The organism is Ensifer canadensis (assembly GCF_017488845.2).
GTDB lineage: Bacteria > Pseudomonadota > Alphaproteobacteria > Rhizobiales > Rhizobiaceae > Ensifer > Ensifer canadensis.
This window is the reverse complement of record NZ_CP083370.1, coordinates 1,634,470-1,691,337: the sequence shown is the minus strand read 5'-3', so window position 1 is coordinate 1,691,337 and position 56,868 is coordinate 1,634,470. Positions and strand designations below refer to the sequence as shown.

General features: G+C 61.6%; 52 protein-coding genes, 3 pseudogenes and 1 riboswitch (2 of these 56 cut by a window edge). Of the genes and pseudogenes, 33 read left to right on the top strand and 22 right to left on the bottom strand.

Annotated features, from left to right (window positions below):
- Positions 1-1,147: pseudogene (locus J3R84_RS08265) on the top strand (monovalent cation:proton antiporter-2 (CPA2) family protein); it begins 643 nt to the left of the window's first position.
- A 26-nt stretch (positions 1,148-1,173) separates the two neighbouring features.
- On the opposite strand, the gene J3R84_RS08260 reads toward J3R84_RS08265, so the two are convergent.
- Positions 1,174-1,659, bottom strand: a complete 486-nt coding sequence (locus J3R84_RS08260; protein ID WP_025427249.1) for a MarR family winged helix-turn-helix transcriptional regulator — start codon at positions 1,657-1,659, stop codon at positions 1,174-1,176.
- A gap of 47 nt (positions 1,660-1,706) precedes the next feature.
- Between J3R84_RS08260 and J3R84_RS08255 the strand changes: the two genes are divergently transcribed.
- From J3R84_RS08255 to J3R84_RS08245, 3 genes are all read left to right on the top strand, one after another.
- Entirely contained in the window at positions 1,707-2,615 is a 909-nt protein-coding gene (locus J3R84_RS08255; protein ID WP_025427248.1) for an alpha/beta fold hydrolase, read from the top strand.
- A 212-nt stretch (positions 2,616-2,827) separates the two neighbouring features.
- Complete coding sequence (locus J3R84_RS08250) at positions 2,828-3,436, top strand: pyridoxamine 5'-phosphate oxidase family protein (protein WP_025427247.1); 609 nt, start codon at positions 2,828-2,830, stop codon at positions 3,434-3,436.
- A gap of 64 nt (positions 3,437-3,500) precedes the next feature.
- A complete protein-coding gene (locus tag J3R84_RS08245) occupies positions 3,501-4,307 on the top strand; it encodes a M15 family metallopeptidase (RefSeq protein WP_038576151.1) in 807 nt (268 codons plus the stop codon).
- A 33-nt stretch (positions 4,308-4,340) separates the two neighbouring features.
- Here J3R84_RS08245 and J3R84_RS08240 read toward each other — a convergent pair whose 3' ends face one another.
- From J3R84_RS08240 to fumC, 3 genes are all read right to left on the bottom strand, one after another.
- Positions 4,341-4,985, bottom strand: coding sequence for a L,D-transpeptidase (locus J3R84_RS08240; RefSeq protein ID WP_025427245.1), 645 nt, complete (start codon positions 4,983-4,985; stop codon positions 4,341-4,343).
- A 175-nt stretch (positions 4,986-5,160) separates the two neighbouring features.
- Positions 5,161-6,231: a GGDEF domain-containing protein gene (locus tag J3R84_RS08235; protein WP_025427244.1), complete on the bottom strand. Its 1,071-nt coding sequence runs from the start codon at positions 6,229-6,231 to the stop codon at positions 5,161-5,163.
- Between the two features lie 189 nt (positions 6,232-6,420).
- Entirely contained in the window at positions 6,421-7,812 is a 1,392-nt protein-coding gene (gene fumC, locus J3R84_RS08230) for a class II fumarate hydratase (protein ID WP_025427243.1), read from the bottom strand.
- Positions 7,813-8,345: 533 nt separating this feature from the next.
- Between fumC and J3R84_RS08225 the strand changes: the two genes are divergently transcribed.
- Positions 8,346-10,241, top strand: a complete 1,896-nt coding sequence (locus J3R84_RS08225) for a L,D-transpeptidase family protein (protein ID WP_025427242.1) — start codon at positions 8,346-8,348, stop codon at positions 10,239-10,241.
- A gap of 253 nt (positions 10,242-10,494) precedes the next feature.
- Here J3R84_RS08225 and J3R84_RS08220 read toward each other — a convergent pair whose 3' ends face one another.
- Entirely contained in the window at positions 10,495-11,172 is a 678-nt protein-coding gene (locus tag J3R84_RS08220; RefSeq protein WP_025427241.1) for an HAD family hydrolase, read from the bottom strand.
- A gap of 223 nt (positions 11,173-11,395) precedes the next feature.
- Here J3R84_RS08220 and rpiA point away from each other — a divergent pair, with 223 nt between their 5' ends.
- From rpiA to J3R84_RS08195, 5 genes are all read left to right on the top strand, one after another.
- Positions 11,396-12,091, top strand: a complete 696-nt coding sequence (gene rpiA / locus J3R84_RS08215; RefSeq protein ID WP_084814283.1) for a ribose-5-phosphate isomerase RpiA — start codon at positions 11,396-11,398, stop codon at positions 12,089-12,091.
- Between the two features lie 121 nt (positions 12,092-12,212).
- Positions 12,213-12,761, top strand: coding sequence for a DUF2059 domain-containing protein (locus tag J3R84_RS08210; protein ID WP_025427239.1), 549 nt, complete (start codon positions 12,213-12,215; stop codon positions 12,759-12,761).
- A gap of 218 nt (positions 12,762-12,979) precedes the next feature.
- The gene (gene gor, locus J3R84_RS08205; RefSeq protein ID WP_025427238.1) at positions 12,980-14,371 is read left to right on the top strand and encodes a glutathione-disulfide reductase; all 1,392 of its coding nucleotides are present in this window, start codon (positions 12,980-12,982) and stop codon (positions 14,369-14,371) included.
- Between the two features lie 245 nt (positions 14,372-14,616).
- Positions 14,617-15,990: a class II 3-deoxy-7-phosphoheptulonate synthase gene (locus J3R84_RS08200; protein WP_025427237.1), complete on the top strand. Its 1,374-nt coding sequence runs from the start codon at positions 14,617-14,619 to the stop codon at positions 15,988-15,990.
- A 121-nt stretch (positions 15,991-16,111) separates the two neighbouring features.
- Positions 16,112-16,510, top strand: coding sequence for a GFA family protein (locus tag J3R84_RS08195; protein ID WP_025427236.1), 399 nt, complete (start codon positions 16,112-16,114; stop codon positions 16,508-16,510).
- A gap of 94 nt (positions 16,511-16,604) precedes the next feature.
- On the opposite strand, the gene J3R84_RS08190 is transcribed toward J3R84_RS08195, so the two are convergent.
- The 5 genes and pseudogenes from J3R84_RS08190 to J3R84_RS08170 form a co-directional block, all read right to left on the bottom strand.
- Positions 16,605-17,555, bottom strand: coding sequence for a hypothetical protein (locus tag J3R84_RS08190; protein WP_038576148.1), 951 nt, complete (start codon positions 17,553-17,555; stop codon positions 16,605-16,607).
- A 162-nt stretch (positions 17,556-17,717) separates the two neighbouring features.
- Positions 17,718-18,733: pseudogene (locus tag J3R84_RS08185) on the bottom strand (TadE/TadG family type IV pilus assembly protein).
- 1 nt (position 18,734) lies between these two features.
- Complete coding sequence (locus J3R84_RS08180) at positions 18,735-19,157, bottom strand: TadE/TadG family type IV pilus assembly protein (RefSeq protein ID WP_203529156.1); 423 nt, start codon at positions 19,155-19,157, stop codon at positions 18,735-18,737.
- Between the two features lie 195 nt (positions 19,158-19,352).
- The gene (locus J3R84_RS08175; RefSeq protein ID WP_025427232.1) at positions 19,353-19,901 is read right to left on the bottom strand and encodes a DUF1003 domain-containing protein; all 549 of its coding nucleotides are present in this window, start codon (positions 19,899-19,901) and stop codon (positions 19,353-19,355) included.
- Between the two features lie 257 nt (positions 19,902-20,158).
- A complete protein-coding gene (locus tag J3R84_RS08170) occupies positions 20,159-22,081 on the bottom strand; it encodes an LTA synthase family protein (RefSeq protein ID WP_203529159.1) in 1,923 nt (640 codons plus the stop codon).
- Positions 22,082-22,350: 269 nt separating this feature from the next.
- Here J3R84_RS08170 and J3R84_RS08165 point away from each other — a divergent pair, with 269 nt between their 5' ends.
- The 6 genes from J3R84_RS08165 (at position 22,351) to J3R84_RS08140 (ending at position 28,801) form a co-directional block, all read left to right on the top strand.
- Positions 22,351-24,033 (top strand): NAD+ synthase, encoded by a 1,683-nt coding sequence (locus J3R84_RS08165; protein WP_025427230.1) that lies wholly within the window; start codon positions 22,351-22,353, stop codon positions 24,031-24,033.
- A 152-nt stretch (positions 24,034-24,185) separates the two neighbouring features.
- Positions 24,186-24,371 carry a hypothetical protein gene (locus tag J3R84_RS08160; RefSeq protein WP_025427229.1) on the top strand — a complete coding sequence of 62 codons (186 nt, stop codon included), beginning with the start codon at positions 24,186-24,188 and terminating at the stop codon, positions 24,369-24,371.
- Positions 24,372-24,395: 24 nt separating this feature from the next.
- A complete protein-coding gene (locus tag J3R84_RS08155) occupies positions 24,396-25,223 on the top strand; it encodes a TolB family protein (protein ID WP_025427228.1) in 828 nt (275 codons plus the stop codon).
- A 267-nt stretch (positions 25,224-25,490) separates the two neighbouring features.
- Positions 25,491-26,867, top strand: a complete 1,377-nt coding sequence (locus tag J3R84_RS08150; protein WP_225906458.1) for an ankyrin repeat domain-containing protein — start codon at positions 25,491-25,493, stop codon at positions 26,865-26,867.
- Positions 26,848-27,123, top strand: a complete 276-nt coding sequence (locus J3R84_RS08145; RefSeq protein WP_239637570.1) for an ankyrin repeat domain-containing protein — start codon at positions 26,848-26,850, stop codon at positions 27,121-27,123. The genes J3R84_RS08150 and J3R84_RS08145 overlap by 20 nt, the downstream gene beginning before the upstream one ends.
- Before the next feature lie 163 nt (positions 27,124-27,286).
- Positions 27,287-28,801, top strand: a complete 1,515-nt coding sequence (locus J3R84_RS08140; RefSeq protein WP_203529154.1) for a sensor domain-containing diguanylate cyclase — start codon at positions 27,287-27,289, stop codon at positions 28,799-28,801.
- A 4-nt stretch (positions 28,802-28,805) separates the two neighbouring features.
- On the opposite strand, the gene J3R84_RS08135 is transcribed toward J3R84_RS08140, so the two are convergent.
- Complete coding sequence (locus tag J3R84_RS08135) at positions 28,806-29,477, bottom strand: helix-turn-helix domain-containing protein (protein WP_025427225.1); 672 nt, start codon at positions 29,475-29,477, stop codon at positions 28,806-28,808.
- 111 nt (positions 29,478-29,588) lie between these two features.
- Here J3R84_RS08135 and J3R84_RS08130 point away from each other — a divergent pair, with 111 nt between their 5' ends.
- A complete protein-coding gene (locus tag J3R84_RS08130) occupies positions 29,589-30,077 on the top strand; it encodes a 2,4'-dihydroxyacetophenone dioxygenase family protein (protein WP_025427224.1) in 489 nt (162 codons plus the stop codon).
- 12 nt (positions 30,078-30,089) lie between these two features.
- Positions 30,090-31,055, top strand: coding sequence for a quinone oxidoreductase family protein (locus J3R84_RS08125; protein ID WP_025427223.1), 966 nt, complete (start codon positions 30,090-30,092; stop codon positions 31,053-31,055).
- Positions 31,056-31,089: 34 nt separating this feature from the next.
- On the opposite strand, the gene J3R84_RS08120 is transcribed toward J3R84_RS08125, so the two are convergent.
- On the bottom strand, positions 31,090-32,115 hold the full coding sequence (locus tag J3R84_RS08120; RefSeq protein WP_025427222.1) for a LacI family DNA-binding transcriptional regulator: 1,026 nt from the start codon (positions 32,113-32,115) through the stop codon (positions 31,090-31,092).
- Between the two features lie 100 nt (positions 32,116-32,215).
- Here J3R84_RS08120 and J3R84_RS08115 point away from each other — a divergent pair, with 100 nt between their 5' ends.
- From J3R84_RS08115 to bluB, 3 genes are all read left to right on the top strand, one after another.
- The gene (locus tag J3R84_RS08115; protein WP_057208695.1) at positions 32,216-33,409 is read left to right on the top strand and encodes a phytanoyl-CoA dioxygenase family protein; all 1,194 of its coding nucleotides are present in this window, start codon (positions 32,216-32,218) and stop codon (positions 33,407-33,409) included.
- A gap of 91 nt (positions 33,410-33,500) precedes the next feature.
- Positions 33,501-34,322: an SDR family oxidoreductase gene (locus J3R84_RS08110; protein WP_025427220.1), complete on the top strand. Its 822-nt coding sequence runs from the start codon at positions 33,501-33,503 to the stop codon at positions 34,320-34,322.
- Between the two features lie 77 nt (positions 34,323-34,399).
- Positions 34,400-34,608, top strand: a riboswitch (cobalamin riboswitch).
- Positions 34,609-34,653: 45 nt separating this feature from the next.
- Positions 34,654-35,445 carry a 5,6-dimethylbenzimidazole synthase gene (gene bluB, locus J3R84_RS08105; RefSeq protein WP_057214315.1) on the top strand — a complete coding sequence of 264 codons (792 nt, stop codon included), beginning with the start codon at positions 34,654-34,656 and terminating at the stop codon, positions 35,443-35,445.
- On the opposite strand, the gene J3R84_RS08100 is transcribed toward bluB, so the two are convergent.
- The 4 genes from J3R84_RS08100 to J3R84_RS08085 all read right to left on the bottom strand — a co-directional run bounded on the left by J3R84_RS08100 (position 35,354) and on the right by J3R84_RS08085 (position 40,637).
- On the bottom strand, positions 35,354-36,424 hold the full coding sequence (locus tag J3R84_RS08100) for a DUF2865 domain-containing protein (RefSeq protein WP_025427218.1): 1,071 nt from the start codon (positions 36,422-36,424) through the stop codon (positions 35,354-35,356). The genes bluB and J3R84_RS08100 overlap by 92 nt on opposite strands.
- 187 nt (positions 36,425-36,611) lie before the next feature.
- Complete coding sequence (locus J3R84_RS08095) at positions 36,612-37,256, bottom strand: acyl-homoserine-lactone synthase (protein WP_025427217.1); 645 nt, start codon at positions 37,254-37,256, stop codon at positions 36,612-36,614.
- Positions 37,257-37,410: 154 nt separating this feature from the next.
- The gene (locus tag J3R84_RS08090; RefSeq protein ID WP_025427216.1) at positions 37,411-38,148 is read right to left on the bottom strand and encodes a helix-turn-helix transcriptional regulator; all 738 of its coding nucleotides are present in this window, start codon (positions 38,146-38,148) and stop codon (positions 37,411-37,413) included.
- Between the two features lie 176 nt (positions 38,149-38,324).
- On the bottom strand, positions 38,325-40,637 hold the full coding sequence (locus J3R84_RS08085; RefSeq protein WP_025427215.1) for an NADP-dependent malic enzyme: 2,313 nt from the start codon (positions 40,635-40,637) through the stop codon (positions 38,325-38,327).
- A gap of 175 nt (positions 40,638-40,812) precedes the next feature.
- On the opposite strand from J3R84_RS08085, the gene J3R84_RS08080 reads away from it, so the two are divergent.
- Positions 40,813-41,652, top strand: coding sequence for a UDP-2,3-diacylglucosamine diphosphatase (locus J3R84_RS08080; RefSeq protein ID WP_025427214.1), 840 nt, complete (start codon positions 40,813-40,815; stop codon positions 41,650-41,652).
- A gap of 105 nt (positions 41,653-41,757) precedes the next feature.
- Positions 41,758-42,978 (top strand): MFS transporter, encoded by a 1,221-nt coding sequence (locus J3R84_RS08075; RefSeq protein WP_025427213.1) that lies wholly within the window; start codon positions 41,758-41,760, stop codon positions 42,976-42,978.
- Here J3R84_RS08075 and dgcA read toward each other — a convergent pair.
- Positions 42,930-43,913 (bottom strand): N-acetyl-D-Glu racemase DgcA, encoded by a 984-nt coding sequence (gene dgcA, locus J3R84_RS08070; RefSeq protein ID WP_025427212.1) that lies wholly within the window; start codon positions 43,911-43,913, stop codon positions 42,930-42,932. The genes J3R84_RS08075 and dgcA overlap by 49 nt on opposite strands.
- A 138-nt stretch (positions 43,914-44,051) precedes the next feature.
- Between dgcA and J3R84_RS08065 the strand changes: the two genes are divergently transcribed.
- The 4 genes from J3R84_RS08065 (at position 44,052) to J3R84_RS08050 (ending at position 48,211) form a co-directional block, all read left to right on the top strand.
- A complete protein-coding gene (locus J3R84_RS08065; protein ID WP_025427211.1) occupies positions 44,052-45,206 on the top strand; it encodes an ABC transporter permease in 1,155 nt (384 codons plus the stop codon).
- 13 nt (positions 45,207-45,219) lie between these two features.
- The gene (locus J3R84_RS08060) at positions 45,220-46,029 is read left to right on the top strand and encodes an ABC transporter ATP-binding protein (RefSeq protein ID WP_057208693.1); all 810 of its coding nucleotides are present in this window, start codon (positions 45,220-45,222) and stop codon (positions 46,027-46,029) included.
- Between the two features lie 102 nt (positions 46,030-46,131).
- A complete protein-coding gene (locus J3R84_RS08055) occupies positions 46,132-47,502 on the top strand; it encodes an MlaD family protein (RefSeq protein ID WP_025427209.1) in 1,371 nt (456 codons plus the stop codon).
- Between the two features lie 91 nt (positions 47,503-47,593).
- The gene (locus J3R84_RS08050) at positions 47,594-48,211 is read left to right on the top strand and encodes an ABC-type transport auxiliary lipoprotein family protein (RefSeq protein WP_025427208.1); all 618 of its coding nucleotides are present in this window, start codon (positions 47,594-47,596) and stop codon (positions 48,209-48,211) included.
- A 7-nt stretch (positions 48,212-48,218) separates the two neighbouring features.
- On the opposite strand, the gene J3R84_RS08045 is transcribed toward J3R84_RS08050, so the two are convergent.
- Entirely contained in the window at positions 48,219-48,491 is a 273-nt protein-coding gene (locus J3R84_RS08045) for a BON domain-containing protein (protein WP_025427207.1), read from the bottom strand.
- A 156-nt stretch (positions 48,492-48,647) separates the two neighbouring features.
- On the opposite strand from J3R84_RS08045, the gene J3R84_RS08040 reads away from it, so the two are divergent.
- A complete protein-coding gene (locus J3R84_RS08040) occupies positions 48,648-48,824 on the top strand; it encodes a hypothetical protein (protein WP_156407975.1) in 177 nt (58 codons plus the stop codon).
- A 211-nt stretch (positions 48,825-49,035) separates the two neighbouring features.
- Here J3R84_RS08040 and hemF read toward each other — a convergent pair whose 3' ends face one another.
- Positions 49,036-49,947: an oxygen-dependent coproporphyrinogen oxidase gene (gene hemF, locus J3R84_RS08035; RefSeq protein ID WP_025427205.1), complete on the bottom strand. Its 912-nt coding sequence runs from the start codon at positions 49,945-49,947 to the stop codon at positions 49,036-49,038.
- A gap of 298 nt (positions 49,948-50,245) precedes the next feature.
- Between hemF and J3R84_RS08030 the strand changes: the two genes are divergently transcribed.
- A complete protein-coding gene (locus J3R84_RS08030) occupies positions 50,246-50,506 on the top strand; it encodes a hypothetical protein (protein ID WP_025427204.1) in 261 nt (86 codons plus the stop codon).
- A 6-nt stretch (positions 50,507-50,512) separates the two neighbouring features.
- On the opposite strand, the gene soxR is transcribed toward J3R84_RS08030, so the two are convergent.
- Positions 50,513-50,992: a redox-sensitive transcriptional activator SoxR gene (soxR, locus tag J3R84_RS08025; RefSeq protein ID WP_025427203.1), complete on the bottom strand. Its 480-nt coding sequence runs from the start codon at positions 50,990-50,992 to the stop codon at positions 50,513-50,515.
- A 78-nt stretch (positions 50,993-51,070) separates the two neighbouring features.
- Between soxR and J3R84_RS08020 the strand changes: the two genes are divergently transcribed.
- A complete protein-coding gene (locus tag J3R84_RS08020) occupies positions 51,071-51,646 on the top strand; it encodes an NADPH-dependent FMN reductase (RefSeq protein ID WP_025427202.1) in 576 nt (191 codons plus the stop codon).
- Between the two features lie 77 nt (positions 51,647-51,723).
- On the opposite strand, the gene J3R84_RS08015 is transcribed toward J3R84_RS08020, so the two are convergent.
- Positions 51,724-52,185, bottom strand: coding sequence for a tRNA (cytidine(34)-2'-O)-methyltransferase (locus J3R84_RS08015; RefSeq protein WP_057208691.1), 462 nt, complete (start codon positions 52,183-52,185; stop codon positions 51,724-51,726).
- Between the two features lie 6 nt (positions 52,186-52,191).
- On the bottom strand, positions 52,192-52,764 hold the full coding sequence (locus J3R84_RS08010) for a GNAT family N-acetyltransferase (RefSeq protein WP_025427200.1): 573 nt from the start codon (positions 52,762-52,764) through the stop codon (positions 52,192-52,194).
- On the opposite strand from J3R84_RS08010, the gene J3R84_RS08005 reads away from it, so the two are divergent.
- The 3 genes and pseudogenes from J3R84_RS08005 to J3R84_RS07995 all read left to right on the top strand — a co-directional run.
- Complete coding sequence (locus tag J3R84_RS08005; RefSeq protein ID WP_144239149.1) at positions 52,752-53,195, top strand: hypothetical protein; 444 nt, start codon at positions 52,752-52,754, stop codon at positions 53,193-53,195. The genes J3R84_RS08010 and J3R84_RS08005 overlap by 13 nt on opposite strands.
- Positions 53,179-55,032 carry an ABC transporter ATP-binding protein gene (locus tag J3R84_RS08000; protein ID WP_025427199.1) on the top strand — a complete coding sequence of 618 codons (1,854 nt, stop codon included), beginning with the start codon at positions 53,179-53,181 and terminating at the stop codon, positions 55,030-55,032. Before J3R84_RS08005 ends, J3R84_RS08000 begins: the two co-directional genes overlap by 17 nt.
- A 121-nt stretch (positions 55,033-55,153) precedes the next feature.
- Positions 55,154-56,868 (top strand): annotated as a pseudogene (locus tag J3R84_RS07995) (ABC transporter ATP-binding protein) (it continues 150 nt past the right edge of the window).

Sequence of the window (56,868 nt, the reverse complement as noted above, 5' to 3'; positions counted from 1 at the left end):
CAGCGGCGCTGCTTGTGGTCCTCGGTTCGGCGCTGGCGATGCAGCAGAGCGGCCTGTCGATGGCGATGGGTGCCTTCCTTGCCGGCGTGCTGCTTTCTGAGTCTGCATTCCGCCACCAGCTCGAAGCCGATATCGAGCCGTTTCGCGGCATCCTGCTCGGCCTGTTCTTCCTTGGTGCCGGCATGGCGATCGACCTGTCGGTGATCGCCGCCAACTGGCAGGTCGTTGTGATTTCCGTGCTCGCCTATATGGCGCTGAAGGGCGTGCTGATCTATGCGGTCGCGCGGCTGCTGCGTGCCTGCCACAGCGAAAGTCTGGAGCGGGCGGTGCTGATGGCGCAGGGCGGCGAATTCGCCTTCGTGCTCTATGCCGCCGCCGTCTCGGCCGGCATCATCGATGCCGAAGCCAATGCGACGCTAACGGCGACGATCATCCTGTCGATGATGCTGACCCCGATCGCAATCTTCATCCATGGCCGTCTCGCCAAACCCGAGCCGCCGAAGACTGACGATCTGGAAGTGCCTGAGAATGTCGAAGGCACGGTGCTGATGATCGGCTTCGGCCGTTTCGGCCAGATCGTCAGCCAGCCGTTGCTGGCGCGCGGTTACAAGCTCTCGCTGATCGACAAGGATGCGGACTTCGTGCGCGACGCTTCGAACTTCGGCTTCCGGTCTTTTACGGCGATGGATCCCGCAGCGATATCCTGCACGCGGCAGGCGCAGCCACCGCAAGGGCAATCCTCATCTGCGTCGACGACAAGGCGGCGGCGATCAAGATCGCCCACACCGCCAAGGAGGAGTTTCCGCTGGTGCCCGTGCTGGCGCGCGCGTTCGACCGCGGTCATGCCATCGACCTCCTGCACGCCGGGGTGGACTTCGAGATCCGCGAGACGTTCGAATCGGCGCTCGCTTTTGGCACTGAAGTGCTGAATGTTCTGGGCGAGGATGCTGAAACAGCTGCGGATGTGATCGAAGAGTTCCGCGACCTCGACAAGGAGCGCTTTGCGCTCGAAACCATCGGCGGCATCTATGCCGGGCGACAGCTGATCCGAGGCAACGCGCAGCCGTCCGACATTATCGCCTCGCGAACCGCGCGCGAGCGGGCGGAAGCGGAAGCCCGCGAGGCACAGGAAGGCTCAGCCAGCTAAAGACTGGCTCGTGCCCGGTCCGGCAGTCAGGCGAGTTCGTTCTCGTCCCTGAGCAGAACGGCGATGAGCCGCTCCATGGATTGTGCCACGACCATGCAGTCCTCGAGCGGTGCGCCCTCCATCGACTTTTCGATGAGGCCGGTCTGAACCTCCATGGCCTCTTCCGTCAGCGTGCGCCCGGTGGGTGTCAGCGACAGCCGAAGCACGCGCTTGTCCTTGTCGTCGCCGCGGCGCTCGATCAGCCCGCGTTTTTCCAGCTGCGGCAGCAGCATGCTCATGTTGGACCGCCCCACCAGCAGCTTGCGGGCAAGCTCCTGCTGCGAGATCCCGTCAAAGCGATAGAGGTTGATCAGGATGTCGAGATGAGGCGGCTTGATGTCGAGATGCGCGAGCGAGCGCGTCATCGTCTGCTGCATCAACTGACAGGCGCGCGCGACTGCAATCCAGCTACGAAAACGCGGGTGGTCCCAGGGGAAATGATGCTGTTCGTTCATCACTTGCTTTTTGTTCATCGTTGTACAATAATGTTCAGCATTGAACATATCAAGAGATTCTCACTATGGCATCCTTTGCGATCAAGGTCATCCGCCATGCGCTTGCCGGCGTGTCGGTCATTTCTCCCGAGGCCGCCGGCCGGCTCGCCTTCAAACTGTTCAGTGTTACGCCCGGCCGCAAGCCGAAGAGCGCCAAGGAACGCGCGGCCCTTGCCGCTGCCGTCCCGGTGATCGCCAAGGGCGAGCCGGTGACGCTTTCCTATGCCGGCGGGTGGGTCCTAGCACGGCATTTCGCGAGCCCGCGCAATGCCGCCAACGCCAAGCGCGTGCTGCTGGTTCACGGCTGGGGATCGCGCAGCGATTATCTCGCCACCATGATCGAAGGGCTGGTTGCCAGCGGAGCCGAGGTGGTAACACTTGACTGGCCCGGGCATGGCGCCTCGCCGGGGCGGACGCTGACGATGCCGGCCGCCGTCAGGGCGATCGATGCCGCCTGGCGGCATTTCGGGGGCTTTGACGTCAGCGTCGGCCATTCCTTCGGAGGCGCCAGCCTTGCCTGTGCGGCCGGTGGTCTCGTTTGCGACGTGCCTAGTCATGTCGCAAAAAAGCTTGTCCTGATCGGTGCACCGAGCGAGATGACCTGGCTTTTCAAGGGCTTCGGAAAAGTTCTTCGCCTTTCACCCAAAACCCAGGGCGCCTTCGAAGGCGTCGTCGAACGCCTGTCCGGCCGCCGGCTGGAGGATTTCGATGCGGCCAGGATCCTTGAGGTGCGGGCCGTTCCGACATTGATCATCCATGCGGAAGATGACAAGGAGGTTTCGGCCGACCATGCGCGCCGCTATGCGGCGGCCGGACCCAATGTCGAGCTTCACTGGGCGAATGGCTACGGCCATCGCCGCATCGTATCGGCAAGCCCGGTGATCGACAGGATCAATGCTTTCGTCCATGCCGAGGATCGAAAGGCTGCTGCCTGACCGAAGGCTGGTCGCGCATCCGCGTTCTCGCGTCCGATACGGCTTCGGAAGATTTCGCTGATGCCGTCATATGCCCGTCATGCTATCCGTCGAAAGGATCACTTCGACCGCGGTGTTACCGTCTTTCGCGAGGCGAGCGCCGCTGCTGATATTGAGTTGGCTGCATGAAGCCGGATAACGGTTTGGGCATCATGCATTTGCGGGAGGACGGCATGTCGATCATCACCTCGGTCGAGGAATTGAACGCGCTTTACGGCGGCGTCAGCGAGGCATCGGTGGCAAAGGTCACCAAAGTGCTGACCGCAGAGTACCGGCAGATGATCGAGGCATCTCCCTTTGCCGCACTTGCGACCGTAGGTCCCGAAGGGCTCGACTGTTCTCCGCGCGGCGACGACGAATGCGTTGTCCGGGTCGCCGACGACAAGACGGTTCTGATGCCCGACTGGCGCGGCAACAACCGCGTCGATTCGCTCGCCAACATCGTGCGCGACCCGCGCGTGGCGCTGATGTTCCTGGTGCCTGGATCCAACACCACCATGCGCATCAACGGCACCGCCGTTGTCAGCATCGATCCGGCGCTGACTGACTCCTTCGAGATCGATGGCAGGAACCCGCGCAGCGTCCTCGTCGTCACCATCGGCGAGGTCTATTTCCAGTGCGCCCGCGCCTTGATGCGATCGCAGATCTGGAATCCTGAGCGCTTCATCGATCCCGCGACGCTTCCGACGCCCGGTGCGTTGCTGAAGGCCGCCAAGGCCGATTTCGATCGGGATACCTATGACCGCGAATGGCCGGAGCGCGCAGCCCAGACCATGTGGTAGGCTGAACGGCCGAGCGGGTTTGCGAACGACCGCGGAGCCGACGCAAGCCAGAGATGGAAACGTGATGCGACGTGGATCTATAAGCGCGTGTCTTGGTGCCGCCGTTCTACTTGTCTCGGCCTGTGTCAGCAGAGGCTTGGCGGCCGAGCCGACGCTCAGCGAAAAGCTCGAACTGCTCGCCAGGGCCTATCCGGAGGCGGTCGCCGAGGTCGGCCAAGACACGCTGACCCTGCGCGATGGCGGCCCGGCGCTGCCGATCGATGATGGCAGGCAGAAGAGCCACGCCGAAAAGCTCGCATCCGGCGATATCGAGGACAGTCTTTCGCAGATCTATCCGCTTGGTCCCTGTGCCAAGCCGCCGGGTGTGGATTTCGATCCGGGCCGCATCCGCAGCGAAGCCTTGATGAAACGTCTTTATGGGGGCAGTGCTGCGGGCGTCAGGCGCGATCTTGTCGTGGTTGACTGGTTCGGCGAGCGCCTGAGCGTCACCAGCAGGCACGGTGTGGCCAAGGCGTTGCAGGCGGTCGGGCGCGAGCTTGCCTCACGACCAAAGCTGAAGCGGTATCTCGTGCCCAGTGCCGGGACCTTCAACTGGCGCAACATTGCCGGCGCGCACACGCTCTCGGTGCACAGTTTTGGCGCGGCGATCGATCTCAACACCGGCTTTGCCGACTACTGGCGCTGGGCGGGCGGAGGCAAGAGCGGCGCGGCGCCCTACCGCAACCGCTATCCGCTGGAGATCGTCGAGGTCTTCGAGAAGCATGGTTTCATCTGGGGCGGCCGCTGGTATCATTTCGACACCATGCATTTCGAGTACCGGCCGGAACTGATCGCCATTGCAAGACAGGCGGGTGCCTCCGCCTGTCGATAGGCTGAGTGTGGACGCCTTGCCTTGACTGGTCGGTCAGTCGCGAACGACCACAGTCGTGCCGAGCTGGACATTGGCATAAAGGTGCTCGACATCCTCGTTGGCCATGCGGATGCAGCCTGATGACATCGCCTTGCCGATCGACAGCGGCTGGTTGGTCCCGTGAATGCGGTAGATCGTCGAGCCGAGATACATGGCGCGGGCACCGAGCGGATTGTCGATGCCGCCCTCCATGCTGGCGGGCAGCACCTTGCCCTTCTTGGCTTCACGAACGCGCATGTCCTCGGGCGGCACCCAGGTGGGCCATTCGGCCTTGCGGCTCACGGTGTTGGTTCCGGTCCACAGAAACCCCTTCCGCCCAACGCTGACGGCGTATTTGACTGCGATGCCGCGGCCGACGACGTGGTAGAGGCGACGCTCGGAATTGTCGATGATGATGGTGCCGGGAGCGGCGGTCTCAGGGAAGGCGACGAGTTCTCGCGCGATCGGTGACTGGCTGATGTCGCCGCGCTTGGCCTTATAGCTGGCGCCGCCTTGCGACAGGACCTGAAGCCAACCGGTCTTGGCGGCGTTGCTGTCGAGGGAGGCGACGGTGATCTGACCCTGTGCCTTTTCGCCGGCGATTGCGGCTGATCCTGTCATCAAGACGATCGCGGTGACGGCTGCAAAAATGCGCTTCATGTCGGTTCTCCCCCTCGGATTGTGGGAACCGATCGTGCTTTCCGTAGCCGTTGGTCCCTGTTGCAACTGTTCTAGCGATTGCAATCAGGCCTGGCTGTTTCCAAGGGAACGAGAGTGCTGACATGAAAATGGCGCCCGATGGACGCCATTTTCATGAAGGGTATCTCGGACGTTGCTAACGTCGGTAGATCAGCCAGTTGCGGCCGGATTCCTTGCGCATGCCGTCTTCGAACAGCATCGTCTTGTTGCGGCCGGCATTCTTGGCGGAATAGAGCGCGATATCCGCCTTGTTGTAGAGATCGACGGCATCCTCCGCGGCGGTCGCCATGCAGACGCCGACCGACAGGGTGATCGGGCCATAATTGACGCCGGTCTTGGAATTTCTAAAGGGCGTGCCGGCCAGTACGGTGCGAATGCGATCGGCGACCTGCAGGCATTCTTCCTGGCTGCTGTCTTTGAGTATGACCGCGAACTCCTCTCCGCCGGTGCGGGCGACAAAGGCGTCGCGGCGGACATTGGCGCGGATGACGCTGCCGACCGTCGCCAGGATCTTGTCGCCGACCGGATGGCCGAACGTGTCGTTCACCTTCTTGAAGTGGTCGATATCGGCAACCAGCAGGCCGGTGAAGTTCTTCTCATGATCGTTGTTGTAGACGGCGGCGAGATTGTCGTCGAAGGCACGGCGGTTGGCGAGCCGCGTCAGCGAATCCGTATTGGCGATCCGCTTGTATTCGTCGAGTTCCTGGCGGATGACCTCCATCTCGAAGGACTTCTGCACCACGGTCTGCACGCGCTCCTTGCCCTGGCTCATCGTGTCGGCGGTCGCCTCGGTGAGGATACCGATGGCGTGGCGCAGGATGTCGGCGCTGGACGCGCTCTTGCTCGTTATGTTGACATAGGCTTCGTCGAGAACCTTGTTGTAAGTCTCGAGCGCATATTGCTCGTCCTTCAACAGGTTGACCAGTTCGGTCAGCTTGGCCGCAAGGCTGGTGTGGGCGCGCTCGATACCGGTCGAGCGATGGATATGGCTGAAATATTGTGCGCCGATCGCGTCGAGTTCCTCCTGGGTCGCGCGGCTGCCGAGAGCTGCGAGTTCCTTGGACAATTGCGGATTCGAACCGAGGTAGGCTTCGTAATAAAGCTCGTAATTGCGCGGTATCGGCGACACGCCCATCATGCGCATCGCATGAGTTACTTGTGCTGCGATATCCGGAGCTTGCGTTTTTCCAGAGGTGGCCGTTTGCATTCGCAAACCCCCAATATTACTCATTGCTTACAGGTACTGATTTTTAGGGGCAAATGATTTGCGAAGTCTTAATGATTGCTTCTGCGAATGAAGACAATTCGACTTAACGCAGACAATGCAATATCCCGTCGATCCGGGCGAGGGCCGAGCCGCGACGCGGATTAAGGCGCCGCGGCAGGGGTATACGGATCAGGCCGGGCTGATCATCGTTTCCGGACGCACGATGGCGTCGAACTCTTCGTTGGTGACGTAACCGCCGCCGACGGCTTCTTCGCGCAGTGTCGTGCCGTTCTTGTGGGCGGTCTTAGCGATCTTGGCCGCGTTGTCGTAGCCGATCTTCGGCGCCAGCGCCGTCACCAGCATCAGCGAGCGGTCGAGCGCTGCCTTGATGTTGTCTTCGCGGGCCTCGATGCCGACGACGCAGTTGTCGGTGAAGGAGATCGCGGCATCGGCGAGCAACTGTACCGACTGCAGGAAGTTATAGGCCATCAGCGGGTTGAAGACGTTGAGCTCGAAATGGCCCTGGCTGCCGGCAAAGGTCAGTGCGGCGTTGTTGCCGAACACCTGGACGCAGACCTGTGTGAGCGCTTCGCACTGGGTCGGGTTGACCTTGCCCGGCATGATCGACGAACCCGGTTCGTTTTCCGGCAGCGAGAGCTCGCCGAGGCCCGAGCGCGGGCCGGAGCCGAGGAAGCGAATGTCGTTGGCAATCTTGAAGAGGGCAGCTGCTGCGGCGTTGATAGCGCCGTGGCTGAAGACCATCGAATCGTGGGCGGCAAGCGCTTCGAACTTGTTCGGTGCCGTGGTGAAGGCAATGCCGGTGATCTTGGCGATTTCTTCCGCGACCTTCTCGGCAAAGCCGATGGGTGCATTGAGGCCGGTACCCACGGCGGTACCGCCCTGCGCGAGCTCGCAAAGGCCGGGCAGGGTCAACTCGATGCGCTTGATCGAGGACGCGACCTGGGCGGCATAACCGGAGAATTCCTGGCCGAGCGTCAGCGGGGTTGCGTCCTGGGTGTGGGTGCGGCCGATCTTGATGATGTGATCGAACGCCTTGACCTTGGCTTCGAGCGCCTCGTGCAGGTGCTTTAGCGCCGGCAGCAGATCATGGATCACCCGCTCCGCGCAGGCGATGTGCATCGCCGTCGGATAGGTATCGTTGGACGATTGGCTCATGTTGACGTGGTCGTTCGGATGCACCGGCGTCTTCGAGCCCATGACGCCGCCGAGCATTTCGATTGCGCGGTTCGAGATGACCTCGTTGGCGTTCATGTTCGACTGGGTGCCGGAGCCTGTTTGCCAGACAACCAACGGGAAGTGGTCATTGAGCTTGCCGTCGATGACTTCCTGCGAGGCCTTGACGATGGCATCGGCAATGGTTGCATCCAGGCGACCGAGCGCCATGTTGGTGCGGGCCGCGGCCTGCTTGACGATGCCGAGCGCGCTGACGATTGCGACCGGCTGTTTTTCCCAGCCGATCTTGAAGTTGCCGAGGGAACGCTCGGCCTGGGCGCCCCAATAGCGGTCGTTTGCCACTTGGATGGGGCCGAACGTATCTGTTTCCGTGCGCGTCGATGTCATCGTGATCCCTGCCTTCGTCATGCGGTTCATGAAGTCTGGGCGAGGGGACGCGGTCGCAACCGGCTGTCCCTTCCCCAAGGTGCCGGGCCTCTCTCTGCCCCGGCTGGCAAGGCTTGTAAAGAGGTGGCCCCGGAGCTGGCAATGCTACAATCGTTTGAAAGGCGGGCGTGCGACAAAGAGCGGCCTTTGCAGTCGTGCAGCGGCTGATTCGCGTGCGCGCGGCGAACCCGGATTCCTTGTGGCGTTTCAGCCACATTCGTTGCCTTCCTTTAAGGCTCGCATTGCTCGCCTTGCCGTGCGGGCCGGGTGGCAACGACACTAATGTCGATGCAAATCAAATTTTTACGCCCCCTCGAACGTCCTGGAAATCAAGCGGTTTTTTTACCACGCAGAGGTGTTTTCATGCACGTTCGGGGAGGCGCGTTTCCTTTTCATTCACCATCCTTTTCTATAAGTTTTAGAGCACGAGGGCGTGGCGAGAATCTGGCTAAAGCCGAGTTCGGCGACAACGCGATACGGGGACGTAGTTTCACATGAGAATTTTCAAGACGGCAGCGATCGTAGCGCTCATGAGCAGCTGTTCGATTGCAACCTTCGATGTGCGGCCGGCTGCGGCCATCACGTTGATGGACCTTATCCGCGGCGGCAGACAGAAGACGCCGAAGCAGGAGATGCAGTCCGGCCAGCCGCTGCCCGGTGTCGGTTCCATGGGGCAGCCGCAGCAGAGGACGGTCTCCACGCCGCTGCCGAAGGTGACCGGCCCTCGCTATTATACCTACAAGGCGGAACCTCTGCGCCGGGTCGATACCGGTAGGCTGCTCGATCCGGTCGTCACCGGTTCTGTGCGCAACGAAGCGCTGCCGCCAATGCTGCGTGCGGCGCTCACCGATGCCCGGCAATTCATGCCTGACGTTGAGGTTCGCACGACCTCGAATGTGGCAAAAGCCATCGAGACCCATTACGGCTCGCGTTCTGATTTCGTCTGGATCGACGGCACCGGTGTCAACGCGCGCGCAAAGGGGGCGATTGCCGTTCTTGCCGATGCAGCAAAGGTCGGTCTCGATCCGCAGGATTATGCCGTTCAGGTGCCTGCTGATGAATTCGACCGCGGCGATATGATCGCGCGCGAAAAGGAACTTGTTCAGTTCGAAATCGCGCTGTCGGCGGCAACGCTTTCCTATGTCGAGGACACGGTGCGTGGCCGCATCGATCCCAACAAGATCTCCGGCTATCACGATTTCAAGCGCAAGACCGTCGATCTCTCAGCCTTCCTCGATAGGATGTCGGCAAGCTCCGATGTTGCCACGCTGCTCAACGATCAGAACCCGAAGAGCGAACAATTCGCTGCATTGTCGGTTGAACTCGAGCGCCTTCGTGCAGAGAAGAGCGTGGAACAGCGTGTCGAGATCGCGCCGGGCACGCTCCTGAAGCCGGGCCAAAGCAATCCGGAACTTGCCAACATCGTCGCCGGGATCCGCATCAAGGGTTCCGAGACGCTGAAGTCGGATCACGCCGCAGTGCTCGCGGCCTATCAAGGAACCCCTGAGTACACGCCTGAGCTGGTTCTGCTCGTCGAAGCGTTCCAGAAGGAGAATGGCCTGAAGGCCGATGGCGTCGTCGGTCAGGCGTCGCTGCGACTCCTGACCGGTGGCGACACCGTGGCAAGCAAGATCAACAAGCTCGAAGTCGCGATGGAACAGGCGCGCTGGCTTCCCGATGGGCTCGGCAACCGCTACGTCTTCATCAACCAGCCGGCCTTTACCGCGTCCTATAGCGACAATGGCGCCGAGCAGTTTTCGATGCGCGTCGTCGTCGGTTCAAAGGCGAACCAGACCTATTTCTTCCAGGATGAGATTCAGACCGTCGAGGTCAATCCATACTGGGGCGTGCCGCAGTCGATCATCATCAACGAGATGCTGCCGAAGCTGCGCAACGACCCTGGTTATCTCGATCGGATGGGCTATCAGGTTGAGATAGGCGGGCGCTCAGTGCCGTCGTCTTCCGTCAACTGGACCGGATCGACCGCCTCGGTTGCCGTGCGCCAGCCGCCGAGCAGCGACAACGCGCTTGGCGAACTGAAGATCCTGTTCCCGAATGCGCATGCCATCTACATGCACGACACGCCGTCGAAGAGCTTCTTCAAGCGTGACCAGCGCGCACTCAGCCACGGTTGCGTGCGGCTCGCCGATCCGCGCCGGATGGCAGCGGCCGTGCTTGGCACCAGCGTCGAGGATGTCGGCAAGGAAATCGGCGGCGGCAGCAACAAGGCGTTGCAGGTGCCGCAGAAGGTTCCTGTTTACGTCGCCTATTTTACCGCCTGGCCGAACAAGGACGGTGTCATCGAGTATTTCGACGACGTGTATGAGCGCGACATGTACGTGAACCGCGCCCTCGACGCCACCCGCGACGCTCGCCGGGCCGAGGGGTAAGTCCCAATTAGGCGATGGCGCCACTCGCACTGGCACCGTGTTCGACGACAGAATTTCAGACCCCGTGGAGCTTCTCCATGGGGTTTTTCGTTTAGGTGGTGGTGACGCGAGAGGAACGCAGCGTGTTTTTGCGATGCGAGAAGCGGCGCGACGCAGGAACCTGCTACGTGCGCGCTGCCAATGACGATTGATCTTAGTGGGCTCTATCCTCGATCAGATGCGGATCAAAACCTCAGGCCCAGCGCCCGCGCGCTTACTTGCCGTTGAAAAGCCCTGTCACCAGCGCCGGCGTCAACTCGTCGAAGTGGCGGATGATCACTGTCGGCTCCAGGCTTTCGATCGGCACGTCGGAATAGCCGAACGGCACGGCGATCGACGGGATCGCGGCGTTTCGGGCGACCAGAATATCGTTGAGGCTGTCACCGATCATCACCGAGTGCGCGGCACTGCCGCCGGCATTGGCGATCGTGCGCAGCAGGTGGTCGGCATTCGGCTTGCGGATTTCGAACGTGTCGCCACCGGAAACCGCCGCGAAGCGATCGATGAGGCCTAGGCGCTCGAGCAGCCGGTTTGCCAGCATCTCCGGCTTGTTGGTGCAGACTGCGAGCTTGAAGCCCGCCGCCGACAGCCGGTCGAGTGCGTTGAGCATGCCCGGGTAAGGCAGGGAATCACCCGGCATCGAGCCATGATAGAAGTCGACGAACTCCTTCATCTGCCAGGCCAACGCTTCTTCATCGAGCGGCTTGTTGCGAAGCGCAAAAGTCCGCTCGATCATCGCGCGGGCACCGTGGCCAACGAGATGGGTGAGGTCGCGGTAGGTGACCGGCTCGACGCCGGCCTGGGTCACCGCATGGTTGAGGCTCGCCACCAGATCCGGCGCCGTATCGACAAGGGTTCCGTCGAGATCAAAGACGACAATGGGGGAAGACAAGAGGTGAACCTCGCGTAGCCGGAAAGAGTTGTCGTTCGGGTAGGCGAAGTTGCAAGAGAATGCAATGGCAAGTGTGTGTGGGAAGGGACCAGGAATCCGGGCCGGGCCCCTGATTTTGGCTTTTGTTTGCAGCTTTGGGCGTGTAAGTGTCTCAGCGGAAAACGGATGGAGAAGGTGGGTAACCGCATCCACATCCGGTGGGTAAAAAGGGAGCGACTGGCGTATGGACGCCCGCCAAATGAAAATCAAAGCCGCGGCAGCGGCGCTCGAACATGTCGAAGACGGCATGCGTCTCGGCATTGGGACGGGATCGACTGCCGAGGAGTTCGTTCGGCTCCTGGCCGAGAAGGTCGCTGCGGGCTTCCGCATCGAAGGCGTTCCGACCTCCGAGCGTACTGCGCGGCTGTGCCTGGAGCTTGGCGTGCAGTTGAAGTCGCTGGACGAACTTCCGGAACTGGACCTGACGATCGATGGTGCCGACGAAATCGATGGTCAGTTGCGACTGATTAAGGGCGGCGGCGGCGCATTGCTGCGCGAGAAGATCGTCGCGGCCGCTTCCAAGCGCATGATTGTCATCGCCGATGAATCGAAAGTCGTCGATGTTCTCGGCGCATTCAAGCTGCCGATCGAGGTCAATCCCTTCGGCCAGGTGGCAACGCGCATCGCCATCGAAAAGGTGGCCTCGCGTCTCGGTCTTTCCGGTGACATCTCCGTGCGCAACTCAGGCGACGGCCCCTTCAAGACGGACGGTGGACACCTCATTCTTGATGCATCTTTTGGCCGTATTCCTGATGCAGATGCGCTCGCGGGAGAGCTGAATGCCATTCCGGGCGTGGTCGAGCATGGACTTTTCATAGGCATCGCGTCGCTGGCAATTATTGCCGGACCGGAAGAGGCACGCATTCTGACCGCATCTTGAGCCGGTTCCCGTCGCTCCCTGGGGAGCAGGGGCCGGTGAAGAAAACAGGTTACCACACATGCGGGCCTGGCGGCGGCAATCGCCCCGGCAGCATGCGACAAACACAGGAGCATGGATAAAAATGAACAAACTCGCAGGTCTTGTCCGCACTTTCGCAGCCACCGCGGTTCTCCTTTCTGCATCCATTCCGGTTCAGGCTCAGGACGTGTCCGACGCCCAGATCAAGGCCGCGCGTGCGACCATCGCTGCACTCGGCGTGACCAACAACTTCGACAACATTCTGCCGAACCTCGCCGAGCGTCTGAAGAATACTCTGATCCAGGCTTCGCCGAACTTCCAGGAGCTGATCACCGCGACCGTCGACGAAAAGGCTTTGACCCTGGCAGCGCGTCGCGCCGATCTCGAAAACGAAGCCGCGACGATCTACGCCAAGACCTTTACGCTTGAAGAGCTGAACGCCATTACCGAGTTCTACAAGTCGACGGCCGGCAAGAAGCTTCTGAACGACGGCCCGATTGCTTCGCGCGAATTGTTGAAGGCGGCAGACATCTGGGCAGCCGGCGTGTCGCGCGACCTCAACACCGAAGCCACGAAGTCGCTCGACGCCAAGGTCGGCACTTCGGCTCCGCCACGTATTGAAGGCACCGTTGAGACACCGCCCGCCCAATAATCCGCGGTCGGTCGGAGAGAGCTCGGGTCAGCTGGGCTAAACATCACGTTTTGGGGAGCCCGGAGCAATCCGGGCTTTTCTTTTTCTGCAGTGCAACACTATATGTGCCTGCGACGGGGGACTGCCCCCCGAGCGGGGCGTGCCGCCGGCGAAAATGCCTGGTCCGCGGTCCCCTAATTGTCCTAATTGCAGCTTGCACGACCTTCAGGAGTTCGCCCATGCCCGCTTTCGACTATGACCTCTTCGTAATCGGTGGCGGTTCGGGTGGCGTCAGAAGCGGCCGGCTGGCGGCAAGTCTCGGCAAGAAGGTCGCGATCGCCGAAGAGTTCCGTTATGGCGGCACCTGTGTCATCCGTGGGTGCGTTCCGAAGAAGCTCTATGTCTACGCGTCGCAATATTCGGAACATTTCGAGGATGCGGCGGGTTTCGGCTGGACCGTCGGCGAAAGTCGCTTTGATTGGCAAAAGCTCGTCGCTGCCAAGGAGCAGGAGATCACGCGGCTCGAAGGCCTCTACCAGAAGGGGCTCGCCAATGCCGGCGCGGAGATCCTGCGTACACGGGCTGAGCTTGTCGGCCCGAATACGGTTCGCCTGCTCGACACTGGCAAGACCGTGACCGCCGAACGTATCGTCATTGCTGTCGGCGGCCACCCGACGCCGCATGACGCGCTGCCGGGCCATGAACTCTGCATTTCCTCCAATGAGGCTTTCGATCTGGCGGAACTGCCGAAGTCGATCCTGATTGCAGGCGGTGGCTATATCGCTGTCGAGTTCGCCAATATCTTTCATGGTCTCGGCGTCGAAACGACACTGATCTATCGCGGCAAGGAAATCCTCTCGCGTTTCGATCAGGATCTCCGCCGCGGCCTGCACACGGCGATGGAAGAGAAGGGCATCCGGATCCTTTGCGAAGACATCATCCAGTCGGTCACGACTGACGCCGACGGCAAGCGCGTGGCGCAGACGATGAAACACGGCCAAATCGCCGTCGATCAGGTGATGCTGGCGCTTGGCCGCGTGCCGAACACCAAGGGCCTCGGGCTCGAAAGCGCCGGGGTGAACACGGATGAGCGCGGCGCGATCGTCGTCGACGCCTTTTCGCGCACGAGCGCGCCTGGCATCTATGCCCTCGGCGACGTGACCGATCGCGTCCAGCTGACACCGGTCGCGATCCACGAGGCAATGTGCTTCATCGAGACCGAATACAAGAACAACCCGGTATCGCCCGACCACGACCTGATCGCCACGGCCGTCTTCTCCCAGCCGGAGATCGGCACCGTCGGCCTCAGCGAGGAGCAGGCTGCGCGTCAGTTCGAAGAACTGGAAGTCTATCGTGCCGAGTTCCGGCCGATGAAGGCGACGCTTTCCGGCCGGAAGGAAAAGATGATCATGAAGCTGATCGTCAACGCTGCCGACCGCAAAGTGCTGGGCGCCCACATCCTCGGGCACGATGCCGGCGAAATGGCGCAATTGCTCGGCATTTCGCTGAAGGCCGGTTGCACCAAGGACGACTTCGATCGGACGATGGCGGTGCATCCGACAGCATCGGAAGAGCTTGTGACGATGTATGCGCCGTCCTATCGCGTGCGTAAGGGCGAGCGGGTCGGCTGAGCAGGGCGGTTGCTTTGCTGACGCCGGAAACCATGAATTCTGGTAGGATGCCTTTCCAAGCCATCGCTTAACGTCTATAAGCCCGCATCCGCGAAGTCACCGGCTTCGAGCGGGCGCGAAGGCTTGGCCACGCGCTGAAGCGGGGCGCGCGGACGCAGTGAAATTTCCGAATACCGGGCGGTGTCGAAACCGTCAGGGCGCGACCCGCGCGGACCGACGTCCGCGGCAGACAACAGGTGATCGAAATGGCACAGACTTGGACTCCGAATAGCTGGCGGCAGAAACCCATCCAGCAGGTTCCGGATTATCCGGACCTTGCGGCTCTTGCGGCAACGGAAGCGAAACTCGCGAAGTATCCGCCGCTGGTGTTTGCCGGCGAGGCGCGGCGTCTGAAGACTGCTCTTGCCAATGTTGCCGAAGGCCGCGGCTTCCTGCTGCAGGGCGGCGATTGCGCCGAGAGCTTTGCCGAGCATGGGGCCGACACGATCCGCGACTTCTTCCGCGCGTTCCTGCAGATGGCCGTCGTTCTGACGTTCGGCGCTCAGCAGCCGGTGGTCAAGGTCGGTCGCATCGCTGGCCAGTTCGCCAAGCCGCGCTCCTCCAACATCGAGAAGCAGGGCGACGTCGAGCTGCCGAGCTACCGTGGCGACATCATCAACGGCATCGAGTTCACCGAAGCGGAACGCGTTCCGGATCCGGAACGGCAGATCATGGCCTACCGCCAGTCCGCCGCGACGCTCAACCTGTTGCGCGCTTTTGCGATGGGTGGCTATGCCAACCTCGACAACGTTCATCAGTGGATGCTCGGCTTCGTCAAGGATAGCCCGCAGGCAGAGCGCTACCGCAAGCTCGCCGACCGGATTTCCGAGACGATGGATTTCATGAAGGCGATCGGCATCACCTCTGAAAATCATCCGAGCCTGCGCGAAACCGATTTCTTCACCAGCCACGAGGCGCTGCTGCTCGGCTACGAGCAGGCGCTGACGCGTGTCGATTCCACCTCCGGCGACTGGTATGCGACTTCGGGCCACATGATCTGGATCGGCGACCGTACCCGCCAGCCGGACCACGCCCATATCGAATATTGCCGTGGCATCAAGAACCCGCTTGGCCTCAAGTGTGGCCCGTCGCTGACGGCTGACGGCCTTCTGGAACTGATCGATCTGCTCAACCCGGCCAACGAAGCCGGCCGCCTGACGCTGATTTGCCGCTTCGGCCATGACAAGGTTGCCGAGCACCTGCCGCGCCTCATCCGCGCGGTTGAACGCGAAGGCAAGAAGGTCGTCTGGTCCTGCGATCCGATGCACGGCAACACGATCACGCTCAACAACTATAAGACCCGCCCGTTCGAGCGGATCCTGTCGGAAGTCGAAAGCTTCTTCCAGATCCACCGTGCGGAAGGCTCGCACCCGGGCGGCATTCATATCGAGATGACCGGCAACGACGTTACCGAATGCACCGGCGGCGCCCGTGCGCTTTCGGGTGACGATCTCGCCGATCGCTACCACACCCATTGCGATCCTCGCCTCAATGCGGACCAGGCGCTGGAATTGGCGTTCCTGCTCGCCGAGCGCATGAAGGGCGGCCGCGACGAGAAGAAGCTGGTCGTCAACGGCTGATACTGAGGCATTGCCGCACGGTTCAGATTTTCTGAACCTCGAGCGGTCGCTATGAAATTGACAATGCCGGGCCGGCTCGCGAAGCTGGCCCGGCATTTCTCGTTTCAGGAGGTCGGGGACCATGTCGGATATTCACAGCGGCAGCTGCCTTTGCGCGGCAGTGCGGTTCAAGACGCGGGGCGAACTGCGCGAGTTGATCTTTTGCCATTGCACGCAATGCCGCAAGCAGACGGGCCTCTATTACGCCGCGACCAATGTGCTGGATCGCGACATGGAACTTGAGGGGGCGGAGGACGTGACCTGGTATCGTTCGAGCGATGGCGCGCAGCGTGGTTTTTGCCGCAACTGCGGCTCGGCTCTGTTCTGGAAATCCGATAGCGCCGAATACGTCTCGATCATGGCCGGCGCCTTTGAGAAGCCGACGGATCTCCTACCCGGCTATCACATATTCTGTGCCGACAAGGGCGATTTCTACGACATTAACGACGATCTGCCGAAGTTTGAAGCGGGCCGGTCGTAGGACCGTTCAAGCCACTTCCGGCCGCCAGGCGATGACGCGATCCGTGCGCGCGAACCTCCGGCGACGCCGGGCCGCACTTAGTGAAGGAAATGACCTATTTCGCCAACCGGACTGCACCGTCCGTGGCTCGCTCATAGGCATTGGCCAGGGCCGCGAGCTTTATAGCCTGCCAGCGACAATACTCGTCGACCAGTCCGGCGCTCATCCAAAAGCGTCCACGGGAGCCGTCGTTCGATCGGCCGATGAAACCTGTGTCCTGCGCTTTGGTGAACAGTCTGCGCACGTGCGTGTTGGAGATGGTGTAGTGGTTGGCAAGCTCGGCGAGATTGAGTTCCAGCCAGACCTTTCCGTCCACGGGCGTCAGGCTTTTCGGACGCGCCATGAGGTCATCGAGCAGCAAGCCCCCGCATTCGGTCCAAACGAAGATGGCAACGCCTTCGGGGGGCTCGCTCCAATTCTTGTCGGACAGGAGCATTCGCGCCGCGATCGGCTGCGTGCGTCCAAGGACAGAGGTGTCGGCCTCGACATGTTCCAGACGTCTGCCGCCATCGAGGCGGTCGAGCGTGCCCATTTGGCTCATGAACCAACGCATCATGGCGCTCTCGCTGACTTCCGTCGGCTCAAGTGGGCGAACCTTCTTGTTCGTCCGCTCACCTCTGACATCGCGCAGCAGCTTGTAGGCGAGCAGCTCGGACAGGAATGCGGCTGCCGTGTTCCTGCTTGCGCCGCCGGTCTCGCGCATGAACTTCAACAACCGCGCGGCAGTCACTCCCGAATCGGGGTGAGACGGGTCGCGCTCAAGATGAAGCGCGTAAGCGGCCTGGGTCAGCGTCCATTTCTGGTGGGAGGCGACGAGACGAGCCACACGTGGAAAAATATCATAGACCGCCATCAGATCGCGAGCGCTGATCTGCAGCGTCTCGCGCAGGAGCGGGTTGCGCAGCAATCCGTCCGCCGTGAAGGCGAGCGGTTTCTCCGGTGCAGCATCCCCCTGTTTTGCAACCAACTGCATCTGTCGCGCACGTCTCCCGACGATCTCTCGCATACGCCTCGGGTTCCGATCCCTCGCCACGTGTGCTTCGATACTACTCAACCCATCTGCATGTAGCAGCTCTACCTTGCCCATAACGTGCGAACCCGTCATTTTGTTCGAAAGCATCGGCAATCGATTTTCCGTTGCCAGTCCCTTTGTGCTGTCGCGAGGCTGTTACTGCACCAGTACCGGTGGCTGACATTTGACGCCGGTGACGCGGACATCGGCTTCTCCCACGCGTACCCCCCACTAGGAGCAGCAGATTGTAGAGCAGATCGTCCACCGGTTTCGTGACCGCGGCCAAGGTCTGGGCAAGCGCCTGTTGCAGGATAGTCGGGCTGCCGAGCGTCAGGAACAACACCTGAATGTTCAGGTCCAGATTGTTGAGCAGGGTCTTCGTCGTCGACGACAGGATGTCCTTGGTCGAAACGCTCTTGATCGAGCGTGCGGCCACTTCGGCGGGGCTGAAGGTGAGGCGGGACGCTTGAAGGTTCTGCGCCTCGACGTGAGCGATGGCGTCGATCTTGACCGCCAGCGCATCGACGATGCGGGCGCGCTCGACCCGAGCGTCGAAGGAGAAACTCGAAAGCACCTTCGGATTGACGTCACCGACGGCGATCTCAGCGACGCCCGGCACCGCGTCGACGACGACTGCCGCGTTCTCCGGCTTGCCGCCGTAGCAACGGATGTCGGCAAGTTTGGCTTCTGCGTGGGCAAGCTCGACATAGATCGGCAACCGAATGCGCATACCGGCAAGGGCCGCAAGCCCGTCTATGCCCTGCGGCATCCCTGACGAAGCGCTGGCCGGCTGCGACGCCCGGATCGGGGACATACCGTCCACGCGTGACCGTTGCCACGCCGTCGACCTTTTCCGTCCCGACGTCGCCGGGCGGCAGAACCTTGCCATCGACGGTCAACAGGCCGGAGGGCGTCGCAACAGCGAAATTGACATGGTTGTTGGAGAAGTACTTGAGAACAGCCTGCTCGGCGGAGGAGACGTTCGATGCGGCGGCGATGGCAGCAAGATCGACGGTCGACTGCATTTCCTGCTTCTGGACCGTGAGGTAACCGTAGTCGATGCCAAGTCCCATGGAGGCGATCACGAGCGGCATGACGAGAGCGGCGGATATGCCGACGTTGCCACCTCTTGATCGGGCGAGGTGTGCTATTCCCGGCGCTTTCAAACCCATATCAGATACCTCCCAAACGGATCGTAGCGAAGCGCTCGATATTTTCGCTCGGCATGGCGAAAGTGAACATGTTGAAGATCGGGAGATCGCCGGCGTCGTACTTGATCCTCACGGTAAACTGGTTGGCGTTACCAGCATCGTCCTTGACGGTGACCGTCATACGGGACGGCTTGATGAAGGCTTGGTCCATGGTCGTGCGCTGGATGTAGTCCGTGGCAAGGAGTTCTCGCTCGCCTTCGGAAAGTCCGGCAATGGCGGTGCGCGCTGCGTCGGCGGCTATCTGCTGAATGGAGTGGGCCGCGCTGAGGTAGATGCCGTAGGCGATCAACGTCAACACACATAGAAAGAATAGAGGGGCGATGATTGCAAATTCAATTGCGGCAGCGCCATCGCGGCTGCCGAACAGGCGCGTTATTTTGGACATATCAGCAACTCCGACCGAACCGTGACTGCTTTTTCTCTGTCCCTGCGCCTTGACGGTGCTCCCCAAGTGTTAATTTTTCGATACGCTAATAGGTTGTTTCAATAGTCAGAAATAGCCTATTGTTGCAAAATACAAATTTGTGATTGAATTAGGAATCTTGCAGATTCTTGCGCGCTTTAGTGGCTTGTCCGGTGTCTATTCATTGTCGGGTATGTGCCGATACTGGGAAAGCTGGCGGTTAAGATTGGCGATGTCGGTCCTCAGCTCGGCGATCTCGCGCAGTAGCACATCGTCCACCTTGTGGTGCAGGGCGATCAACTCGACTTCCGACTTCAGATTGACCTCATAGTCCTTTGCCGCAGCGAAGCGATCGCGCTCGGCCTGCCGGTTCTGGGACATCATGATGACCGGCGCCTGCAGCGCCGCCAGCATCGAAAGCAGCAGGTTGAGGAAGATGAAGGGGTAGGGATCGAAGGCCCCGGTCACCAGCAAGACGGTGTTGATGATCACCCAGACGACGAGAAAGCCGCAAAAGCTGAGAATGAACCCCCAGGAGCCGCCAATCCTGGCAATGGCGTCGGCGAGCCGGTCGCCGACGGACAGCTCGGCGCTGAACGCGGCATTGGTGTCGGTTGCAACGGTGCGTCGTTCCTTGGCGCGGGTCAGGATGCGGCGCTCGATTTCGCCGAGCTCGGCCATCGGTTTGCCGAAGATGTGCTGCGAGAGTTCGTTCAAATGCGGCATGGCTATCTCCGGAAATGGATCGGACGATATCGAAAGCGTTTCGCGCAAAAGTGTGCGGCGGATTTGCGATAACGACACGGGCAAAAAACAAGAGCCTAAAGCGCAGTGAGCGAATCGGAAAGATCGCGACGCGCTTAAGCGCACCACTTCGACGAGGAAATCAACGGGATAGATGAGAAAATGCACAGAGCCGGGCGGTTTACCGTCCGGCTCTGTTCAGAGGCCAGTGATGTCGCACGAACGTGTGCGGGTGTGGTTTAGAAGCCTGCGGCGTAGAGATCCGCGTGCGACTTGAAGAAGCGGTCGGTCGAGTAGCGCTTGCCGAACATCATGTCGTGCTGGAGGAAGCGATAGTCGCGCAGCAGGGCCGGGACCTTCGGCTGACGAGACCATTCGGCGACATCCTTGCCGTTCTTGCGGATCAGCATGTAGCGGTCGACGACGCGGTACTGGTCGTGCACCTTGCCGAGGAAGCCGGTATAGTAGGGATGCTCGTAGCCGGACTGCATGAGGATCTGGTAGGAAAGGAAGGCCGGGCTGATCGTGCCGACATTCTTCTTCGGACCCGTCTTGTTCGACCAGACGACGAGCGGAGTTTCGTGCTGCGCCTTCATCTGGTCCTTCGAGCCCTTGCGCTCCGCGGTCACGCCCTTCATGAAACCGGTGTTGGTGTAGACCGTGTTCAACGGCGGCAGGTGGTCGCCGAAGAGCACGATGATGGTTTCGCGGTCACGTTGCTTGGCCCAGTCCATCAGCTTCTTCAGGCTCTCGTCGGCTTCCTTGACGCCCTGGGCGTAGGTTTCAAGCACCTGGCGATCGCTCTCCGGCAGGTTGCCTTCGACCTTGATGGTATTCTTGGCATAGCGGTTCGGCTCATAGGGGCCATGGCCCTGCAGCGTTACCGCGAAGAAGAAGAAGGGGTCATCCATGGCGTCCGCCTGGCGGATGATCTCCTTGGTCAGGGATTCGTCCGAGGCGAAAATGCCGCGCTTCTGCATCGGCGGCATATTCTCCTCCGACTTGAAGGTGTCGAAGCCGAAGGCCTTGTAGACGGCGGTGCGGTTCCAGAACCAGCTCTGGAACGGATGGATGGCACGCGAAACGTAACCCTCGCCACGGAAGAAGGTGGCAAGCGAGGGGATCGGATTGCGGATGTACTGTTGGTACGGAATGCTGCCATAGGGCAGGAAGGCATTCGAAAAGCCGGTCAGCGCTTCGAATTCGACATTGGCCGTCATGCCGCCGAACTCTGGCGAGAACACGTTGCCAGATTGCATTTCGCGGATCGTCGGCATCGGGTCGGGCGAAAGCTTGACGTTCGGCAGACGGGTCGGATCCCAGAAGGATTCGCTCATCAGCACGATGACGTCGGGCTTGCTGCGGTGGGAGGTGCCGGCCGGCAGCGGCTTGACCGGGATGCGATCGATCGCATCGGCCATGTAGCCGGCGGGCGCGTTGACGTTGGCCATCGGCAGATTGATCGCAAACGCCAGCGCAAAGCCGTTGTGACGATAGTTTTCGGTCTGGTCCCACATGATCGGGATGACCTTCAGGCGATCACGGATCCAGGAGAACTGGTTGTAATCCATGATGTGCCAGAAGGCGAAGAGCAGCGGCAGCGCAAAAGCTGCGCGAGCGATGCGCTCGCGGCGTGTCAGCTTGGGGAAGTTGCGCCAGGCGTAACGCAGCAACAGGCCGATGGTTGTAACGGCTGCGATGAGGCCGACAACGATGCCGACGGCCGTCCACGGACGATCCTTGACAAGCACAGGCATCAATTCGAGGATCTGGCGGCCAAAGAGGAAGTCGGTCGGATAGAGCGGGTCGGAGAGAAAGACCTGCTTCTGCTGGCAGATGATGGCCGGTATGATCGCCAGCGGCGCGAGCACCACGGCGGACTTGTGTTCGCGGCCGAAAACGCCATCGATGGCGAGAAGGATCAGGAAGAATGCACCGATGGTGGTCCATGCGGGGCGCGTCGGATCGAGGAAGTAGGCGACCGTGTCGGCCATGGACTGGCGCACGATCAACTCGACTGCAAAAACGAGGGCTGCCGCGATCGACAGCGAGAACAATGCACTGCGTGCGGAGGTCAGCGTCTTGGCGTGCCGCGCGGCAAATCCGGGTCTACCAGCGTAGACTCGTGATCTCCTCGCTACGGCTGAATCGATATTGGCCAACGTCTTCTCCAATTTCATCAATGTGTCGTGTAGCTGTCATACGACTGTCATTTTGAACAGGGGATGAATGACTTGTTCAGGGTGTTTGGAAACAGGTTTTCGTGACGTGAGGACGCGCGAGCCGGCGCCGATAACAAACCGGAAACGCAGAATTTTTTGGAATTTTTCGCTTCGCGGCGATTGGCTGTGGGCATTTTCGCGCGGATTGCGCTAAAGATCGGGGCGAAAGTCAGACGCATTCGTTCGAGAACAGACCGACAGGCCCGCTCATGACCGCTCACAAAGCCGCTCCCACCCTGCTTCGTATCGCAATCGCCCAGCTCAATCCGACCGTCGGCGATATCGCCGGAAACCTGGCGAAAGCGCGTGAGGCGCGCGCCGATGCGGCGCGCCAGGGCGCCGACCTCCTGCTGCTCACCGAGCTCTTCATTTCCGGCTATCCGCCGGAGGATCTGGTTCTCAAGCCTGCTTTTCTCAAGGCCTGTTTACAGGCGGTGGAAAAGTTGGCCGAGGAGACCGCCGACGGCGGCCCGGGCGTCATTATCGGCTTCCCGCGCCTGGCCAAGACCGGGCGCCACAATGCCGTCGCCGTGCTCGATGGCGGCAAGATCATTGCGGTACGCGACAAGGTCGATCTGCCGAATTACGGCGAGTTCGACGAGAAGCGGGTGTTCGACCAGGGCGAGATGCCAGGGCCGGTCAATTTCCGCGGCATTCGCATTGGTATCCCGATCTGCGAGGACATCTGGGGCGATCTTGGTGTGTGCGAGACACTGGCGGAAAGCGGCGCCGAAATCCTGCTGTCACCGAACGGCTCGCCCTATCATCGCGGCAAGGTGGACGTGCGCCATCAGGTCGTGCTCAAGCAGGTGATAGAGACCGGCCTGCCGATGATCTATGCCAACCAGCTCGGCGGTCAGGATGAACTGGTGTTCGACGGCGCGAGCTTCGCCTTCAACACGGACAAGTCGCTCGCCTTCCAGATGAGCCAGTTCGAGGAGGCGCTGTCGATCGTCGAATGGAAAAAGGGCGACAATGGCTGGCACTGTGCCGGCGGCCTGCAATCGCGCCTGCCGGAGCGGGAGGAGGCAGACTATCGCGCCTGCATGCTCGGCTTCCGCGACTACGTCAACAAGAACGGTTTCAAGAACGTCGTGCTCGGCCTGTCCGGCGGCATCGACTCGGCGATCTGCGCAGCACTTGCCGTTGATGCGCTCGGCGAGGAGCGGGTACGCACGATCATGCTGCCTTACCGCTACACCTCGAAGGACTCGCTGAAGGACGCCAAGGATTGCGCCGAAGCGCTCGGCTGCCGCTACGATATCGTGCCGATCGAAGAGCCGGTCGAAGGATTTCTCGGCGCGCTGGCCGATATGTTCGAGGGCACGGAATCGGGCATCACCGAGGAAAACCTGCAGAGCCGCACGCGCGGCACGATCCTGATGGCCGTCTCCAACAAGTTCGGCTCGATGGTGGTCACCACCGGCAACAAGTCGGAAATGTCGGTCGGCTACGCCACGCTCTATGGCGATATGAACGGCGGCTTCAATCCGATCAAGGACCTCTACAAGATGGAGGTCTATGGCATCTCGCGCTGGCGCAACACCACCGTGCCGCCGGGCGCGCTCGGTCCATCCGGCGTGGTCATCCCGCAAAACATCATCGACAAGGCGCCGTCGGCCGAGCTTCGCCCCAACCAGACGGACCAGGATTCACTGCCGCCCTATCCGGTGCTCGATGACATTCTGGAGTGCCTCGTCGAAAAGGAGATGAGCACGGAGGAGATCGTTGCTCGTGGTCATGACGAGACAACGGTACACCGCATCGAACATCTGCTCTATATCGCCGAATACAAGCGCCGACAGTCGGCGCCCGGCGTGAAGATCACCAAGAAGAATTTTGGCCGCGATCGGCGCTATCCAATCACCAACCGGTTCCGCGATCGGGGATAGACGGTGAGCGCATCCCCGAAGGGCGGGACGGCAAGGAAAGCCAGCCGGAGTTCACCGAGGAGGAAATCCGGCTGATCCGGCTGTGGTCGCTGAGCGACGTTTCTGCCGGTGGGCAGCTTTCGGCGCAGATCGCCTGTTTCGCGACGCCGGCCGTGTTCGGTGTCTATGGTCTTGCGACCGGTAGTCTCGTCACCGTCGGCGTCGCCTTCGTCTGCATTCTTCTGCTGCTGGCCTGGGGCTTGGTCTCGACCTGGCAAGACCAGCGCAGCGTCATCTTGATGCGGTCGATCTGCGCCAAAGTCTTGGCGGTGCTGCCACGGGGCGAAGAAAGCAAATAGCTGCGGTTGCGGCAGGAGAAGCGTATGCGCAGTTCCATCGAAACCTATGACATCGTTACCGCCGAGACTCGCGTCGTCTGGCAGACGGAGCGGCTGGTCGAGGCGCCGAATTGGTCTCCGGACGGGCGATATCTCATCATCAATGGCGACGGCCGGCTTTACCGGCTGGCCTTCGACGGCTCGGAGCCGGTCGAGATCGAAACCGGCTTTGCCCATCTCTGCAACAATGACCACGGCATTTCGCCTGATGGCAGCACGATTGCGATCAGCGACAAGACCGAGTTCGGCAAGTCGGCGATCTACCTGCTGCCGGCTTCTGGCGGCACTCCGCGGCTTGTCACCCCCAACCTCCCGTCCTACTGGCACGGCTGGTCGCCGGATGGCGGCGCACTGACCTATTGCGGTATTCGTGATCAGGTCTTCGATATCTATACGATCTCGGTCGAAGGCGGCGAAGAGCGGCGACTGACGCAGGGCGAAGGCCGCAACGACGGGCCGGACTGGTCGCCGGATGGAGCGTGGATCTACTTCAACTCCAGCCGCACTGGCCGCATGCAGATCTGGCGCGTTCGTCCCGACGGCACCGACGTTGAGCGCGTGACCGACAGCCCCTATGGCGACTGGTTCCCGCATCCGTCGCCCGACGGAAGACACCTTCTGGTTCTCTCCTATGACGGCGATGTCTTCGATCATCCGCGGGACCTGAACGTCCGTCTGCGATTGATGGAGATGGATGGCAGCAACGCGCGCGAGCTGTTCGAGCTCTTCGGCGGGCAGGGCACGATGAATGTTCCCAACTGGTCGCCCAAGGGGGATCGCTTTGCTTTCGTTCGCTACGAACCGGAAAGCTGAGAAGCCTACAGCGCCGCGCGTCTTATCAGACGCGCAAAGGTCGCTGTAGCACTTTGAATTGCTGCATGTTTTATCCTTAAATCGGATAGGATTTAAGGAAACATGCAGTGGACAAGAATATCGGCTGCGTGCTAGCGATCGTGTCGTTCGCAGGGCGCACCCGATCCGCGGGAAGGGCCAGACCCACCTGTTTCACTGGACTTGGTTGCCACACCTCTTTTCAGTCTGTGGGCGCGGATACCGGACGTGAATGAAAGGAGGTCTTTCATGATCACGCGCGATCTTTCCGCGAACGCTACCCTCTATTCCATCCGCAAGCAGGCCAAGGCTTTTCACAAAGCCCTGAAGGCTGGCGATGCCGCGGCACGCCAGCGGGCGCTGTCCTATTTCTCCGAGCCGGCCACAATCGGCCTGCAGGATGCCCAACTGGTCATCGCCCGGGAGTTCGGCTTCTCCAGCTGGACCCGATTGAAAACGCATCTCGAACGCGCTCAGGGCGGCAAGCCCGCCACCGAACAGCTTGCCAATCGCTTCCTCGCATTGGCGACCGTGTCCTATTTCGGCGACATCGCTGCGGACCCGGAGCGATATGCCCAGGCGAAAGCCTTGCTCGACGAGCATCCAGAAATTGCCCGTGAAAGCATCCATGTAGCAGCCGCTCTTGGCGATGGCGACGCCATCGACCGTTGGCTCGACACGGATCCGAAACTCTCCGGCAAGCGTGGTGGGCCTTACGATTGGGAGCCTCTGCTCTACGCGGCCTATGCCCGCGTTCCCGGCAGATCTTCCCTTGCAGCGGCTGAACGGCTCATTGCGTGTGGCGCCGATGCCAATGCCTTCTGGATGGACGACGGGCAATATCGTTTTACCGCGCTGACGGGCGTCTTCGGCCAGGGCGAGGCGGGCAAAGAGCGTCAGCCAGAACATCCGGATTGCGTCGCCTTTGCCGAACTCCTGCTTAAGGCCGGCGCTACGGCCAATGATAGCCAGGCGCTCTATAACCGCATGTTCGAGCCCGATAACACCTTCATCGGTCTTTTGTTGCGGTATGGGCTAAGCGCAAAGGACAGGAACAACTGGCTTGTCCGCGAAGACGGTCAGTTGATCGAGAACAGCGAAAGGGTCTTCGACTATCAACTTGCCTGGGCGCTGGAAAAGAAGATGACGGACCGTGTGCGGCTGCTGGTCGAGCATGGGGCCGACGTAAACCGCGTCGTGAAAGGTCGCACGCCCTACCAATGGGCCGAGCTCGGCGGTGATCCGACCCTTGCCGGCTATCTGGTGGCCCATGGCGCCACGGTCGCGGAACTCACCGATGTCGATCGCCTCGCGCGGGCGATCGGTGAGGGAAATGCGACGGCGGCAAAGGCGCTGGCAGCCGGGGATGCGGCGCTTGTTTCGCGCACGCAGGCGGCCCATCCGGCGATCCTGCATGAGGCTGCGGGTGAAGCCCAGCCGGCCCAGGTGGCGCTGATGCTGTCGCTCGGCCATGGCGCGCGACCCGTATCATCACGCACCGCCGATCGGCTGGGCCGAATACAACGGCAAGGCCGATATGGTGCGCTTCCTCGAGACACAGCCGCTCGACCTGTTTGCGGCCGCTGCCTTCGACAAGGGAGAGCGGGTGCTCGAGATCGTCAATGAAAAGCCGGAGTTGCTCGACATCCCCTTCGGTCAGTTCCGTGGGCGTGGGCGGCCAAACCCGCAGAGCGACTGGATGACGCCGCTCGCTATCGCTGTCGTCAACAGGAGGCCATCCGTGGTGAAGCTGTTGCTCGAAAAAGGCGCGAACGCCAACCTGCGTGATGGTACTGGTACGAGGTCGATCCGCGACCTGGCGCGCGACGAAGGCGACGACGAAATCGTCTCCTTGTTGCGTCCGGCTGTGCAGTCCAACTAACAGTCGCACGACTGGTGATTGTCGGCTTTACTAGGCGGTTGAAGTCTTTAAGGCTTTCAAATACCAGCTTGCTTAAACTAAATTTCTGCTTTGATCTTTAGGGTGGCGTCTGACCGGTGCCACCCCTCGCCTTTGACGGCTGGTCCGGTGAGGGGGCGCTGGCGTGATCGAGCAAAAGTTTCGGCAACCGAAGCGCAACAGGGCGGTGTGGGCGATCCATGCGGCCTGTACCCTGGTCGCGATCCTGACGATCGCCAGCCTCATCTTCGTTCTCAACCGCTCCGTCGTCGAGGCCGATCGCTTCGGTCTTTCGGCGGAACGCCGGCTGGTGGCAATCGAATTGCGGCACCAGATGGAAGCCGCCGTCCAGTTTCAGGCCCAGGTTTCCTTCTGGAATGCGACCTATGCGGAACTTGCGGCCGGACGGCTGAGCGATACCTTTGTGGCCCCGGAATTGGCGGGTTGGCTGTGGGAGGACTACGGCTTTTCCTGGCTGATCGTCAGCGATGCCGACGGGCATGTCTCGACCGCGGTGAAGGATGGGCTGGTCGTGCCGGCGGAGGCGGCCGATGCCCCGCTTCACGACGTCGAAGATCTGCTCGACGAAGCCCGACGCCGCTACGACAACGCGTTGAGAAACAACAACGGCACCTATACGCTCGATATCCCCCAGCCTGATCGGCAATCGGTCACGCCGATCGTGCCCGGCATTCATGCCGTGGATATGCGCCAGATCGAGGGCCAGATGAGCATAGCCGTCGTTCAGGCCGTCATCCCGGAAACGCTGCAGCTGCCGGCCGAACGCCGCAAGCCGGTGTTCATGGTTTCGGTTCGCCCGCTGACGGCGCGGTCGCTGCGCGAAATCGAGGCAAAGCTTGGCGTAACCGGCCTCGCTTTCGTGCCATTGTCACAGCGGCCGGCCGACGGCGTGCACGTCTCCGCCGGTCGCTGCGCTGATGTCTCATGCCTTGTCGTCGCCTGGACGCCCAAATCGCCCGGCGGCTTCGTCCGCGCGGAAATCCTGCCGAGCGTCATCGTCATCGCGATCGCGGCTACCCTGCTGATGGCGTTTGTGGCCCTCAGGTTCTCCTCCGTCTTTTCCGCCCTGCAGCAGAGCGAGGCGCGAAACCGCCACATGGCGAAACACGATCGTCTCACCGGGCTGCTCAATCGCAGCGGCTTCGACGAAGTGCTCGCTGCGGCCCTGCTCGACGTCAAAAAACGTCCATTCGCGCTGATCTTTGCCGATCTCGACGAGTTCAAGGCCGTCAACGATGAGCACGGCCATGCGGCGGGTGACGCAGTCTTGGTGACGATGGCCGAACGTTACCGCCTGCGGGTTGGTGCGCGCGGAACTGTTGCCCGCCTTGGCGGCGATGAATTTGCCGTCATCCTGCGGTCAACCGGCAAGGATGCGTCCGAACTTGCCACCGGTCTCGTCAACGATGCGCAGACGCCAATCGAGTTCGAGGGGCAGGTGCTGCGTATCGGCGGTAGCATTGGTGTGGCCTTTGCGCCGAGGCATGGCCGTACTGCTCGGTCGTTGCTGGCTGTAGCCGACGAGGCGCTCTATCTGGCCAAGCGACGGGGACGCAACCGCGTCCAGACGGCCGACGACCTTTCGACGGAAAACAACGATGCGCCGGACGATGAGGCTGACAGGCGCCATACCGGCTGAGCTGTCAGGCCGACGCCGTTCCATCGGCATGGTCATCGTCTGAACGGCTGAAGCGCCCGCCAAGCGGAGCGGTCACCCACAACAGCCGGGCATCGTTGTCGCTGGTCGATATGCAGGCGTGGCCAAGGCGCGCATCGAAGTAGACGGCGTCGCCGGATTTCAGCACGGCTGGCGCGTAGTGTTCGGTGTAGAGCGTGATATCGCCTTCGAGAACATACATGAAGTCCTCGTCGTCATGCCGGTCCCAATCCGGGAACTGGTCGAGCGATCGTGCTCTGACCAGAACCTCCACCGCCATGAAGGCGGTGTTGCGGACCTCTTCCATCAACAGCCGCAGACCATAGTTCGGCGTTTCGTGGCGGGTACCATCGTCCTGTCGGGTGATGCTGCGCCGACCGGCAGGCGGGCTTGCCTCGCCGGAGGCGAGAAAACTCAGGAGGTCGAGCGAGAATCCAGCTGCCAACTTCTGCATGGCGTGGAACGTCGGTGACATCTCGTTGCGCTCAATCTTCGACAGGGCCGAACGCGACAGGCCGATATGCTGGCTCGCCTCTTCTAGTGTCCAGTCGCGCGCGATTCTGAGCTCCTTGACCCTTGCACCGAGTTCGGCCGGACGCTCCTCAGTCGTGCGCAATCTCTGTTCGGCGGGGCGGCGGGTGATGGTCAGCTTCGGCATGGCGTCTCCTCGCGCAACAGATAGAGGCAAAATCGACGATTCTCAATTCTGTTGACGAAATCCACTATAGTAGATAATTCCCAATTGTTGAAGTTAACGGGAGGATGGACTGTGATCAACATTGCCGAAAGCAGATATGGAGTAGACGAGCTGCTCGTTGCCGATGCGGAGGCCGACGAGCGGCGATGGCTGCCATTTGGCGACAGTGCCTTTTCCTTGCCCTTGCTGTTTGACGTGCGCGGCGGGAGCTGGGTCAGCCTCTTCAAGGCGAAGGGAGCCGGCACGATCGAGCGGCATCGCCATTCCAATCCGGTTACCGGTTGGACGCTCGAGGGCACTTGGGGGTATCGTGAGCGCGACTGGATAGCACGACGCGGCACCTTCATCTTCGAGCCGGCGGGAGACATTCATACGCTCTACGTGCATCCGGAGGCCGGGCATATGAAGGCGCTGTTCCATGTGTTCGGCCCCCTGGTCTATCTCGACGAGGACGGCAACGCCGAAGGGTATGACGATGTGCTCGTCAGGCTCGATCGGTATGCGGCACACTGTAAGTCCGTCGGGCTCGGCGACGAATTCGTCCGTACGCTCATCCGATAGGGGGAAGTGATCATGCATGCATTGGTGTTCGACTCGTTCGGTGGGCCCGAGGTGCTGAGCTACCGCGAGGTTGCCGACCCGGCCGTGCCGCCCGGCCACATCCAGCTCGCCATGCGGGCGATCGGGCTGAACTTCGCCGACATCTACCGGCGCAAGGGCAATTATGTGCTCGCCGGCAAGGCACCCTTTATTGCCGGCTATGAAGGGGCCGGTGAGGTCATCGCGGTCGGTGAAGGCGTTGAAGGCATCGCCCTCGGCGACAGGATAGGGTTTGCCGACGTGCCGTTTGCCAATGCAACGCGGGTGACCGTGCCTTTGGAGCGGGCGATTCCGCTTCCTGTTGATATCGGCTTCGAGGCGGCGGCAGCGCTCCTGCTGCAGGGGCTGACGGCGCAGTATCTGGTTGAGGACAGCTATAGCGTCCGGGCCGGTGACACGGTTCTTGTCCAGGCGGCAGGCGGTGGCGTTGGGCAATTGCTGATCCGGCTCGCCATCGCGCGGGGCGCAAGCGTCATCGCCATGGCCTCGACGCTGGAAAAGCAGGCCCTTGCCAAGGCCGCCGGTGCTGCCCATGCGCTCGGATATGACGAGGGCTGGCCGGACAAGGTGCGCACCTTGAGCGCCGGTGGGGTCAATGTCGCCTATGATTCGGTCGGCATAACCTTGCTCGACAGTCTCTCGGCGGTGCGCTCGCGCGGCACGCTGGTGACATTCGGCATGGCGGGTGGGCCGGCGCCGCTGGTCGATCCGCGCTATCTCATGGAAAATTCGAAAACCGTCGTTGGCGGCGATCTCTGGGATTTTCTGACAGACCGGCAGCAACGGCTAAGCCGGGCAGAGCGTCTGTTCCAGGCCCTGCGCGCTGGTATCATCGAACGTCCGCGCATCGAGACCTTCGCACTGTCGGACGGTGCGGCAGCCCATGCGCGGCTCGAAGACCGCAGCTTTTCCGGAAAGATCGTGCTTTTGCCGGAGTGAGAGACCGGCCCCGTGTCGTCGCGGGGCCCGCCTTTCAAATGATGGGCACGTTGTAGGGTGTAATCACCTCGACGGCCGACAGTCGGCTTCCGCCCAGCTTTTGCCCGGCGCCGCTCCGTCGTGCGAGAATAGCGCGAAAAGTCATGCGGGCGTCGCTGCGCAAGTCATGATGCAGGACGAAATGGATCCGGCGTTGGCGCAGCAGCGCCAGATTGTCCTGGTCGAGGTCATGAGCGATGAACAGGCTGCAGTCGCGGCCGAGGCGCTCGAAGGCGGCCAGCACGGCGCGGTTGCCGCCGCCGATCGAATAGGCGGCATTGATGTCGGCGTCTGTCGCAAGCGCTCTTGCTGCAAGAACACCGGTTTCGGCGTCCTTGCCGTAGCCTTCGCTGATCTCGACGATGCGGATCGCCGGATAGTGCTCGCGGAGCACCCGGCGAAAGCCGATTTCGCGTTCCTCCTCGCCACGAAAACGGCTGCTCGAAATCGTCACGAGCACGGTTGCTGCCTGCCCGGCGAACCGTTCGCCCACGAGATAGGCCGCCGTCTCGCCGGCCGCGCGGTTGTCGGCCCCGGCATAGGCGGTGCGCGCCGAGTTCGGCAGATCGGTGACAAGCGCGACGACCGCAATTCCCGCCTGTTCGAGGCGGGCGACGGCGCCAACGATTTCGGGCACATCAGGTGCCTTCAACACGACGCCGTCGGTCCCACGCAGGCGGACGCGGTCGAGCAGCTGCGCGATGTCGTGCGGCCGCATGATCTCGGCAAAATGGAACCGGCAGCGAAACGTGGTCGGCATGAAGGTCGGCGCCTCGGTTTCGAACGCCTGCCTGACCGCCTCGGTGAAGCGCTCCGGCGCCTCCATCACGATATCGATCGCGCGCTTCTGGCCTTGCATCTCCGATCCCGATTGCTGCTTCTCCAGCTCGCGGATGGCGGCTCGCACGCGGGCTGCCGTCTGCCGGCGCACGCCGGGACGTTCATTCAGGACGCGGTCGACGGTCGCGGTGCTGAGTCCCGCCTGAAAGGCGATATCCTTGACCAGAAACGGATGTGCCAACGACGAACTCTCCTGATGGTTTTTTGATGGATTCCTGCTCTATATCACGATCTCACGCCGCCTATAGTCGGGACATCGAAAGTTTCTGAGGAGGAACGAGATGAAGACCGACAACAGGGCGCGCCAGCGCCTCGACCGTGTGTGGCTGAGCGAGGATGCCTGCGACATCGAGGCGTTCCGTGCGGAGGTGGAGCGGCAGACGAACCTTGCTGATTATCCACACGCGCTCGCCTGCGAGAAAAATGTGCTGATCTATGACAGCGCCAGCCTGGTTGCCGCCTGCGCCACGACCGAGGGGCGCCGCGCTGCCCTGGCCGAAATCTGCGAGGTGCTGGCAACCGGGCCCGGGGTGGCGGTGTTCAAGCACGCCTATGCCGACACATCAGTCATCGATGCGGCCAGCGGCATCTTTGACGCCATCATCGACGAGCAACACCGCACCAACAGTGGCGGCGGCGACCACTTTGCCAAGCCCGGCGCTAACGACAGGATCTGGAATTCGCTCGAAAAACACTGCCTGAAAAGCCCTGAGAACTTTGCCGCCTATTACGCCAACGCCATCATCGCGCTCGTCAGCGAAGCCTGGCTTGGTCCGAACTACCAGCTGACGGCGCAGGTCAATCGCGTCAATCCCGGCGGCGCGTCGCAGGCGGCCCATCGCGACTATCATCTGGGATTCCAGACCTCTGATGTCATCGAGCAGTATCCTGTTCATGTGCACAGGCTGTCGCCGGTGCTGACGTTGCAAGGTGCCGTTGCCCATTGCGACATGCCGATCGAGAGCGGTCCAACGCTTTTCCTTCCCTATAGCCAGACCTACGTGCCCGGCTATCTCGCGTTGAAACGTCCGGAGTTCCGGGCCTATTTCGACCAGCATCACGTGCAGCTGCCGTTGGAAAAGGGCGATGTCGTCTTCTTCAACCCGGCTCTCTTCCATGCGGCCGGCAGCAATCATTCGACTGATATCAAGCGCGTCGCCAACCTGCTCCAGGTCTCCTCGGCCTTCGGGAGGGCGATGGAGACCGTCGATCGCGCCAGGATGAGTGCAGCCCTCTACCCGGCGCTGACCGCACTCGTGGCATCCGGCACGCTTTCGGCCGATGAGGCGGCCAATGCGATTGCGTCCTGTGCCGAGGGCTATTCCTTCCCGACCAATCTCGATCGCGATCCGCCGCTGGGCGGTCTCGCGCCGAAGACCCAGGCGCAACTGATGCATGAGGCGCTGGCAGGCAGGTGGAGCGATGCGGATTTCAGAAGCGCGCTTGGCGAGCAGGCACAGCGCAAGCTGAGCTGAACGGCAGAATCGATCTTTCCGGTCCCCGGCGTTCTGCGGCGGGGGCCGGTCGCCCTGTTTTCATCTCACTTTCAATTCTGGGAGGACTTTCATGACCGAGCAATATGGCCGTCTCGACGGCAAGATCGCCATCGTCACCGGCGGGACGCAGGGGCTGGGCGCAACGATCGCCAACCTGTTTGCGGAACGTGGGGCTAAAGGTGTCGTCATCTGTGGACGCAACGTTGCCAAGGGCGAAGCGAAGGCCGAGCAGATCCGCAAGGCAACCGGCGCGCAGGTACTTTATGTCGAGGCAGACCTCGAAAAGGTCGAGGACGCGCGCAAGGTCGTCAGCGCCTGCGACGCCACATTCGGGCGCGTCGATGCGCTGGTCAATGCGGCGGCGATCACCGATCGCGGCACCATCCTGGACACCAGCCCCGAACTGTTCGACCGGATGTTCGCTGTCAATGTGCGCGCACCGTTCTTCCTGATGCAGGAAGCGGTAAAGCTGATGCGGCGGGAGGGCACGCAGGGCACCATCGTCAATATTGGCTCGATGTCGGCGATGGCCGGTCAGCCGTTTATCGCCGCCTATTGCTCGTCGAAGGGGGCGCTGGAGACGCTGACCAAGAACACCTCCTATGCGCTGCTGCGCAACCGCATTCGCGTCAATGGCCTCAATATCGGCTGGATGGCGTCCGAAGGGGAAGACCGCATCCAGCGCGAATTTCATGGGGCGGCAGACGACTGGCTCGAAAAGGCGGCCGCCAGCCAACCCTTCGGTCGGCTTGTCGACCCCAAGGAAGTCGCGCGTGCCTGCGCCTATCTCTCGTCGGATGAGTCCGGCCTGATGACGGGGTCGGTCATCTGCTTCGACCAGTCGGTGTGGGGCGGCTATGACGGCTCGCCGCATCCGGTCGCGCCGCTCTGACATCTGACGCTGTCGCGAGGCCCTGTGGAGTGACCGGCAAGCGACGCCGGACTTGCTTGTCATTCCCTGTGGGCTGTGCCCTTATGACGCCGTCAGGTGCCCGCAACGCGGGAGAATCGGGAATCCGGTGTTATTCCGGAACGTGCCCAACGCTGTGACGGGGACGACTGCCTCTAGGGATTTTGAGCTTGCTCAAGATCTTGCCACTGGATCTTCATGTGATCTGGGAAGGTGAGGCGGCCGGTTGATCCGAAGTCAGAAGACCGGCCTGGCAAGATAGACCGATATCCGCGCGGACGGCGGAAGGTTGTGCATTGTTGGGGATCGAACGATGCTGACTGACGCTAATGGCGGCCTTGCGGCTGCAGAAGCCTTTTCATCCGACGAGCGCGAAGCCGTCTATCGAGCCATCGAAACGCGCCGGGACGTGCGGGATCAGTTCCTGGCCGAACCCTTGCCTGACGATGTGGTGATGCGCCTGCTCAATGCTGCGCACCGGGCGCCATCGGTGGGTTTCATGCAACCGTGGAATTTCGTCGTGGTCCGGCAGGCCGAAACCCGCGAGCGGGTATGGCAGGCCTTTTCCCGCGCCAACGACGAAGCGGCATTGATGTTCGATGGCGACCGCCAAGCGAAATACCGCTCCCTGAAGCTGGAGGGGATCCGCAAGGCACCCTTGAGCATCTGCGTCACCTGCGACCGCACGCGCGGTGGAGCGGTCGTTCTCGGGCGCACCCATAACCCGCAGATGGATCTCTATTCCACCGTCTGTGCCGTGCAGAACCTCTGGCTTGCGGCGCGCGCCGAAGGCGTTGGTGTCGGCTGGGTCAGTATCTTTCATGAAAATGAGATCAAGGCGATCCTCGGCATTCCCGATCATGTCGTGATCGTCGCCTGGCTTTGCCTCGGATATGTCGATCGCCTTTACCAGGAGCCGGAACTTGCGGTTAAGGGCTGGCGCCAGCGGCTGCCGCTGGAGGAGCTGGTGTTCGAGGAAGGCTGGGGAACCTGCCGAAAGGCAGACGCTGCGATCAGTTGCTCTGAACCGGCTGGTAGCCCGGACCCTTCGGATGGCGAAGGTCGATCGACGTTTCCTCCTGGGGAAGGAACGTCGGCCCGATGACCCGCACCTTGCTCTTGGCGGGATCGTAGGGGCGCTCCTCCGCAGCCGCCTTGGCGGTAGGGGCGGCCGCTTCCTTCTTGCCCTCGATGACGATGATCGACGATTCGCTGTTGCCAGTGTTGCCACTGGAAGCCTTGGGCGTCGTCGCGATCTTTGGAATCTGGCAACCGCAAATGCCCGGCTTGCCGACGCCGCGCGTCCGATAGGCAAAGGCGTTTGGCAGTTCTTTATAGGGGCGTCCCGTCGAGGCGGAGACCATCTGGTCGCTCTCCTCGGTCGCCAGGTCGTGGAAAAATAGTTCTGTTTCGGCACCCGGGCAGCGGGCGCGGCAGGCCTGCTCGTCGCGGGCGAAGTCCACAGGGCTTGCCTCGGACGAGATCGGGAAGAAGGCGCCATCGCAAGTGCGCACGCACATGGTGCGAAGCGTGCCGGAATAGACGCCGCTTTCCGGCGGGTAGGTGCCCATTTCGCCGTCCCGCAGCATTGGTCCGTAGCTTTCGTCCGGCGGCAGATCGCGCAGGATGTTGCGGTACGTTTCCGGCTCGTCCGGGTCGGCGGTCGCAAATTCCTCGCTGCCACCATAGCAACCGTTGATCTCGAGGGCGGCGAGGATGCGCCGGCGCGTATCGTCTCCATCGCCTGACATCAGCTGCTGGCGCTCCGATTTGAGGATGCGCAGATTGTCTTCCATCTCGGCGATCAGACTGTTGATGTCTGTGCAGATATCCGGGTCGCCGCCGTTGAAGACGACGACGCTGCCTGTGCCGCAGCCGGCGCGTCGGCGATCGTTGCGCGCCCGGCGCAATTCGATGTTCTGTCGGGAAATCGCGCTCGCATAATCGCGGGTATCGGCCGTAGTTTCGATGGCGGCGGGCAGTTCGGCGAGCCGAGTGTTCAGGCGGTCGCACACGCTGGAGGCCAGCGCCTGATCGGCAAGAACCAGAAGCAGCGGCAAGGTCGCCGCGGCTAGGGTTTTCATGTTCCGGAACACGGGCGAACGTCCATTCCTGCAACCGCACGGCGCCACCCTTGTTGTCCGGGTTCGGTCGCTGTCGGCACTTCCTGTTTCAGCCCTATCATAAGGCTTGTCGCCGCCGGTGCAACGACAAGCCTCGCATTGCGTTAACAGCTCCGTCCGGTGGGAGGAACGGAAGGAGCGTTAGAGATCAGGCGGCGCGTGCCGTCTCCAGCGACATCGGCCGTTCAAGAACCGTGCCTTCGATCGCCGCTACGGCCTTCATGGCGCTGAGCAGCGACGGCGTCACTTCCCAGGCGACCGCTACGGCATAGACCGAGCCGATCCGGTGCGGGTCAGCGATGCGCTCGCCGGGGCAACCCATGCGGCGGAACATCCGCTCGAGGAAGACATCGGTCACCGTGACGATATGGCTGATGCCGGAGGCCAGCCCGAGTTCGCCGACACCGCACATCAGTTCTGCGGCGGCGACGGTCACCTGGTTGGAGGCGCGGTCCTGAGAAATCTCCGGGTCGATGCAGAAGCGGCTCGATTCCCAGATCGAGGCGCTGCGGATCTCAGGGTTGTCGCCAAGCAGGATCGGGAACGTATCGTCCAGCATGTTGGGGCCGAGCGTCGGCAGCAATCTCAGCGATCCGCGCAGTTTTCCCGTCTCCGGCGAATAGGACAGAATATAGAGCGGATTCGACTTGTCGTAATTGTCGATCTCCCATTCCCCATCGGTCTGCACGTCCCATTTCAGGAAATCGTGGAAGACGCGCTTGCGCAGCTTGAACATCTCGTCGATGGACTGTGGGTGCTGTCCGCGTGTCCTGCCGTTGAGGATCCTGATCATCTTCTTCTCCATCCTTGTTTTGGGGGATGGCGTGATGCTGTCAGTCCTCAGGCAGGGGCGAAACTGTCACTACCGACAGTTCCGGAAACCGTTTTTTCCCACTAAATATAGACGGGTTTTCAGATGAGCGAAGGAGGAGCGTCTTGAGGGTGGGTCAAACCGTCGGGATCAGTGCATGGCGAACGGCCTGGGCCACGGCCTGCGTGTTGGAGACAACATTGAGCTTTCGGCGGGCATTGGTCATGAAGAAACGCACGGTGCGTTCGGAAATGCCGAGAATGGTGGCAATTTCCCAATAGCTCTTGCCGGCCGCCGACCAGGTGAGAACCTCGGTTTCGCGACCTGTGAGGCGCGTATCGCGCGTGTTCAGCCCCCCTGTCATGGCGGCGTTTTCAAGCATGCCGGCATGAAACAGGTTGGCGGCGAGCTGGAAGTCGCGCAAGTGGTTGCGCCGATAGATCGACCACTCCGCGGCCGACATATTGACGTTGATGGCCAGCAAGGCGGTGCGGCCGGCCGGCGAGGGCAGCGGCAGGGCGACGCCTTCACTGGAAAGGCCGATCTCTTCGGCCGTCTTGAACAATGGCTCGCATTCGGGAAAGCGGTGGCGCGCCGTCGTCCATTCGACAGGCCTGACGCCACCGAGCGCCAGCTTGAGGATCGGGTCGATACGGTAGAGCTCCCGCGTCAGATAAAGCTCGGCCGCGTAGGCACCGAACGTGTGGTGCAACCGGCAGATCTTGAGCTCGTCGGCATAGGGCTCAGCTTCAAGATATAGGAGATGAGCGATGCGAAAGGTACGGCGCATCAACGTAAAGAAATGGGCCGGCTCGACACAGCCTCCGCATTCCAGAATTTCCAGCATGTCGAGGACAGCCTGTTGTTCAGTCATGCCACAACACCGATTTTTGCGCTAAACCCCACAATGGTTGGGGGTTCACCTTTTGTCCAGAACCGACAGCCGATTTGCTGTGGATTGTCGACCCTTGCAAACAATGGTTGTTGCCCAGGGTCGCGGCAGCATCACAGGGCCGCCGGGTGCGGCGGCCCTTAAAAACGAGGGCGTCGCTAGCCCGGATGGCTGGCTTCAACGACGGCGAGTGCCGCCATGTTGACGACGCCACGCGAGGTCACGGACGGCGACAGGATGTGCGCCGGCAGTGCTGAGCCGAGCAGGATCGGTCCGACATGCAGGCTGTCCGTCATCGTCTTGACGACGCCAAGCGTGATGTTGGCAGCATCCAGGTTCGGGAAGACCAACAGGTTGGCTTCGCCCGAGAGCGTGCTGTCGGGCATGACGCGCTGACGCAGCACTTCGGAGATGGCCGAATCGCCGTGCATTTCGCCATCGACTTCCAGATCGGGCGCGAGTTCGCGCACAAGCTGAAGCGCCTGGCGCATCTTGGTGGCACTCTCGGAATCGCGCGAGCCGAAGTTCGAATGCGAGACCAGGGCGGCATGTGGCGTGATGCCGAAGCGCCGGATCTCCTGCGCCGCCATGACGGTGGTCTGGGCGATTTCTTCGGCACTCGGGCAGTAGCTGACATAGGTGTCGGTGAAGAACGTGGCGCCACGCTGCGAGATCAGCAGGCTGAGGGCCGAGAAATCGAGCACGCCGTCGCGCTTGCCGATGATCTGCGAGACGTCGCGCAGGTGCTTGCTGTAACGCCCTTCGACACCGCAGATTAGCGCATCGGCTTCGCCGCGCTTGACGGCAAGCGCCCCAATGACGGTGGTGTTGGTGCGGACGATCGTGCGGGCAGCTTCCGGAATGACACCGAGACGGCCGACGAGGGCGAAATAGTCCTCGACGTAGTCGCGGTAGCGCGGGTCGCCCTCGGGGTTGACCACCTCGAAATCGATATCCGGACGAATGCGCAGGCCGTAGCGACGCAGGCGCGTCTCGATGATCTGCGGACGACCGATCAGGATCGGGCGGGCCGTGCCTTCCTCCAGCAGCACCTGGGCGGCGCGCAGCACGCGCTCGTCTTCACCTTCGGCGAAGATCACGCGGTTCTTCTGCGCATTCTTGGCGGCGGCAAAGACCGGCTTCATGATGAAGCCCGAGCGGAAGACGAAGCGGTTCAGCTTGTCGAGATAGGCGTCGTAGTCCTGGATCGGGCGGGTGGCGACGCCGCTTTCCTCGGCAGCCTTGGCAACCGCCGGCGCAATCCGGAGGATCAGGCGTTGGTCGAAGGGCGAGGGGATCAGGTAATCGGGACCGAAGACCGGCGTCTCGCCGGAATAGGCGCGGGCGGCCACGTCGGACGGCTCCTCGCGGGCAAGGCCGGCAATGGCGCGGACCGCCGCCATCTTCATTTCTTCGTTGATCGTGCTTGCGCCGCAGTCGAGCGCACCGCGGAAGATGTGCGGGAAGCAAAGCACGTTGTTGACCTGGTTGGGGAAATCCGAACGGCCGGTGCAGATCATCGCGTCGGGGCGCGCCGCGCGCGCTGCCTCCGGCATGATCTCGGGCGTGGGGTTGGCGAGCGCCATGATCAGTGGCTTTTCGGCCATCTGCACCAGCAGTTCCGGTTTCAGGACTCCAGCGGCGGAAAGACCGAGGAAAACGTCGGCGCCGCCGATACTGTCGGCTAATACCCGGTTGTCGCTTTCCTGCGCGTATACGGACTTCCATTCGTCCATCAGCACTTCGCGGCCCTTGTAGACGAGGCCTTCGAGGTCGTGCACCCAGATGTTTTCGGTCTTGGCGCCAAGCGTGACCAGCAGATTGAGACAGGCGAGCGCTGCGGCACCTGCACCCGAGGTAACGATCTTGGCCTTGGCGATGTCCTTGCCGGCCAGTTCCAGACCGTTGAGGATTGCGGCCGCAACGATGATCGCGGTGCCATGCTGGTCGTCATGGAAGACGGGGATCTGCATCTTTTCGCGCAACTGGCGCTCGACCTCGAAGCATTCCGGCGCCTTGATATCTTCGAGGTTGATGCCGCCGAAGGTCGGCTCGAGCGCCGAGATGACATCGACCATACGCTCGATGCTCGCCGCGTCGATCTCGATGTCGAAGACGTCGATGCCGGCAAATTTCTTGAACAGGACGGCCTTGCCTTCCATGACCGGCTTGGAGGCAAGCGGACCGATATTGCCGAGGCCGAGAACGGCCGTGCCGTTGGAAATGACCGCGACAAGGTTGGCGCGTGCCGTGTAGTCGGCAGCCGTTTCAGGATTGTCGCGGATGGCGATGCAGGGCGCAGCCACACCGGGCGAATAGGCGAGCGCGAGATCGCGCTGGTTGCCGAGCGGCTTGGTGGGCTGAATTTCGAGCTTCCCAGGGCGAGGGTAACGGTGGAAGAAAAGGGCCTGCTGGTCGATGTCGCCGCTGACCGGACCTGTCTGGGATTTCGTTTTGTCGCCCGTGCTCATAGTCTGCATTCCTCTTTTTTGGACGTGGCCTTGTGGCATGAATTGCGAACCGCGTACAGTTTTTGCGCGGTTCTTTTAAGCCGGTGCGACGAAGCGGCCGGCGTCCGTGTCATCTTCCTGAAACACGAGTCTGGTTTTGACGGGCCCCAGAAGGCTCAATCAAGACGAGGCTGGTATGATGGCGGCACCGCAAATCAATTCCGTAAGACACCTCAGGACGTTGTTCATCTCCGACGTCCACCTCGGCTCCAAGGCCGCCAAGACCGACTTTCTTATTGATTTTCTGCGCCATCACGAGGCTGAGACCATCGTTCTCGTCGGCGACATCGTCGATGGCTGGCGGTTGAAGCGTAGCTGGTACTGGCCGCAGAACTGCAACGACGTCGTCCAGAAGCTGCTGCGCAAGGCGCGCAAGGGCACGCGCATCATCTATATCCCCGGCAATCACGACGAGTTCATGCGCGATTTCCCGGGTGTTCACTTCGGCGGCATCGAAGTGGCGCAGCGCCATATGCACAAGGGTGCCGACGGCCGCAACTATCTGGTGCTGCATGGCGACGAATTCGATGTGGTCGTGCGCAATGCGCGCATCCTCGCCTATCTCGGCGACTGGGCCTACGATACGGCGATCGCCATCAATATCGGCCTGGCCGCCGTTCGTCGCCGGCTCGGCATGCCCTATTGGTCGTTCTCTTCCTGGGCGAAGCTGCAGGTGAAGCACGCCGTCAACTTTATCGGTGAGTTCCAGAAGGTGGTTGCCGACGAGGCGCGGCGGCATGATGCGCAGGGCGTGATCTGCGGCCATATCCACCATGCGGTCATCGAGGATATCGGCGACGTGCGCTACATCAACACGGGCGACTGGGTCGAAAGCTGCACGGCGATCGCCGAACACCACGACGGCACCATGGAACTGATCACCTGGCATCAGATGCGCGGCGGCGTCGCAGAGGCCGAGGGAACGGCCGAAGCCGAACGGCTTCTGGCGCACCTGCTGACGCAACGGGCAGCCTGACGGGAACGCCGGCGAGGGCGCAAGCGTCGCTTGTAGTGAAATCTAGGTTATGGCGATCCGGCAGCGGGCTATGCTATTGCTGGCCGATAGCCATCAGGTTCTCCCATGATTCCCTCCCAAGCGCCCGCAACTGTGGGCCCTCCGCCGCGTCATTTTGCGCTTCGCATCGCCTTGCTCTTCTGCGCTCCGTTGATCGTCAACGGTTTCGCAATGCCGTATTTTCCGGTCTGGTTGAGCACGCTTTCCATGAGCGATTTCGAGATCGGCGTCGTGCTGGCGCTGCCGATGTTCGTACGCGTGATCACCGCGCCAATTGCCGGTGTGATCGCCGATCGGCTCGGAGAGCGCACGATCGTTTTGATCTGGTCAGGTTTCCTGTCGCTGGCGACGGCTTTCGTGCTGTTCTACGCCCGGGAGTTCTGGCCGGTTCTGATCATCTATACGCTGCAATCGGCGGTCTATTCGCCCTATGTGCCGATCGTCGAGGCGATCGCGCTTTCCGGCGTCCGGCGCTGGGGTTTCGATTATGCGCAGATGCGGCTTTGGGGTTCCGTCGCCTTCATCGGCGCAACCATGCTCGGCGGCTGGATGATCGGCATCTTCGGTGGCGACATGGTGCTGCCGGCGATGGCGGTCGGTTTCGGCCTGACGATCCTGATGGCCTTTGCGGCGCCAAAGGTCGGCCGACCGCGGCGCCCGTCACCGATCACGGCGCTGACCGAGCCTCCGCCGCAATCGTTGCGCCAGCTCGATCTGCAGCTATTGCTGATCGGCGTGACGCTGGTGAACGCCAGCCACGCCATGCTCTTCGCTTTCTCGGCAATCTACTGGCAGCATATCGGCTATAGCGGCACGGAGATCGGCATCCTCTGGAGTGCCGGCGTTGCTGCTGAAGTGACGATGTTCATCTTCGCCAAGGCGATCATCCGCCGCTTCAGCGTCTGGACGATGATCCTGTCCGGCTGCTCGCTGGCGGTCGTGCGCTGGATCATCTTCCCGATGGATCTCGGCTTTTCCGGCTATTTCGTGCTGCAGTGCTTCCACGCCTTCACCTATGCGATCATGCACACCGGCATGCAGAACAAGCTGGTGGAGCGCGTCGTCGAGGAGCAGGAGGCATCGGCCCAGGGGCTCTATTTCTTCTACACCGGCATTTTCACGGCGATCCTCACCTTCCTGTCCGGCTATCTCTACGCCTGGTACGGGGTGAACGGGTTCTATTCGATGTCGGTCGTCGCCTTTGCCGGCTGCTGCTTTGCCGTTGCCGCCTGGTATCTTCAGCCCCAGAGGCGTGGTTCCGGCGGAAAGACCAGCGAGGCTTCGTAGCGCAGGCCGGGCGTGCGATCGCGTGCCAGAAGCAGGGGCCCGTCGAGATCGACGAAATCCGCGCCCTGCGCCGCCAGGATTGCCGGTGCCATGCCGAGCGAGGTTCCGACCATGCAGCCGACCATCACCTTGAGGCCGAGCGACGTTGCCGCATCGCGCATGCGAAGCGCCTCCGTCAGGCCGCCCGTCTTGTCGAGCTTGATGTTGACGGCGTCATAGCGATCGACCAGGGCCGAGAGGTCGCCGGTCGCGTGCACGCTCTCGTCGGCACACACCGGAACGGGGCGGGCGATCGTGGCCAGGGCCTGATCATGGCCGGCGGCAAGCGGCTGTTCGATCAGGTCGATGCGCTGCTCGGCGCAGATGGCGAAGTGATAGGCGAGGCTGTCGGGCGTCCAGCCTTCATTGGCATCGAGAATGATGCGGCTCTCCGGCGCACCCTCGCGCACGGCGCGGATGCGGGAGGCATCGTCTGATGTGCCGACCTTGATCTTGAGCAGCGCGCGGTGGGCATATTGTGCGGCCTGGTTGCGCATCGCATCGGGCTCGGCAAGCGACAGCGTATAGGCCGTCGTCAATGTGCCAGGTGAGGAGAGACCGGCAAGCTCATGGACAGATTTGCCTTTCTGCTTTGCTTCCAGATCCCACAACGCACAGTCGACCGCATTGCGGGCCGCACCCGGCTTCATCGCCGACTGTAGCTCCGGGCGCGTCAGGCCTTGTTCGATCTGCGGGCATATGGCTTCGATTTCGGCGAGCACCGAGGCAATGGTTTCGTTGTAGCGGCCATAGGGTACGCATTCCCCCCAACCGCTGGTGCCGTCCTTGGTGATTCGGCATGTCACGACGCTTGCCGTGGTCTTCGAACCGCGTGAAATCGTGAATGTGCCCGCAATCGGGAAGTCTTCGGTTGTCGCTTCGAGCACAGTTGACATGAAATCTTCTCCGGCGGGGCCTATCTGGCGCTTAGGTCTTGATGTTACCGGCTTCGTCAGGATGACATCAAGGATGTGAGCCGTTATGACGGAGCAAGCTTTTACGAGCGGTTAGCAAATCGGGATGACAGAGACCAGGTGACGCGTTCCCAGACCAAGATCGTTGCGGATGTCGCGCTCAGTGGAGACGCCGGAGGCTCGGAACGCGCGTATGTCTTTTCAGGCGTCTGGCGGCACGAGACAGCTGAAGCCATGGCCGCCAAGCTCGAACAGCTTGCGCGCAAGGGCAGCAGCGTCAGGCAGTTCGATCTGTCGGGTGTGACGGCTATGGACACGGCCGGCGCCTGGATCATCCGGCGCTTCATGACGCGGCTTGCCGGACCTGAAAAGGACGAGATCCAGTTCGTCGACGGCGGTCAACGCTATGTCGAGCTGATCGGCGCGCTACCGGCGGAACTGCCGGCACCGGAGGACGAAAGCGAACATCTTCCGCTGTTCCAGCGGCTGTTCGCACCGGTCGGCGAGGTGATGATCGCCACTTGGAACGATACCGTCGCGGCGATGTACATTCTCGGCTCGGCGGTTCGCGGTGCCCAGCTCAAGCTCGGGCGGCACAGTGGCGTCTCGCCGGCGGCCATCGTTCACCAGATCGACCGCATGGGCGTCAAGGCCGTGCCGATCATCATGCTGATGTCCTTCCTGATCGGTGCGATCATTGCGCAGCAAGGCGCATTCCAGCTGCGTTATTTCGGCGCCGAAGTCTTCGTCGTCGATCTGGTCGGCATCCTGCAACTGCGCGAAATCGGCGTGCTGCTGACCGCCATCATGATCGCCGGGCGTTCGGGCAGCGCGATCACGGCCGAGATCGGTTCGATGAAGATGCGCGAGGAGGTGGACGCGCTGAAGGTCATGGGCCTCAGCCCCGTCGGCGTCTTGGTGTTTCCGCGCCTCGTGGCGCTGACGATCGCGTTGCCGCTCCTGACCATCATTGCCAACTTCGCAGCACTGACCGGTGCGGCGCTGGTCGCTTGGACCTATTCGGGCATCACCGTTGCGACCTTCCTGTCGCGCCTGCAGGAGGCCGTGGATTTCTCATCGGTTGCGGCAGGCATGATCAAGGCGCCGTTCATGGCGCTGATCATCGGCGTGGTGGCGGCAGTCGAAGGCCTGAAGGTTGGCGGCAGCGCCGAATCGCTTGGCCGCCACGTGACCTCTTCGGTGGTCAAATCGATCTTCGTGGTGATCCTGATCGACGGCCTGTTTGCCATGTTCTACGCAGCGATCGATTTCTGAGGCGGATGGAACGATGAGCACAGCAGCCACGGAAAGACAGCAGGATCCGGCCTACGAACACGAAGCGGTTCTGTCCGTGCGCGACCTGACGGTCGGCTTCGGCTCCCACATCGTGCTCGACAAGCTCAACCTCGAGATTTTTCGCGGCGAAATCCTCGGCTTCGTCGGTGCCTCGGGTACCGGAAAGTCGGTGTTGATGCGCACGGTGCTGCGGCTTCTGGCCAAGCGCTCCGGCACGATCAAGATCCTTGGCGCGGAATACGACAGGATGTCCGAGGTTGACCGGATCGCGCTCGACATGCGTCTCGGCGTGCTTTTTCAGCACGGCGCACTCTTTTCGGCCCTCACGGTGCGTGAAAACATCCAGGTGCCGATGCGCGAATATCTCGACCTGCCGCAGAGCCTGATGGACGAACTGGCGCGCGTGAAGATCGAGCTGGTAGGTCTGGCGCCGGAGGCGGCCGACAAATACCCATCCGAGCTTTCGGGCGGCATGATCAAGCGAGCCGCACTTGCCCGCGCGCTCGCGCTCGACCCCGATCTCGTCTTTCTCGACGAGCCGACATCAGGCCTCGACCCGATCGGCGCGGCCGAGTTCGATGAGTTGATCGCCAAGCTGCGCGACACGCTCGGATTGACCGTGTATATGGTGACTCACGACCTCGACAGCCTGTTTTCGGTTTGCGATCGCATTGCGGTGCTCGGAAACAAGAAGGTTCTGGTCGAGGGGACCGTCGAGGACATGTTGGCCTGTGACGATCCTTGGGTGCAGTCCTATTTCCGGGGCAAACGGGCGCGGTCGATCGTGCGGCACGACGAATAGCGTCAGGAAGCCGGCGGGCGATCCCGGGTGTCTTGGACATCTTCCGGGGTGTCTGAAGCAGAAGAACGGCCGATAGGATGGCCACTGAGGTAGTCGGGACGAATGGAAACTAAAGCGAACTACGCCATTGTCGGCTTCTTCACGGTGTTCGTGATCGCGGCTGCCTTCGGCTTCGTCTACTGGATGTCGCAATACGGCCGCAGCGGCGAGATGGTCGAGCTGGTCGTCAACATTCCGGGTTCCGCCAACGGGCTCTCCGTCGGCTCGCCTGTTCGCTTCAACGGCATTCCCGTCGGCTCGGTGCGCAATCTGGCGATCGACGCCAACGATCCGCGTTACTCGATTGCTGTCACGGAAGTCTCCATCGATGCGCCCGTGCTGAAATCGACCAAGGCGACGCTCGAAGTGCAAGGTTTGACGGGTTCTGCCTATATCGAGCTGAGCGGTGGCAACAAGGGCGATGAGAACATCCTGCGCAGCGCCGTTGAAAATGGTACGCAGGCGCGCATTCTTGCCGACCAGTCGAGCGTCACCAGCTTGCTCGCGACAGCGGACAAGATCATGGACCGCGCCGACGATGCGATCAGCGACATCCAGGGCTTCGTCAAGGACGTGCGCGGCCCCCTGACCAGCACGATCGGCAATGCCGAGAAATTCTCCAAGGCGCTTGCCGACAATTCCGGCGCAATCGACGACTTCCTGAAAAGCGTGACCGAGCTTTCGGCATCGATCAATGCCGCGTCGAAGAAGCTTGATTCGACCCTTGCCTCGGCCGACGTGCTGGTGAAGTCGGTCGATCCGAAAAAGATCGATCATATCGTCAGCAACGTTGAGCAGCTTAGCAATGACCTGAAGGCCGCCTCAGGCGGCGTTTCCGAAACCATTGCAGCGTTCAAGCGCACGGTCGAGACCTATGACCAGTTCGGCAAGAATGCGCAGAAGACGCTCGAGCGCGTCGATACGCTGGTGGCTGCCGTCGACAAGCAGAAGGTCGAACTTGTTGTCAACGACATTTCGGCAGCAAGTGCCGACGCCCGCAGGACGGTCGCCAACATCACGCAGTTTGCCGAGAAGATCACGGCGCGCCAGCAGGACATCGATCGCACGATCACCGACGTGACCCAGATGGCCAGCAAGCTGAATGCTGCCTCCAGCCGCGTCGACAGCATCCTCGTCAAGGTCGATGGGTTCCTCGGCGATGCCGACGCACCGTCGCTTTCGGCCGAGGCGCGCACCACGCTCGAATCGTTCCGCAAGATGGCCGACAACCTCAACGCCCAGATCGGCCCGATTGCAGACAATCTGAAGCGGTTCTCCGGCTCCGGCCTTCGCGATGTCGAGGCACTGGTGACCGATACACGTCGCACCGTGCAGAGCCTCGAGAATACGATTTCGACATTCGACAAGAATCCGCAACGCCTGCTGTTCGGCGGCGAAACAGTCAAGCAATACGATGGTCGCACCCGACGCTGAATCAGGTAAGACAAAGCCGGGTGGGGCCGGCGGGTTGCTTTCATTAAAGAGCGCTCTAAGGTGCTGCGAATTGGACAAGGGTTTGGGCAGTATGAATTTTCCGGGGCTGGTGTGTATGCGTGAGACGGGAGCGAAACGCTCTGCCCTGGTTTTCACGCTGGCTGTCTTGTTGGCCGGGTGCGGCGCCGGTGCTGCCGTCAACGATACATTCAGCCTTTCCGCGTCGCCGGTCGTCGAAGGACGGGCTGCGACCAGCAAGCAGATACTCGTGCCGGAACCGACGGCGCTGAAAGCGCTCGACAGCGACCAGGTCGTCATCCGTCTTTCCGGTTCGGAGCTGCAGTATCTGTCCAAGGCACAATGGAGCGACCGCCTGCCGCGCATGGTGCAGGCAAAGCTGGTTCAGGCGTTCGAGAATACCGGCAAGGTGGCGGGCGTCGGCAAGCCCGGCGAGGGGCTGGCGATCGACTATCAGGTGATCAGCGAGATCCGCTCCTTCGAGATCTCGACCGAAGGCGCCGATACGGCGGTCGTCGAGATCTTTGCAAAGATCGTCAATGACCGGAACGGCACTGTGCGGGCGCAGAAGGCATTCCGCGCCACGGCCGGCGTCAAGGGCACCGGCAACCCGGCCTTCGTCAGGGCCCTCGATCAGGCGTTCGCGACGGTCGCATCCGAGATCGTCGGCTGGACGCTCGGTTCTATCTGAGCCAGTCCTATCTTCCCTCTGCCGCCTCGATGCGGTTGACCACTTCTGCCACCCCCTTCGTCAGTCTTGCGGCTTCTTCGGCGCGGGCGGATTCGGCCTTCGTGGCGACATGCCCCGCAAGCACGATCGTATTTCCCTGGCAGACAACCGTGACGTCGGATGCATCGAGCCCGGGCGTCACCGCAAGGCCATGCGCCACGCGACGTTCCAGCTCGGCGGGGTGATCCCCGGTGCTGCGATCCGGTTCGCTGCCGTGAAATGTGCGCTTCTTGAAGATCATGGTCCGGCCCCCTTCCTCGATGGAAGGACAACGCGGCGCTCGACGATTTGTTCAGCTGTTCCAATCGAAACAGCGCAATCCAGGCTTTCGTGCGATGGCTCGGACATGCGGATCGCACGTCATTCCTGGCCGCAGAATTCGAACGGGGAACCATTCATGCGCCATTCTCTCTTCGCCGTCGCGCTCGCGATGACGACTGTCATTGCTCTCGCCATTCCGGCAAAAGCCGGCAACTACAGCTACGGTTATCGACAGACCTGCGTGGTCAAGACGGTGCAGACCTATGGCGCCTATGGCCGGGTGGTGATCAAGAAGGTGCGCATCTGCAAATGACGTCCGCGCACCTTCGGTTTCGTTCAAAAGGAGCCTCAGAAACGCTCTATCTCTTCATTTCCAAGTATTTCCTGACGGAAACCGCTTCGCACTTTTCCTACAGCGCCGCGCGTCTTATGAGACGCGCAAAGGTCGCTGTAGCACCTTGAGTTGCTGCGTGTTTTTATCCTTAAATCGAATAGGATTTAAGGAAACATGCAGTAGAAATTTTTTAGGGCCAGCGCACGACCGGGGGCAGGGACGAGAGGATCGACTCGACATTGCCGCCGGTCTTCAGGCCGAAGATGGTGCCGCGGTCGTAGAGCAGGTTAAACTCGACATAGCGGCCGCGACGCACGAGCTGCTCGTCGCGATCTTCCTCGGTCCAGGGCGTATTGAAATTGGTGCGCACGATCTTGGGGTAGACAAGCGCGAACGCCTTGCCGACATCACGCGTGAAGGCGAAGTCCGCGTCCCAACCGCCTTGCTCGGCCGGAGACTGAAGCCAATCGTAGAAGATGCCACCGGTCCCGCGCGGCTCGTTGCGGTGCTTCAGGAAGAAGTACTCGTCGCACCACTGCTTGTACCTGGCGTGATCAGCCACCGAGTGACGGTTGCAGGTGATCTCCATCGCGCGGTGGAACAGCTGCGTGTCAGGGTCGGTCATGACGCGGCGGCGGTCGAGCACCGGCGTCAGGTCTGCGCCACCGCCGAACCAGTTGCTGGTGGTGACGACCATGCGGGTGTTCATGTGAACGGCCGGCACATTGGGGTTCACGGGATGCGCGATCAGCGAGATACCCGATGCCCAGAAGCGTGGGTCTTCGCTGGCGCCGGGGATCTGCTCACGGAATTCCGGTGAGAATTCGCCGAAGACGGTCGAGGTGTGTACGCCGACCTTCTCGAAGACGCGACCTTCCATCATCGACATGCGACCGCCGCCGCCTTCGCCGCCGTCCCGGCTCCATTCCTTGCCGACAAAGCGGCCCGGTTCACGGTCGGACAGCGGGCCGGTCAGGTCGTCTTCGACAGCCTCGAAAGCGGCGCAGATCGTATCGCGCAGGCTTTCGAACCAGGCTCTGGCTGCTGCCTTCTTGTCTTCGATATCGGCAGGCAGCCCCTGGGGTAGTTGCGGTCGTTCCATGAAAATTTGTCCTGTTCGCGGCTTTGCGCGCCGGAAAGCCGCCGATTCGTTGATATGGGCCACAGTTCATATTTCCGCCGGATTGGCAACGGCGGAGGGGCCATCGGGCTACTGCATAATTCCTTAAATCAGATTCGATTTAAGGAGAAAATTATGCAGCAAGTCTAAAGCGCTGCAGCGTCCTTTGCGCGTCATATTTGGCGCGCCGCGCTGCAGTCTGCCGCATCGTATGGGCGGTGTAAAACGGACTCGCAATGGCCCGATACTCACACTATCTTTACCTCCAGAGGTATGGCCCATGGCAAGAATACCCGCAGGTCCGCCGCTCGATGGTTTGCGGCGCCAGATCGCCCGGCATCGCCGGGACAATCCGACACGAGGCGATGGCCTTTTCGTGCGTGAAACCTTTCGGCTCGATCGAAGTGCGGCCCGCGCCAAGGCGCGCGAATGGTTCGATACCTGGCCAAAAGCCGCCTATTGGACCGAAGTGGAAAGCTGGCGCCAGCTCGACGGCGACGAGATCGAGTTCACCATGCGCCGCCTGCCGACTGCAGACTGAGGCCTCCTAGGGCTGGCCGTCCTCTTCCGTCGCATCCATCAGCCGAGGGCCGGCGCCTTCCATCGAGAGCACATCGTAGGGGTTGCGCAGCGGACATTCCCTGAGCGACAGACATCCGCAGCCGATACAGCTCGTCAGGTGGTCGCGTAGCGCCATCAGGCTGGCGATGCGCGCATTCAGTTGCTCGTGCCAGCTTTCCGACAGCCGAGCCCAATCCTGCACCGTCAGGGGCCGGTCGTCGGGCAGCACCGTCAGCGCCGCCTGGATTTCCGAAAGCGGAATTCCGGTCCGTTGCGCCACCTTGATCACCGCCACGCGCCTCAGCACGCTTCGGGGATAGCGGCGCTGGTTGCCGCGGCTGCGGTTGCTGCGGATCAGACCCTTGGCCTCATAGAAATGCAAGGTGGAAACGGCGACGCCGCTGCGTTCGGCGACTTCGCCGACGGTCAGTTCGCGTCGCATTTCGCTGTTTCTTACAATCGTCATGGCGGGCTATTGACCTCAACTAATGTTGAGGTTTTATAGCATGAGCTCCATGGAATTCACAACAAGGAGCTGATCCCCATGACAGAGAAAATGACGCTTGCGGTGATCTACGGCAGCGCCCGGCAGGGGCGCTTCTGCGACACGGTCGCCAACTGGCTGATCCGTGAGATCTCGGATTCGAACGTCTTCAATCTCACGGTCATCGATCCGGCACGGCTGAGGGCATCGCGCGGCGTCGGCGCCACGGTCAATCCCGGCGAGTGGCTGGAGCGCAAGGTGGCCGAAGCGGATGCCTTCCTGGTGGTGACGCCGGAATACAATCACGGCTACCCGGCCGCGCTGAAGGAACTGATCGATTCGGTCTACGAGCCGTGGCATGCCAAGCCCGTCGCCTTCGTCTCCTATGGCGGCGCTTCCGGCGGCATCCGCGCCGTCGAGCAGTTGCGCCAAGTCTTTGCCGAGCTGCATGCGGTGACGCTGCGCGACGGCGTCCAGTTTGCCAAAGCCTGGTCGAAGTTCGATGCGGCCGGCAACCTCTACAAGCCCGAGGAGCTGCGTGCGCCGCTGTTCCTGATGATGGATCGGCTCATCTGGTGGGCGCGGACATTGAAGCAGGCCCGCAAGGCGACGCCCTACAACGAGGTTGCCGCCTGAATTTTGGGGCGCTGCCGTTGGCCGCGCCCATCGTCACCCCCCATCGGGAAAGGCAGGGCATTACCATGCGATGTTTTTCAGAGCAGTTGCACTTGCCGGATCGCCTCGCCGGCGATCATCGCAGCAGACATGGCGACGTTGAGCGACCGTTGCCCCTCGGCCATCGGGATGAGGATGCGGCCTTCCGCGCGATCATGCACATGGTCTGGCACACCGGCGCTTTCCCGACCGAACAGCAGGATATCGTCGGGCCTGAATTCAAAGCGGGTATAGGGCTCGGCGGCCTTGGTGGAGGCGAGCACAAGCCTTCGGCCGGTCGGCACCCGCCACGCCTCGAACCGTTCCCAGTTGATGTGGCGGGTGAGGGTGACCGAGGCGATATAGTCCATACCGGCGCGCTTGAGATTGCGGTCGGAAAGGTCGAAGCCCGCCGGCTCGATGACATCGACGGCAAGGCCGAGGCAGGCAGCAAGGCGCAGGATCGTGCCGGTATTGCCGGGAATGTCGGGCTGGTAGAGGGCAATGCGGAGGTCACTCACGTCTGTTCACTTTTCTTGCGACTTGTCTTTTGCGGCGGAGAATTCATGCGCCAGAATCCCCATCATGATGTCGTCGTGCCAGGCGTCGTCGATCAGCGCCGTCTCTCGCTCTCGTCCCTCGACCGAGAAGCCGCATTTGCGGTAGCTGGCGATGGCGCGCTCGTTGAAGGCAAGCACGCGCAGCGAAACACGGTGCAGGCCGAGCGCGCCGAACGCATGCGCCAATACAAGCTTGGTGACGGCAGTGCCAAGCCCTTGGCCGAGCAATTTCGGATTGAAGATGCCGATGGCAAAGGAGGCGCGCCGGTCGACCCGGTTGATATTGTCGAGCCTGACTTCGCCAATTGGCCCGTTGCGATCGATGATCCAGGCAGCTGGATGCTCGACGAGGTGTTGCACCCACGCTTCTGCATCCGCTTGTCCGAAAGCGCGGGCGAAGGTGGCGCTGCCACCGAACATGCGGTGGATCTCGGGATCCCGCCCGAGCGCCAGTCGCGCCTCGACGTCGCCCCCTTGCGGCCGCCTCAGATGGAAACCTTGTCCTTTCAATTCGGGAGGGGGCGTCGATGATGCGTTCATATGCGTCTCCTACCAATGCCGGACGCGCCTGCCATGTGTCGTTTCCGTTTGATTTCGCGGTGTCTAATCTGTGCCGAATGAGCAACATCCGACCGAACGATGAAAAAACAGGCAGGAAAGTGCCTGCGACAATCTGGCATGTCGACGCGATTAGGGGTAGAGAGAACCTCTCTTCAACGCGAACCGACGGAGGCAATGATGACTGTATTGATGTTGACACGCCTTCCAGGAGTGATGGGCCACCGTTTGGCCTGACCGGTTCCGCGACTTATCTTTCAAGAGATCGATGCGCGCTTCCGGAACTCCGGAAGACAAACCGCTATGGCGGGCAGCATTTCCGGACTGAAATTTTCACGATAAAGAATGCGGGGCAAATTCCCGCCTTCCTTCAAAATACTCTGAAGGAGCAAGTCTATGTTTGGCTGGTTTGAATCCCGCCTCAATCCCTATCCGACGGAAGAGCCCGTGCTTCCGCCGAAGAGCCTTTTCGGCTTCTGCTGGCACTATTCCAAGCCCGCAGTTCCGTGGTTGCTCATCATGTCGGTCTGCACCATGCTCATCGCCATCGGCGAAGTGGCGCTGTTCCAGTTTCTCGGAAACATGGTCGACTGGCTGTCGAGTGCCAATCGCGACACCTTCCTGCAGGCGGAAGGTCACCGGCTGATCTGGATGGGCGGCCTGGTTCTGATCGGCCTGCCGCTGCTGGTGGCGATCGATTCGTTCATCATGCACCAGGTGCTGCTCGGCAATTACCCGATGATCGCCCGCTGGCAGATGCACCGCTATCTGCTGCGCCAGAGCATGACGTTCTTCGCCAACGAGTTCGCCGGCCGCGTGGCGACCAAGGTCATGCAGACCTCGCTTGCGGTTCGCGAAACGGTGATGAAGATCCTCGACGTCTTCGTCTATGTCGTCAGCTATTTCGTCACGATGCTGATCGTCGTTGCCGCTGCCGACTGGCGGCTGGTGACGCCGCTCGCCGTCTGGCTGGTGATCTACATCTGCATCGTTACCTATTTCGTGCCGCGGTTGCAGAAGATTTCCAAGGAGCAGGCGGACGCGCGATCGATGATGACGGGCCGTATCGTCGACAGCTACACCAACATCGGCACGGTCAAGCTGTTCTCGCATGCAGGCCGCGAGGAAACGTATGCGCGCGCCGGCATGGACGGCTTCCTCGACACGGTGCATCGCCAGATGCGCAAGGTGACGCTGTTCCACGTGCTGGTCTACGCCAACAACAGCATCGCGCTGTTTGCAATCAGCGCGCTCGGCATTCACCTGTGGCTGACAAGTGCCATCTCGGTCGGCGCGATCGCGATCGCCGTTGGTCTGGCCATGCGCATCAACGGCATGTCGCAATGGATCATGTGGGAAGTCTCGGCGCTGTTCGAGAACATTGGCACTGTCTATGACGGTATCGGCATGATGACCAAGGCGCACGACATCGTCGACGAACCGGATGCCAAGGCGCTGAAGGCGGAAAAGGGTGCGATCACCTACGACAACGTCCGCTTCCACTACGGCAAGGCAAAGGGCGTCATCGATCACCTGTCGCTCGACATCAAGCCGGGCGAGAAGATCGGCCTGGTCGGACGCTCGGGTGCCGGCAAGACGACGCTGATGAACCTGCTATTGCGGTTCTACGACGTGGAGTCAGGCGCAATCCGGATCGACGGCAAGGATATCGCCACCGTCACCCAGGATAGCCTGCGCGCCCAGATTGGCGTCGTCACGCAGGATACCTCGCTGCTGCACCGCTCCATTCGCGACAACATCGCCTATGGACACCCGGAAGCCGACGACGAGGCGATCACCGCGGCTGCGAAGCGGGCGAATGCCTGGGAGTTCATCCAGGCGCTCGAGGACAACCAGGGGCGCAAGGGGCTCGACGCCCAGGTCGGCGAACGGGGCGTCAAGCTCTCCGGCGGCCAGCGCCAGCGTATCGCGATCGCCCGCGTCTTCCTCAAGGACGCGCCGATCCTCGTCCTCGACGAAGCGACATCAGCGCTCGATTCCGAAGTCGAGCAGGCGATCCAGGAGAACCTGTTCGCGCTGATGGCTGGCAAGACGGTGATCGCGATCGCCCACCGCCTGTCGACGCTGACGGAAATGGACCGCCTGGTCATCCTCGAGGCCGGGCGGATCGTCGAAACCGGTTCGCATGCCGAACTCGTGGCCAAGGGCGGCCTTTACGCCGACCTCTGGTCACGCCAGTCGGGCGGCTTCATCGCCGACGATACCGAGAAGGAAGAAGCGGCGGAGTGATCCGCTGTGACCCTGCCGCCCATGCGGGCGGCGGGGTTTTGCCACGTCACCTAACGCATTTGTAATGCGCCCGATGGTGGAAACCGATTGCTGTTGCCGCCGAACCGCCTATATCGGAAACATGCTCAGCGCCATCGTCAGCATCTTTGAGAACTGGATCAAGCTGTTTGCGCCGCGCGAGCGATTGCAGCCGCCGAAATCGCTGTGGGGTTTTGCCTGGTTCTACGCCCGCCAGGCCAAAGGGCCGTTTCTGGCGATGGCCATCCTCGGGGGCCTTGTCGCCATGCTGGAGGCGGGGCTCTTCTACTTCGTCGGACGGCTGGTCGATCTGCTCGACACTGTGAAGCCCGAAGCGGGCTGGAGCGGGCTAATTTCCGCCAACGGGCCAGAGCTTCTGTTCATGTTGCTGACGGTGCTGGTGTTCCGCTTCGTCGCGGTGTCGCTGGCAGCGCTCGTCGAGGAGCAGTCGATCATCACCGGCTTCCTCAATCTCGTGCGCTGGCAAACCTACACCCACGTCGCTCGGCAATCGCTTTCCTTCTTCCAGAACGATTTTTCCGGCCGGATCGTGACGAAAGTCTGGTCCGGCGCGCAGGGACCAGCGATCTGATCGTCTCGCTGCTGCAGGTCGTCTGGTTCATCGTCATCTATACCGCCTCGACCATGGCGCTCATCGCCCAGCTCGACTGGCGGCTGGCGGCAATGGTCGCGTTCTGGATCGTCCTCTTCCTGGCGCTGGCGCGCTACTTCGTTCCGCGCATCCGCAAGCACGCGCGCGATACGGCTGAAATGGCCTCGATGCTGAACGGGCGGATGGTTGATGCCTATTCGAACATTCAGACATTGAAACTGTTCGGTCGCGACGACGAGAACGACCGCTATATCCGCGCCGGCTTCGATCGCTTCCAGCGGGCGGTGATCCCCTTCACGCGGCTACTGACGGCCGTGCGTGCCTCGCTTGCGCTGCTTTCGGGCATGATGATCGCGGCCATCGCCGTCTATGCCATCCACCTCTGGCTTGGCGGTGCGATCAGTTCGGGTGCGGTTGCCTTCACGCTGGCGCTGGTGCTGCGACTCAACATGCTGCTCGGCCGGATGATGACGCAGTTCAACTCGATCATGCGCAACATCGGCACGATCCAGAATTCGGCCGAGCTCGTCTCCCAGGCGATCGGTCTTGTGGACAAACCGGATGCCAAGGAGTTGTCGGTCAGCGAGCCGGAAATCCGTTTCGAGCATGTGAAGTTCCATTACGGCAAGAGTGCCGGCGTCATCGACGACTTCTCGCTCGTGATCCGTCCAGGCGAAAAGGTCGGGATCGTCGGCCGTTCGGGCGCCGGTAAGTCAACGCTCGTTAACCTGCTGTTGCGCTTCTACGACCTCGAGGGCGGGCGCATCCTGATCGATGGGCAGGACATTTCGACGGTGAAGCAGGAATCGCTGCGCACACAGGTCGGCATGGTCAGCCAGGACACCTCGCTGCTGCACCGCTCCATCCGGGACAACATCCTTTTCGGCCACCCGGATGCAACCGACAAGCAATTGATCATCGCAGCCGAGAGGGCCGAGGCCTACGAGTTCATTCTCGATCTCCAGGACCAGCGCGGCCGCAGGAGTTTCGATGCCCATGTCGGTGAACGCGGCGTCAAGCTTTCTGGCGGGCAGAGGCAGCGTATCGCGATTGCCCGCGTCATGCTCAAGGATGCGCCGATCCTCGTTCTCGACGAGGCGACGTCGGCGCTCGATTCCGAAGTCGAGGCGGCAATCCAGTCCAATCTCGACCGGCTGATGCAAGGAAAAACGGTGCTTGCTATCGCACACCGATTGTCGACGATC

Coding starts and splice junctions, on each gene's coding strand:
- J3R84_RS08060 (WP_057208693.1), top strand. CDS start 45,220: ATGAGCACAGCAGCCACGGAAAGACAGCAGGATCCGGCCTACGAACAC.
- J3R84_RS08115 (WP_057208695.1), top strand. CDS start 32,216: ATGAAGACCGACAACAGGGCGCGCCAGCGCCTCGACCGTGTGTGGCTG.
- J3R84_RS08255 (WP_025427248.1), top strand. CDS start 1,707: ATGGCATCCTTTGCGATCAAGGTCATCCGCCATGCGCTTGCCGGCGTG.
- J3R84_RS08085 (WP_025427215.1), bottom strand. CDS start 40,637: ATGAGCACGGGCGACAAAACGAAATCCCAGACAGGTCCGGTCAGCGGC.
- J3R84_RS08245 (WP_038576151.1), top strand. CDS start 3,501: ATGCGACGTGGATCTATAAGCGCGTGTCTTGGTGCCGCCGTTCTACTT.
- J3R84_RS08150 (WP_225906458.1), top strand. CDS start 25,491: ATGATCACGCGCGATCTTTCCGCGAACGCTACCCTCTATTCCATCCGC.
- J3R84_RS08020 (WP_025427202.1), top strand. CDS start 51,071: ATGACAGAGAAAATGACGCTTGCGGTGATCTACGGCAGCGCCCGGCAG.
- soxR (WP_025427203.1), bottom strand. CDS start 50,992: ATGACGATTGTAAGAAACAGCGAAATGCGACGCGAACTGACCGTCGGC.
- J3R84_RS08010 (WP_025427200.1), bottom strand. CDS start 52,764: ATGAACGCATCATCGACGCCCCCTCCCGAATTGAAAGGACAAGGTTTC.
- J3R84_RS08110 (WP_025427220.1), top strand. CDS start 33,501: ATGACCGAGCAATATGGCCGTCTCGACGGCAAGATCGCCATCGTCACC.
- J3R84_RS08030 (WP_025427204.1), top strand. CDS start 50,246: ATGGCAAGAATACCCGCAGGTCCGCCGCTCGATGGTTTGCGGCGCCAG.
- J3R84_RS08100 (WP_025427218.1), bottom strand. CDS start 36,424: ATGAAAACCCTAGCCGCGGCGACCTTGCCGCTGCTTCTGGTTCTTGCC.
- J3R84_RS08040 (WP_156407975.1), top strand. CDS start 48,648: ATGCGCCATTCTCTCTTCGCCGTCGCGCTCGCGATGACGACTGTCATT.
- J3R84_RS08095 (WP_025427217.1), bottom strand. CDS start 37,256: ATGATCAGGATCCTCAACGGCAGGACACGCGGACAGCACCCACAGTCC.
- J3R84_RS08225 (WP_025427242.1), top strand. CDS start 8,346: ATGAGAATTTTCAAGACGGCAGCGATCGTAGCGCTCATGAGCAGCTGT.
- J3R84_RS08235 (WP_025427244.1), bottom strand. CDS start 6,231: ATGCAAACGGCCACCTCTGGAAAAACGCAAGCTCCGGATATCGCAGCA.
- rpiA (WP_084814283.1), top strand. CDS start 11,396: ATGGACGCCCGCCAAATGAAAATCAAAGCCGCGGCAGCGGCGCTCGAA.
- J3R84_RS08250 (WP_025427247.1), top strand. CDS start 2,828: ATGTCGATCATCACCTCGGTCGAGGAATTGAACGCGCTTTACGGCGGC.
- J3R84_RS08200 (WP_025427237.1), top strand. CDS start 14,617: ATGGCACAGACTTGGACTCCGAATAGCTGGCGGCAGAAACCCATCCAG.
- J3R84_RS08050 (WP_025427208.1), top strand. CDS start 47,594: ATGAATTTTCCGGGGCTGGTGTGTATGCGTGAGACGGGAGCGAAACGC.
- J3R84_RS08055 (WP_025427209.1), top strand. CDS start 46,132: ATGGAAACTAAAGCGAACTACGCCATTGTCGGCTTCTTCACGGTGTTC.
- J3R84_RS08210 (WP_025427239.1), top strand. CDS start 12,213: ATGAACAAACTCGCAGGTCTTGTCCGCACTTTCGCAGCCACCGCGGTT.
- J3R84_RS08045 (WP_025427207.1), bottom strand. CDS start 48,491: ATGATCTTCAAGAAGCGCACATTTCACGGCAGCGAACCGGATCGCAGC.
- hemF (WP_025427205.1), bottom strand. CDS start 49,947: ATGGAACGACCGCAACTACCCCAGGGGCTGCCTGCCGATATCGAAGAC.
- J3R84_RS08125 (WP_025427223.1), top strand. CDS start 30,090: ATGCATGCATTGGTGTTCGACTCGTTCGGTGGGCCCGAGGTGCTGAGC.
- J3R84_RS08190 (WP_038576148.1), bottom strand. CDS start 17,555: ATGCGAGAGATCGTCGGGAGACGTGCGCGACAGATGCAGTTGGTTGCA.
- J3R84_RS08075 (WP_025427213.1), top strand. CDS start 41,758: ATGATTCCCTCCCAAGCGCCCGCAACTGTGGGCCCTCCGCCGCGTCAT.
- gor (WP_025427238.1), top strand. CDS start 12,980: ATGCCCGCTTTCGACTATGACCTCTTCGTAATCGGTGGCGGTTCGGGT.
- fumC (WP_025427243.1), bottom strand. CDS start 7,812: ATGACATCGACGCGCACGGAAACAGATACGTTCGGCCCCATCCAAGTG.
- J3R84_RS08260 (WP_025427249.1), bottom strand. CDS start 1,659: ATGAACAAAAAGCAAGTGATGAACGAACAGCATCATTTCCCCTGGGAC.
- J3R84_RS08005 (WP_144239149.1), top strand. CDS start 52,752: ATGATGCGTTCATATGCGTCTCCTACCAATGCCGGACGCGCCTGCCAT.
- J3R84_RS08000 (WP_025427199.1), top strand. CDS start 53,179: ATGTTTGGCTGGTTTGAATCCCGCCTCAATCCCTATCCGACGGAAGAG.
- J3R84_RS08165 (WP_025427230.1), top strand. CDS start 22,351: ATGACCGCTCACAAAGCCGCTCCCACCCTGCTTCGTATCGCAATCGCC.
- J3R84_RS08080 (WP_025427214.1), top strand. CDS start 40,813: ATGATGGCGGCACCGCAAATCAATTCCGTAAGACACCTCAGGACGTTG.
- J3R84_RS08090 (WP_025427216.1), bottom strand. CDS start 38,148: ATGACTGAACAACAGGCTGTCCTCGACATGCTGGAAATTCTGGAATGC.
- J3R84_RS08180 (WP_203529156.1), bottom strand. CDS start 19,157: ATGTCCAAAATAACGCGCCTGTTCGGCAGCCGCGATGGCGCTGCCGCA.
- dgcA (WP_025427212.1), bottom strand. CDS start 43,913: ATGTCAACTGTGCTCGAAGCGACAACCGAAGACTTCCCGATTGCGGGC.
- J3R84_RS08195 (WP_025427236.1), top strand. CDS start 16,112: ATGTCGGATATTCACAGCGGCAGCTGCCTTTGCGCGGCAGTGCGGTTC.
- J3R84_RS08240 (WP_025427245.1), bottom strand. CDS start 4,985: ATGAAGCGCATTTTTGCAGCCGTCACCGCGATCGTCTTGATGACAGGA.
- J3R84_RS08175 (WP_025427232.1), bottom strand. CDS start 19,901: ATGCCGCATTTGAACGAACTCTCGCAGCACATCTTCGGCAAACCGATG.
- bluB (WP_057214315.1), top strand. CDS start 34,654: ATGCTGACTGACGCTAATGGCGGCCTTGCGGCTGCAGAAGCCTTTTCA.
- J3R84_RS08135 (WP_025427225.1), bottom strand. CDS start 29,477: ATGCCGAAGCTGACCATCACCCGCCGCCCCGCCGAACAGAGATTGCGC.
- J3R84_RS08155 (WP_025427228.1), top strand. CDS start 24,396: ATGCGCAGTTCCATCGAAACCTATGACATCGTTACCGCCGAGACTCGC.